General features: G+C 61.7%; 43 protein-coding genes (1 of these 43 running past the window's edge). 29 read left to right on the forward strand and 14 right to left on the reverse strand.

Annotation, left to right across the window (positions count from 1 at the left end; genetic code table 11):
• Window positions 1-102 precede the first annotated feature (102 nt).
• From CNQ84_RS02510 to CNQ84_RS02535, 6 genes are all read left to right on the forward strand, one after another.
• Window positions 103-1005, forward strand: a complete 903-nt coding sequence (locus CNQ84_RS02510) for a uroporphyrinogen-III synthase (protein WP_217350046.1) — start codon at window positions 103-105, stop codon at window positions 1003-1005.
• 134 nt (window positions 1006-1139) lie between these two features.
• Complete coding sequence (locus CNQ84_RS02515) at window positions 1140-3563, forward strand: Lon protease family protein (RefSeq protein WP_096003357.1); 2424 nt, start codon at window positions 1140-1142, stop codon at window positions 3561-3563.
• Between the two features lie 383 nt (window positions 3564-3946).
• On the forward strand, window positions 3947-4447 hold the full coding sequence (locus tag CNQ84_RS02520; RefSeq protein WP_096003358.1) for a TIGR00645 family protein: 501 nt from the start codon (window positions 3947-3949) through the stop codon (window positions 4445-4447).
• Window positions 4448-4518: 71 nt separating this feature from the next.
• Window positions 4519-4833, forward strand: a complete 315-nt coding sequence (locus tag CNQ84_RS02525) for a DUF6482 family protein (RefSeq protein WP_096003359.1) — start codon at window positions 4519-4521, stop codon at window positions 4831-4833.
• Complete coding sequence (locus CNQ84_RS02530) at window positions 4830-6374, forward strand: cryptochrome/photolyase family protein (protein WP_096003360.1); 1545 nt, start codon at window positions 4830-4832, stop codon at window positions 6372-6374. The genes CNQ84_RS02525 and CNQ84_RS02530 overlap by 4 nt, the downstream gene beginning before the upstream one ends.
• Window positions 6371-6508, forward strand: coding sequence for a DUF2256 domain-containing protein (locus CNQ84_RS02535; RefSeq protein ID WP_096003361.1), 138 nt, complete (start codon window positions 6371-6373; stop codon window positions 6506-6508). The genes CNQ84_RS02530 and CNQ84_RS02535 overlap by 4 nt, the downstream gene beginning before the upstream one ends.
• Window positions 6509-6511: 3 nt before the next feature.
• On the opposite strand, the gene CNQ84_RS02540 is transcribed toward CNQ84_RS02535, so the two are convergent.
• The 4 genes from CNQ84_RS02540 to CNQ84_RS02555 form a co-directional block, all read right to left on the reverse strand.
• Window positions 6512-7636: a methyltransferase gene (locus tag CNQ84_RS02540; protein ID WP_096003362.1), complete on the reverse strand. Its 1125-nt coding sequence runs from the start codon at window positions 7634-7636 to the stop codon at window positions 6512-6514.
• 75 nt (window positions 7637-7711) lie between these two features.
• Complete coding sequence (gene mscL, locus CNQ84_RS02545; RefSeq protein WP_096003363.1) at window positions 7712-8122, reverse strand: large-conductance mechanosensitive channel protein MscL; 411 nt, start codon at window positions 8120-8122, stop codon at window positions 7712-7714.
• An 87-nt stretch (window positions 8123-8209) separates the two neighbouring features.
• Window positions 8210-9664 (reverse strand): polyphosphate:AMP phosphotransferase, encoded by a 1455-nt coding sequence (gene pap, locus CNQ84_RS02550; protein WP_096003364.1) that lies wholly within the window; start codon window positions 9662-9664, stop codon window positions 8210-8212.
• Window positions 9661-10428, reverse strand: coding sequence for an EAL domain-containing protein (locus CNQ84_RS02555; protein ID WP_217350047.1), 768 nt, complete (start codon window positions 10426-10428; stop codon window positions 9661-9663). The genes pap and CNQ84_RS02555 overlap by 4 nt, the downstream gene beginning before the upstream one ends.
• A 143-nt stretch (window positions 10429-10571) precedes the next feature.
• Between CNQ84_RS02555 and radA the strand changes: the two genes are divergently transcribed.
• Window positions 10572-11942 carry a DNA repair protein RadA gene (radA, locus tag CNQ84_RS02560; RefSeq protein ID WP_096003366.1) on the forward strand — a complete coding sequence of 457 codons (1371 nt, stop codon included), beginning with the start codon at window positions 10572-10574 and terminating at the stop codon, window positions 11940-11942.
• A gap of 191 nt (window positions 11943-12133) precedes the next feature.
• On the opposite strand, the gene CNQ84_RS02565 is transcribed toward radA, so the two are convergent.
• The 3 genes from CNQ84_RS02565 to ettA all read right to left on the reverse strand — a co-directional run bounded on the left by CNQ84_RS02565 (window position 12134) and on the right by ettA (window position 15853).
• Window positions 12134-12490: a PilZ domain-containing protein gene (locus tag CNQ84_RS02565; RefSeq protein ID WP_096003367.1), complete on the reverse strand. Its 357-nt coding sequence runs from the start codon at window positions 12488-12490 to the stop codon at window positions 12134-12136.
• Window positions 12491-12662: 172 nt separating this feature from the next.
• Window positions 12663-14000, reverse strand: coding sequence for an NADP-specific glutamate dehydrogenase (gdhA, locus tag CNQ84_RS02570; RefSeq protein WP_096003368.1), 1338 nt, complete (start codon window positions 13998-14000; stop codon window positions 12663-12665).
• A 161-nt stretch (window positions 14001-14161) separates the two neighbouring features.
• The gene (ettA, locus tag CNQ84_RS02575; RefSeq protein ID WP_096003369.1) at window positions 14162-15853 is read right to left on the reverse strand and encodes an energy-dependent translational throttle protein EttA; all 1692 of its coding nucleotides are present in this window, start codon (window positions 15851-15853) and stop codon (window positions 14162-14164) included.
• Window positions 15854-16220: 367 nt separating this feature from the next.
• Here ettA and CNQ84_RS02580 point away from each other — a divergent pair, with 367 nt between their 5' ends.
• The 5 genes from CNQ84_RS02580 (at window position 16221) to CNQ84_RS02600 (ending at window position 24720) form a co-directional block, all read left to right on the forward strand.
• Window positions 16221-20024 carry an EAL domain-containing protein gene (locus CNQ84_RS02580; protein WP_096003370.1) on the forward strand — a complete coding sequence of 1268 codons (3804 nt, stop codon included), beginning with the start codon at window positions 16221-16223 and terminating at the stop codon, window positions 20022-20024.
• Between the two features lie 124 nt (window positions 20025-20148).
• Entirely contained in the window at window positions 20149-21402 is a 1254-nt protein-coding gene (gene glyA / locus CNQ84_RS02585) for a serine hydroxymethyltransferase (protein ID WP_083725374.1), read from the forward strand.
• Window positions 21403-21536: 134 nt separating this feature from the next.
• Entirely contained in the window at window positions 21537-22274 is a 738-nt protein-coding gene (locus tag CNQ84_RS02590; protein ID WP_096003371.1) for a substrate-binding periplasmic protein, read from the forward strand.
• A gap of 120 nt (window positions 22275-22394) precedes the next feature.
• Window positions 22395-23684, forward strand: coding sequence for a YjgN family protein (locus CNQ84_RS02595; RefSeq protein ID WP_165771206.1), 1290 nt, complete (start codon window positions 22395-22397; stop codon window positions 23682-23684).
• On the forward strand, window positions 23662-24720 hold the full coding sequence (locus CNQ84_RS02600) for a M48 family metallopeptidase (RefSeq protein ID WP_165771207.1): 1059 nt from the start codon (window positions 23662-23664) through the stop codon (window positions 24718-24720). Before CNQ84_RS02595 ends, CNQ84_RS02600 begins: the two co-directional genes overlap by 23 nt.
• 41 nt (window positions 24721-24761) lie before the next feature.
• Here the strand turns inward: CNQ84_RS02600 and mqo are convergent, their stop codons facing one another.
• Complete coding sequence (mqo, locus tag CNQ84_RS02605) at window positions 24762-26243, reverse strand: malate dehydrogenase (quinone) (RefSeq protein ID WP_096003374.1); 1482 nt, start codon at window positions 26241-26243, stop codon at window positions 24762-24764.
• A 438-nt stretch (window positions 26244-26681) separates the two neighbouring features.
• Here mqo and thiO point away from each other — a divergent pair, with 438 nt between their 5' ends.
• Window positions 26682-27788 carry a glycine oxidase ThiO gene (thiO, locus tag CNQ84_RS02610; protein WP_096003375.1) on the forward strand — a complete coding sequence of 369 codons (1107 nt, stop codon included), beginning with the start codon at window positions 26682-26684 and terminating at the stop codon, window positions 27786-27788.
• A gap of 1 nt (window position 27789) precedes the next feature.
• On the opposite strand, the gene CNQ84_RS02615 is transcribed toward thiO, so the two are convergent.
• The 3 genes from CNQ84_RS02615 to CNQ84_RS02625 are packed head-to-tail and all read right to left on the reverse strand — an operon-like array spanning window position 27790 to window position 30989.
• Window positions 27790-29136, reverse strand: coding sequence for a sigma-54-dependent transcriptional regulator (locus tag CNQ84_RS02615; protein ID WP_096003376.1), 1347 nt, complete (start codon window positions 29134-29136; stop codon window positions 27790-27792).
• 37 nt (window positions 29137-29173) lie between these two features.
• Complete coding sequence (locus tag CNQ84_RS02620) at window positions 29174-30766, reverse strand: two-component system sensor histidine kinase NtrB (protein ID WP_096003377.1); 1593 nt, start codon at window positions 30764-30766, stop codon at window positions 29174-29176.
• Window positions 30747-30989, reverse strand: a complete 243-nt coding sequence (locus tag CNQ84_RS02625) for a PP0621 family protein (protein WP_096003378.1) — start codon at window positions 30987-30989, stop codon at window positions 30747-30749. Before CNQ84_RS02625 ends, CNQ84_RS02620 begins: the two co-directional genes overlap by 20 nt.
• A gap of 178 nt (window positions 30990-31167) precedes the next feature.
• Here CNQ84_RS02625 and CNQ84_RS02630 point away from each other — a divergent pair, with 178 nt between their 5' ends.
• The gene (locus CNQ84_RS02630; protein WP_096003379.1) at window positions 31168-32799 is read left to right on the forward strand and encodes an NAD+ synthase; all 1632 of its coding nucleotides are present in this window, start codon (window positions 31168-31170) and stop codon (window positions 32797-32799) included.
• Between the two features lie 171 nt (window positions 32800-32970).
• Here the strand turns inward: CNQ84_RS02630 and CNQ84_RS02635 are convergent, their stop codons facing one another.
• Entirely contained in the window at window positions 32971-33960 is a 990-nt protein-coding gene (locus CNQ84_RS02635; RefSeq protein WP_096003380.1) for an outer membrane protein assembly factor BamD, read from the reverse strand.
• Window positions 33961-34140: 180 nt separating this feature from the next.
• Here CNQ84_RS02635 and rluD point away from each other — a divergent pair, with 180 nt between their 5' ends.
• The 3 genes from rluD to clpB all read left to right on the forward strand — a co-directional run bounded on the left by rluD (window position 34141) and on the right by clpB (window position 38544).
• Complete coding sequence (gene rluD / locus CNQ84_RS02640) at window positions 34141-35100, forward strand: 23S rRNA pseudouridine(1911/1915/1917) synthase RluD (RefSeq protein WP_096003381.1); 960 nt, start codon at window positions 34141-34143, stop codon at window positions 35098-35100.
• Entirely contained in the window at window positions 35097-35840 is a 744-nt protein-coding gene (gene pgeF / locus CNQ84_RS02645; protein ID WP_096003382.1) for a peptidoglycan editing factor PgeF, read from the forward strand. The genes rluD and pgeF overlap by 4 nt, the downstream gene beginning before the upstream one ends.
• A gap of 136 nt (window positions 35841-35976) precedes the next feature.
• On the forward strand, window positions 35977-38544 hold the full coding sequence (clpB, locus tag CNQ84_RS02650; RefSeq protein ID WP_096003383.1) for an ATP-dependent chaperone ClpB: 2568 nt from the start codon (window positions 35977-35979) through the stop codon (window positions 38542-38544).
• 265 nt (window positions 38545-38809) lie between these two features.
• On the opposite strand, the gene aceF is transcribed toward clpB, so the two are convergent.
• Window positions 38810-40462, reverse strand: a complete 1653-nt coding sequence (gene aceF, locus CNQ84_RS02655; protein ID WP_096003384.1) for a dihydrolipoyllysine-residue acetyltransferase — start codon at window positions 40460-40462, stop codon at window positions 38810-38812.
• A 10-nt stretch (window positions 40463-40472) separates the two neighbouring features.
• A complete protein-coding gene (gene aceE / locus CNQ84_RS02660; RefSeq protein WP_096003385.1) occupies window positions 40473-43130 on the reverse strand; it encodes a pyruvate dehydrogenase (acetyl-transferring), homodimeric type in 2658 nt (885 codons plus the stop codon).
• Window positions 43131-43411: 281 nt separating this feature from the next.
• Between aceE and glnE the strand changes: the two genes are divergently transcribed.
• The 12 genes from glnE to pseB all read left to right on the forward strand — a co-directional run.
• On the forward strand, window positions 43412-46366 hold the full coding sequence (gene glnE, locus CNQ84_RS02665; protein WP_096003386.1) for a bifunctional [glutamate--ammonia ligase]-adenylyl-L-tyrosine phosphorylase/[glutamate--ammonia-ligase] adenylyltransferase: 2955 nt from the start codon (window positions 43412-43414) through the stop codon (window positions 46364-46366).
• 73 nt (window positions 46367-46439) lie between these two features.
• Window positions 46440-47363: a branched-chain amino acid transaminase gene (locus CNQ84_RS02670; RefSeq protein ID WP_096003733.1), complete on the forward strand. Its 924-nt coding sequence runs from the start codon at window positions 46440-46442 to the stop codon at window positions 47361-47363.
• A gap of 82 nt (window positions 47364-47445) precedes the next feature.
• On the forward strand, window positions 47446-48492 hold the full coding sequence (gene waaF / locus CNQ84_RS02675; protein ID WP_096003387.1) for a lipopolysaccharide heptosyltransferase II: 1047 nt from the start codon (window positions 47446-47448) through the stop codon (window positions 48490-48492).
• 5 nt (window positions 48493-48497) lie between these two features.
• Window positions 48498-49559 carry a lipopolysaccharide heptosyltransferase I gene (gene waaC / locus CNQ84_RS02680; RefSeq protein WP_096003388.1) on the forward strand — a complete coding sequence of 354 codons (1062 nt, stop codon included), beginning with the start codon at window positions 48498-48500 and terminating at the stop codon, window positions 49557-49559.
• A complete protein-coding gene (locus CNQ84_RS02685) occupies window positions 49559-50680 on the forward strand; it encodes a glycosyltransferase family 4 protein (protein ID WP_096003389.1) in 1122 nt (373 codons plus the stop codon). Before waaC ends, CNQ84_RS02685 begins: the two co-directional genes overlap by 1 nt.
• Window positions 50677-51498, forward strand: a complete 822-nt coding sequence (gene rfaP, locus CNQ84_RS02690; RefSeq protein WP_096003390.1) for a lipopolysaccharide core heptose(I) kinase RfaP — start codon at window positions 50677-50679, stop codon at window positions 51496-51498. Before CNQ84_RS02685 ends, rfaP begins: the two co-directional genes overlap by 4 nt.
• Entirely contained in the window at window positions 51495-52241 is a 747-nt protein-coding gene (locus CNQ84_RS02695) for a lipopolysaccharide kinase InaA family protein (protein ID WP_096003391.1), read from the forward strand. Before rfaP ends, CNQ84_RS02695 begins: the two co-directional genes overlap by 4 nt.
• A complete protein-coding gene (locus CNQ84_RS02700) occupies window positions 52238-53014 on the forward strand; it encodes a lipopolysaccharide kinase InaA family protein (protein ID WP_096003392.1) in 777 nt (258 codons plus the stop codon). The genes CNQ84_RS02695 and CNQ84_RS02700 overlap by 4 nt, the downstream gene beginning before the upstream one ends.
• Window positions 53011-54432 carry a lipopolysaccharide kinase InaA family protein gene (locus tag CNQ84_RS02705; protein ID WP_096003393.1) on the forward strand — a complete coding sequence of 474 codons (1422 nt, stop codon included), beginning with the start codon at window positions 53011-53013 and terminating at the stop codon, window positions 54430-54432. Before CNQ84_RS02700 ends, CNQ84_RS02705 begins: the two co-directional genes overlap by 4 nt.
• 35 nt (window positions 54433-54467) lie before the next feature.
• A complete protein-coding gene (locus CNQ84_RS02710) occupies window positions 54468-56216 on the forward strand; it encodes a carbamoyltransferase family protein (protein WP_096003394.1) in 1749 nt (582 codons plus the stop codon).
• A gap of 3 nt (window positions 56217-56219) precedes the next feature.
• The gene (locus CNQ84_RS02715) at window positions 56220-57320 is read left to right on the forward strand and encodes a CDP-glycerol glycerophosphotransferase family protein (RefSeq protein ID WP_096003395.1); all 1101 of its coding nucleotides are present in this window, start codon (window positions 56220-56222) and stop codon (window positions 57318-57320) included.
• An 11-nt stretch (window positions 57321-57331) separates the two neighbouring features.
• Window positions 57332-57671, forward strand: the start of a protein-coding gene (gene pseB, locus CNQ84_RS02720) for a UDP-N-acetylglucosamine 4,6-dehydratase (inverting) (RefSeq protein WP_096003396.1). Its footprint extends 659 nt past the window's final position; 340 of the gene's 999 nt are visible here — the first part of the coding sequence; the start codon lies at window positions 57332-57334; its stop codon lies off the right edge, out of view.

Genomic DNA, 57671 nt, shown 5'->3' on the forward strand with positions numbered 1-57671 from the left:
CAGTCAACATACAAGGGCCACAGCATGCTGTGGCCGTCGGGTGCTACGCCGGCGTTCGCGCAGGCATGGCCCATCGCTTGCCGACGATGGTGGATGTACATCATGCTTTTCATTCATCGCGGCCCTGCGCACAATGCCGCGATGAACTCTGACCGTGAAGATGCTGCCATGACCTCTGAAGACCTGCCCCTCTCCGGCCGCCGTATTGCGCTGCCCGAGAGTCGTGAACTCGACCTGTTTGCCGACATGCTGATCAAGCGTGGTGCGGGTGTGCTGCGCTGTCCGCTGGTGGCGATCCATGACGCGCCTGACCCGGCGCCAGTGCTGGCCTGGATGCATACGCTGATCAGCCAACCGTTTGACCGTTTGATTCTGCTGACGGGCGAGGGCTTGCGACGCATGCTGGCGCTGGCCGAGCGTCAGGGTGGCAGCCTGCAGGCAGACTTTATTGCCGCTCTGGAAGGCATTCCCAAGCTGACTCGCGGCCCCAAGCCGGGCGCTGCGCTGCGCAAGGTGGGTCTCAAGGCAGACCAGGTTGCGGTGTCGCCGACCACTGAAGGCGTGATCGAGACCCTCAAGGACGAGAATCTGCGCGGTCAGCGTATCGGCGTGCAACTCTACGGCACTGATCCAAACCGTCGGCTGGTGGAGTTTCTTGTCGGCGCCGGTGCCGAGGTCAGCACCGTAGCACCCTACATTTATGCTGATGATGTGGAGGATGCACAGGTCGACGCGCTGATTGATGCGCTGTTGGCGACCGAGGTAGATGCCATCGCCTTCACCAGCGCCACCCAGGTGCGCCGCCTGCTGCAGATTGCCAAGCGGCGGGAGCAGGGTGAGGCAGCGCTGCTGTCGGCGCTGGGCCGCATCAAGGTGGCTGCCGTTGGGCCGGTGGTGGCCGACGAGCTGACTGCATGTGGCGTGCAGGTAGATTTGATGCCCGAGAGTAGTTTCTTTATGAAGCCACTGGTGCGTGAGCTGGTGAAGGTGCTGGGCACGCGTTGAATCGCCCTGTGCCTCCGGCAAGGCGGGCGGCAAAAAGGGTGCGAATCCAGCGGCAATACGCCCTGGCTCTTGTCACGCGCAGATGCTGGGGCAACAATGCGGTTTTGCTCACGCCATAGCACCAAGGACGCTGGATGACCACCGAACCCGCCGCACTGCGCCTTAACCCCGAACAGCTCACCGCCCCCATCGACCTCGATAATCTTGGCTTTGCCACCACCGACGATCTGGAACCCTTCCGCGGCATTCTTGGCCAAGAGCGGGCCGTTGAGGCGCTGCAGTTTGGCGTCGCAATGAGCCGGCCCGGTTATAACGTCTTTGTTATGGGCGAGCCGGGCACTGGTCGTTTCTCCTACGTCAAACGCTATCTGCAGGCCGAGGCCAAGCGTCAGATCACGCCGCAGGACTGCGTCTACGTCAACAACTTCGACGAGCCGCGCGAGCCTTGGGTGATCAGCTTGACGCCAGGCTCCGCCGGACAGCTGATCGAAACCATCGAAACGCTGATCGACAACCTGCTGGCGACTTTTCCTGCGGCCTTTGAGCACCCGTCCTATCAGCAGAAGAAAAACGCCATCGACCGCGCCTTCAATCAGCGCTACGACCGGGCGTTGGATGCGGTCGAGCGGCTGGCGCTGGAAAAGAGCATCGCGCTCTACCGCGACGCGCAGAACATCGCCTTTACGCCGATGAAAGAAGGTAAGGCGCTGGATGAAGCCGAGTTTGCCCAGTTGCCCGAAGAGGAGCGCGACCGCTTTCATGCAGACATCTCTGCGCTGGAAGAAAACCTCAACGAGGAGCTCTCCAGCCTGCCGCAGTGGAAGCGCGAATCCAGCAACCAGTTGCGTGAGCTGAACGAGGAAACCATCACCGACGCGCTGCAGCCACTGCTGGAGCCGCTGCTGGAAGCCTATAGCGGCAACCAGGCGGTGTGCGACTACCTGCAGGCAATGCGTCAGAACCTGCTCAAGACGGTGATTGATCAGCTGGTTGAGGAGCGCGCGCTGGAGAGCCGGCCGGACGCCTACAAGAAGCAGCTGCTGACCGAGCAGTACTGCCCCAGCCTGATCGTTGGCCATGCGACCAACGGCGGTGCGCCCGTGGTGCACGAGCCGCACCCGTCCTACGACAACCTGTTTGGCCGGATCGAATACTCGCCGGAGCAGGGCGCGTTGGTCACCAGCTATCGCCACATCCGCTCCGGTGCCCTGCATCGGGCCAACGGTGGCTATCTGCTGCTTGAAGCGGAGAAGCTGCTGAGTGAGCCCTTTGTCTGGGATGCGCTCAAGCGTGCGCTGCACTCACGGCAGCTGAAAATGGAGTCCCCCTGGGCGGACATGGGGCGTCTGGCGACGGTCACTCTGACGCCACAGGTGCTGCCGCTGAACCTTAAGGTCGTGATCATCGGCTCACGGCAGGTCTATTACGCCCTGCAGGACCTGGATCCGGATTTTCAGGAGATGTTTCGCGTGCTGGTCGACTTTGACGAGGACCTGCCGCGCACACCCGACAGTGTCGAGGGCATGGCGCAGTTGCTCAAGACGCGTACCTCGGAGGAGGGGCTGGCACCGCTCAGCGCCGCGGCTGTGGCGCGAGTACTGACCTACAGTACCCGGCTGGCCGAGCACCAGGCGCGGCTGTCGGCGCGTATCAGTGACATTTTCCAGCTGGTCGCTGAGGCTGACTTTCTGCGCCAGCTGGCCGGTGACCCTTTGACCGATACCGCGCACATCGAGCGCGCCCTGCGGGCCAAGGAAACGCGTACCGGCCGGGTCAGTGCGCGTATTCGTGAGGACATGGTGTCCGGCGTGATCCTGATCGACACCGACGGTGCAGCCGTTGGCAAATGCAACGGCCTGACGGTACTGGAAGTTGGCGACTCGGTGTTTGGCTTGCCAGCGCGTATCAGCGCCACCGTGTATCCGGGCGGCAGCGGTATTGTGGACATTGAACGCGAGGTCAACCTCGGCCAGCCGATTCACTCCAAGGGGGTGATGATTCTCACCGGTTTTCTGGGTAGCCGCTATGCGCAGAAATACCCGCTGGAGATCTCCGCCAGCATTGCGCTGGAGCAGTCCTACGGCTACGTGGATGGCGACAGCGCCTCGCTGGGTGAAGTCTGCACCCTGATCTCCGCGCTCTCTCGCACGCCACTCAAACAGTGCTTTGCCATTACCGGCTCGATCAATCAGTTCGGCGAGGTGCAGGCGGTGGGAGGCGTTAACGAGAAGATCGAGGGCTTCTTCCGCTTGTGCCAGGCCCGTGGCCTGACCGGGGAGCAAGGGGTTATCATTCCGCGCTCCAACGTGCCTAACCTGATGCTGGATGAAGAGGTATTGCAGGCGGTGCGTGCTGGTGAGTTCGCCGTGTATGCCGTGTCCTGCGTTGATCAGGCGCTGGCATTGCTGGCGGGTGCGCCGGCCGGTGAGTTGAACGCCGAGGGTGACTTTACCGAGGGCAGCATCAACGCCCTGGTGGTCGCGCGGTTGGCCGAAATCGCCGAGCGGGATCGCGAAGAGGATGAAGACGGGGAACAGGCCGACGCTGAGGGTAAGTGACAAAAGGCCACTATGTCTCGCGCCGCACCTGCTCTGGTGCGGTTCACGGGGTTCTGTCTACAGGGTTATCCACAGCTTTGGCTGCGCCGCGCTGCTGCGACGGGGCGTCGCGTGGGCGCATTTGTAGCTTGACGCGGGCTTGTTCATCTGAGTTTTGATTGGCTTGCGGTCAAGCCAGAGGCGGCATATGGGCTGGGCTGCAAGCCTGCGAAGAGTAAAAGGCGCGGCTGCTGTAACCGTTGTGCAAAAAACACACTGTTTGCCGAAGTCGCCGAGTTTATAAGGCACAGGGCGGTTTATCAGACCACTGCACACAGACTTATCCACAGATACTGTGCACAACTGTTCTGACCATGAGTTATCTACACGAGGCACTATTGTTTATGGAACGTTTACTGGAAAACATGATGTATTCGGCGCGCTGGATTCTGGCGCCCATCTACTTTGGCCTGTCATTCGCGTTGCTGGCCCTGGCGGTCAAGTTCTTCCAGGAGCTCATTCATCTGGCGCCGCACCTGCTTGAAACCGCCGAGGCTGACCTGATTCTGGTTGTGCTCTCGCTGGTGGACATGGCATTGGTCGGTGGCTTGCTGGTCATGGTCATGATCTCCGGCTACGAGAACTTTGTGTCCCAGCTAGATATCGACGAAGGTAAGGAGAAACTCAGCTGGCTGGGCAAGATGGACTCCGGTTCGCTGAAAATGAAGGTGGCAGCGTCCATCGTTGCCATCTCTTCGATCCACCTGCTGAAGGTATTCATGAACGCGACCAACATCGATAACGACAAGCTGATGTGGTACGTCGTGATTCACCTGACCTTTGTTGTGTCGGCTTTTGCCATGGGCCTGCTGGACAAGCTAGCCAAAGACAAGAGTTACGACTGATTGTCTGTATAATTTTGTTGCTTTTTTGATCGTGGTGTATAGTCTCTGTATAGGTTTTTGGAGGCATAGCCATGACCCTGGAAGAACTGCATAGCGCCGCGCGTGAGGGCCAGCTGCAGCGTTTATCGCTGCTGTCTCAGGAAGGCAGCCTGTATTTGGTTGAGGCCCGCATCGACGGTCATACCGCGCTGCTGTGCGACGAGGGTGTGGCAAAGCCGCGGCACTTCCGCTCGCTGGTCGATGCGCGACGGGCGCTCAAGGAATTGGCCTGGCCGAGCATTGATCTGGTACACCTGAATGTTGCCGATGAGGCGTGCGCCGGCGATCCCTTGAGCCCGGCGGCAGCTCAGGGGGCGATGCGGCTGCGTTTGCCACTCCGGCCGTGAGTGTGCGCCGCCTGGTGCTGCTGCTGGGTGATCAACTGGACCCGGAGATCAGCAGCCTGCGTGACGCCGATCCGCAGCGCGATTGCATTCTGTTGGTCGAAGCGGCCGAAGAAGGGCGCTACGTCCCCCATCATCCGCAGAAAATCCTGTTTATCCTCTCGGCCATGCGCCACTTCGCCGGGTATCTGCGCGAGCAGGGTTTTACCGTTGATTACATCACCCTGGATGACCCCGCTAACACCGGTAGCCTGCACGGTGAGCTGGCGCGTGCCCGTGAGCGATACAAGCCAGATAGCATCCTGTTGACCGAGCCGGGGGAGTGGCGGTTGCTGGAGCGCTTTTGTCAGCGTCAGTCCGACTGGCCCGAGCTTGAATTGCGTGCTGATACGCGCTTCTTCTGCAGCAAGGAGCGCTTTGCTCGCTGGGCTCATGGGCGCAAGCAACTACGCATGGAGTATTTCTACCGCGAGATGCGCCGAGAAAGCGGCCTGTTGATGACGCCTGATGGCGAGCCGGAGGGTGGTGCCTGGAATTTTGATGCGGATAACCGCAAAGCGCTGCCGCGTGGTACCAGAGCGCCGGCGCAGGCGCATTTTCCAGCAGACCGCATAACCCGTGACGTCGAGGGGCTGGTGCGTAAACACTTTGGCGGCCACTACGGCCGGCTGGACGGTTTCGACTACCCGGTGACGCATGCAGACGCGGATGCCCTGTGGCAGCATTTTCGTCAGCACGCACTGGCCTGCTTCGGTGATTATCAGGACGCCATGGCGACTGATGAGCACTGGTTGTTCCACGCCCGCATTGCCGCGGCCATGAACATTGGGTTGCTGGACCCAAGGCGCGTCTGTCTGGACGTCCAGGCGGATTGGCAGGCCGGGGCCATTCCGTTGAACGCAGCGGAAGGCTTTATTCGCCAGATTCTGGGGTGGCGAGAGTATGTGCGGGGCATCTACTGGCTGATGATGCCGGAGTATGCCGAGCGTAACGCCTTTGGCAACCAGCGCGCCTTGCCCGAGTTCTACTGGACCGGCCAGACCCGCATGCGCTGCATGCAGCAGGCCATCGGTCAGACCCTCGAACATGCCTACGCTCACCATATTCAGCGGCTGATGGTGACGGGCAATTTTGCCCTGCTGGCGGGGGTTGAACCCACGCAGATCTGTGATTGGTATCTGGCGGTTTATATGGACGCCTTTGACTGGGTAGAGCTGCCCAATACGCTGGGCATGGTGATGCACGCTGACGGCGGGTTTCTTGGCTCCAAGCCCTATTGTGCCAGCGGCCAATATATCAAGCGCATGTCCGACTATTGCACGGGCTGTCGCTACAAGGTCAGCGAGCAGACCGGGGCCAAGGCGTGCCCGTTCAATGCGTTGTACTGGCATTTCATCATGCGCCACCGTGAGCAACTGCGCGGTAACCCGCGCATGGGGCTGGTGTACCGCAATCTGCAGCGCATGCCAGAGGCGAAGCAGCAGGCGTTGTGGGACTGGGGTGAGCACCTGCTGGCGCGGCTGGACGCGGGCGAGGCGTTATGAGGCGCAAGGGCGACTTGCCACAGAAGGTCTGCGCGGTCTGTGGCCGCCCCTTCAGCTGGCGGCGCAAGTGGGCTTTGTGCTGGGATGAGGTGCGATACTGCTCGGAACGCTGCCGACGAACGCGCCGCAATTGATGCTCAGCTGGCGGCCAGCACGATGAATTTGGGCGCCGCTGCCACTTGCTCTATGGTGTCAAAGTAGCGCTTGAGCGTCTGGTGATAGCCCAGATGGCGGTTGCCTACCACCAGCAGCCGGCCGCCCGGGGCGAGCGCGTGGTGGCTCTGGCGAAACAGCCGTCGGGCGATTTGGTCGCCGACCACCTGTTGCTGGTGGAAGGGCGGGTTGCAGAGGATCAGGTCTGCGCTGTTCGTTGTGGCCTCGCTCAGGCCATCGCCGACGACAAAGTGAGCGCTGCGTCCGGGAAAGGCCTCGGCAAAGTTGTCGCGCGCCGAGGCCACCGCCGCCCAGGACTCGTCGATAAAGGTGAGTTGTATGTGCGGATTGCGCTGGGCAGCCAGCAAGCCGAGCGCGCCATTGCCGCAACCCAGATCAACCACCCGGGCTTCGCCCAGGTCGGCAGGAATACAGGGCAGCAACACGCGGGTGCCGATATCCAGCTTCTCGCGGGAGAACACGCCGGGGCGGTTGCGCAGCTGCAGGTCTGTGCCCTCCAGCGGGTAATGGCTGGTCAGGTCGCGGATGCCAGGCTGCAGGGATGGGTCGTATTGGCACTGCAACAGGCGAGCCTTTTTCCAGCCGAGCGAAGCCTGGTAGGGGCCGATGTGCGCAGCCAGCAGGTCTCCGGCGCTGGGCGGCAGGTGCTTGATCATGCTGCCTGCCAGCAGCAGCGCCCGGTCAGCCAGCAGCGGACGCAGTCGTTGCAGCTGGTCCTGCAGCAGACTCAGGCTCTTGGGGATACGCAGCAATACCTGCTGATAGCGAGCTGTGGGTGTCTCGGTACTGTTAAAAAAACGCACGGCGTCGCTGCCCAGTCCGTTCGCCGCCAGGTTGCTCTGCAGCGCTCGCCAACTCATCCAGGAGTCACCCCAGCTGTGCACGGTCTTGCCTGCCGCCGCCAACGCGCAGGCCAGTGCGCCAAAGCCGTCGTTGATCACCAGTAGCGGCTGGTCGCTTTCCGGCTCTTGCTGTACCCGTTGCAGCAGATACAGGTCAGCAGTATCGAAGGCTTGAAGCGCGGCATTGCGGGAGGCGGGGTAGCGCTGCAATTGCAGCGTGCCGTAGGGCGTGGTGCAGGAGAGCATGGCGGGCCAGTGCGTTGAACGGGGGCGGCAGTATAGCATCGAGCGGGGGCGGTGCCCCGCTCCGGGTGGCGGCCCTCAGGCTTGTTTCTGGTCTTTCAGCAGGTCGCGAATCTCGCTCAGCAGTACTTCTTCCTTCGACGGCGCTGGCGGGGCGGCGGGCGCTGCCTCTTCCTTTTTCTTCAGGCTGTTCATCACACGTACGGCAACAAAGATGGCGGCAGCGATGATGATGAAGTCCACCACGCTTTGAATGAACAGGCCGTAGCCAATGGCGACTTCAGCGGCTTCTCCTTCGGCTTCCTTGAGCACGATCGACAGCTCGTTGAAGTTGACGCCACCGATCAGCACGCCCAGTGGCGGCATCACGATGTTGTTGACGAAAGAGGAGACGACCTTGCCAAAGGCGGCGCCGATGATGATACCCACGGCCATGTCGACGACATTGCCGCGCATTGCAAAGGTCTTGAATTCGCTCAGCAGCTTCATGCTTGTAGTCCTTGTCTGACGCCCCGTTGGCGTGCCTTGATCATAGCCAGCTGCCGGCGTTCATACCAAGCGTTATATGTCGCGCGCTCAGTGCTCTTTCAGTGCATCAGTCAGGGTCTCGCAGACGATGCGCAGCGCCTGAATGCGCGCGTAGCGTTTGTTCTCTGCTGGAATCAGGTGCCAGGGGGCTTGGCGCGTGGAGCAGTGTTCGACCATGTCGTTCATCGCCTGCGCGTAGTCGGGCCAGCGCTCGCGATTGCGCCAGTCTTCCTCGGTCAACTTGTAGCGCTTGACCGGGGACTCCTCGCGGGCCTTGAAGCGCTTCAGTTGCTCCTCTTCGGTAATCGCCAGCCAGAACTTGATCACCAGGGTGCCGCTATCGCTCAGTTGCTGCTCGAAATCATTGATTTCGCCATAGGCTCGTTGCCAATCGGGGGCTTCGCAGAAGCCTTCGACCCGCTCGACCAGTACCCTGCCGTAGTAGCTGCGGTCGAAGACCACCACGTTGCCCGGTGCCGGAATGCGTCGCCAGAAGCGCCAGAGATAGGGCATGCGGCGTTCTTCGTCGGTAGGTGCGCTGGTGCCGTGCACGCGCAGAATCCGTGGGTCCAGGCACTGCGTGATGCGTCGGATAGTGCCGCCTTTACCGGCCGCGTCGCTGCCTTCAAAGACCAGCAGCAGCGAGCGACGAGCAAAGCGTGGATGCTGGATCAGCTCGCGCAGTCGCGCCTGCCAGGTTTCCAGCTGCGCTTGGTAGTCATCTTTGTCCAGCGCCAGGCTGTAGTCCAGCTGGCCCAGATAGTCGCGCTGGGCTGGCTGCCAGCCATAGACCGGCCGTGGTGCCGGCTCGCAGGCCAGGCGCTGGCGCATGGCCTCGAGCACGATCTGGCCAATGCGCTGGTCGCGTTCGTGTGGGTCTGCTGCGGGCACGCGAATCCAGGGCGCGCCTTGGGTGGAGGTCAGCTCGGTCATCAGCCGGGCACCTTCGCGTACCTTCTCGTAATCGGCCGCGCTGAAATCGCCCCACTCGCGCATGGCGACGGTCTGCTTCAGCAGGGCCGGGTCGATGCGCTGGTGCTTGCCCTGCTGGTCATCGGTCAGGTGCAGCCAGATCTTGACCAGAATGATGCCCTCGTCGTTGAGCAGGCGCTCAAAGCGCAGAACTTGCTGCATCTGGGCGGTAAAGCGAGGAATGCTCATCTGGCCGCGGCTCAGGCGCATCAGTGGCTGGTGGTACCAGGAGCCGAGGTAGAAACCCAGCTCGCCCGTTGGCGGCAGGGTGCGCCAGTAGCGCCAGAGCCTCGGCATGCGGCGCTCCACCCCTTTGGGCAGGGCAAAGGCACGGGTGTTGAGGTAGCGGTTGTCGAGCCATTCGTAAAAGCTGTGAATAATCTCGGCCTTGCCGGCAAAGTCGTTACCGCTGATCAGCAGCAGTACCGAGCCATGCTGCAGGGTGCGCAGCTCGAACTGGGCCTCGAGCAGCTCTTCGCGCAGGGCCTCGCGTTCTGCCTTGCGTTTGCGGTGGTGGTCCTTGTCGCTCATGCGGGCACCTTTGACCAGTCAACCTCAGGGATTTGCTCGTAGGCCGGGCGGGCCAGCAGGTAACCTTGGAAAAGGTAGACGCCTATGTCGCGCAGGAAGGTCAGCTCGGCGACGGTCTCGACGCCCTCGGCAATGACCTCGATACTGAGCGCCTGACAGACGCCGAGAATGCCGCGCACGATGGCCTGACGAACCGGATCGCGGTCAATGTTGCGCAGCAGCGCCATATCCAGCTTGATGATATCGGGCTGAAATTCGGCCAGCAGGTTCAGACCCGAGTACCCAGCGCCAAAGTCGTCGATGGCGGTCTTGAAACCCCGGCGGGTGTATTCGCCGAGAATGCTCTTGAGATGATCGTGATCGGCGACCTGCTCTCCCTCCGTTACCTCGAACAGCAGGCGCTCCGGCGGGAAGTTGTAGCGCTTGGCAGCTTCCAGTGTGGCGCGGATACAGGTCGCCGGCTCGTAGACGGCGTTGGGCAGAAAGTTAATGCTGACGTAGCAGGATAACTGCAGGCGAGCGGCCAGCTCGACGGCCTTAACTCGGCAGGCCTGGTCAAATTGATACCGGTTGTCGTCGGTCACCTGTGCCAGAATGGCGGCGGCGCCGCTGCCGTCGGTGCCGCGCACCAACGCTTCGCAGGCAAACAGGCTGCGGTTGCGCACATCGACAATCGGCTGAAAGGCCATGCTGAATTCAAAGGGCAGAGCGGGGCGCTCTGTGCACGCACGGCAGGGTGGCGGGGATGGGGATTCGCTCGTCATGGTATCGGATCCTTACGACTGACTCGCTGCCTCTTGTCAGTCTTTATGGGCGACAGTGCGCAGTGTTACGTTGCCGCCCGAATTGGCGACAGACCTTAGGTTGCCAGTATGGCACGATGCAAGCAAAGCATGTTGAGACCGATATGGCCAAACAAAAACGCGTATACGGTTGCACCGAGTGCGGTGCGACGTTTTCCAAGTGGGCAGGGCAATGCCCAGAGTGCCAGGCCTGGAACTCGATGGTTGAGACCGTGGTGGACACCACGCCAACGGGCGGTAGTTCGTCACGTTCAAGCAACTGGACCGGCCAGCAGGCGCAGATCAAGACCCTGGCCGAAGTAACCACCGAAGAAACGCCGCGTCAGGCCAGCGGCTCCTCGGAGCTGGACCGGGTGCTGGGCGGTGGTTTGGTAGGCGGTTCTGTGGTGCTGATTGGCGGTGATCCCGGGATCGGCAAGTCCACCATCTTGCTGCAGACCCTGTGCCGTCTGGCCCAGAGCATGCCAGCACTGTATGTCACCGGTGAAGAGTCGCAGCAGCAAGTCGCCATGCGTGCCCGCAGGCTCGGGTTGCCGGAGGACAAGCTGAAGGTGATGACCGAGACCTGCATCGAAAGCATTGTCGCGACTGCGCGGCATGAGCAGCCCAAAGTCATGGTGGTGGACTCGATTCAAACCATTTTTACCGAGCAGCTGCAGTCTGCCCCGGGCGGCGTGGCTCAGGTGCGTGAAAGTGCCGCGCTGTTGGTGCGCTATGCCAAGCAAAGCGGTACGGCGATCTTTCTGGTCGGGCATGTGACCAAGGAGGGTTCGCTGGCGGGTCCGCGGGTACTGGAGCACATGGTCGATACCGTGCTGTATTTCGAAGGCGAGGCTGATGGTCGCTACCGCATGCTGCGCGCCGTGAAGAACCGCTTTGGTGCGGTCAACGAGCTGGGCGTGTTTGCCATGACCGACAAGGGTCTGAAGGAGGTCGCCAACCCCTCGGCGATTTTCCTGTCACGCTATGACGCGCCGATTCCGGGTAGCGTGGTGATGGCCACCTGGGAGGGCTCACGCCCCATGCTGGTGGAAGTGCAGGCGCTGGTCGATACCAGCCATTTGGGCAATCCGCGGCGGGTGACCCTTGGCCTGGATCAGAACCGACTGGCCATGCTGCTGGCGGTGTTGCACCGCCACGGTGGCGTGGCGACCTACGACCAGGATGTGTTCGTCAACGTGGTGGGCGGAGTGAAGGTGCTGGAGACTGCCGTTGACTTGGCGTTGCTGGCGGCGGTGATGTCCAGCCTGCGCAACCGGCCTCTGCCGATGGATTTGATGGTGTTCGGCGAGTTGGGCCTCTCGGGCGAAATTCGCCCGGTACCCAGCGGCCAGGAGCGCCTCAAGGAAGCCGCCAAGCACGGCTTCACCCGCGCCATCGTGCCCAAGGCCAATGCGCCTAAGGAGTCACCCAAGGGGATGCAGGTCATCGCGGTGACCCGATTGGATCAGGCGTTGGCGGCGATATTCGAGTAGCAGCGGCCTAGCCGCTGCTACAGCTGCAAGCTGCAAGCTACAGCTACAAGCTACAAGCTACAAGCTGCAAGCGAAAAGCTGGAGGAAAAGCGCCCGGGGCTAGTCGCTGGGGCAGAGGCTCTCTCAGCTTGTTGAGGCTTGAGGCTTGAGGCTTGAGGCTTGAGGCTTGCAGCTGCGGCGCTCGCCGCCGCCTACAGCAACGCCCCCAACTCACGCTCCAGCAGTGCCTCATCACCCAGGTTGAGGGCGATGAGGCGGCGCAGGTGGCTGATGGAGTCGAGATCGATGTGTTGGCATTCGAACCCCAATAGGCCTTCCTCGGCGTGGGCGAGGGTGACCTCCATGCGAATCTGGTTGGCGCCGGCCAGCTCGATGAGGGCGATGAAGGGGGCGCGAGCGCGCTGCGCATCCCATCCATCGGGTTCCAGCAGCAATAGGCCGCGCAGAGAAACATCCACCAGTTGCACGGTAATGCACCAGTCATCCTGCTGCAGCAAGGTATGCCCGTCGAAGGGGACGCGGCTGAAGCGGCGGCGATCATCGTGCATGGTCGGCTCCTGTCACTGGGACGGCTATTCGAAAGCGCGGATCAAGTCCACATGCGACCTGGCGGCCAGGCAGGCCGCTCAAGCAGGCAGCGGACGTGTTGTGTTGGCCTGCTTGAGCCCGTCCGGAGGGCGTGCGGAATTGGTTTGTGCTTTCCTTACTATAGCTGCTTTTTCAGACCACACCCTGTGCCAGCATGGCGTCGGCCACTTTGACGAAACCGGCAATATTGGCGCCGCGAACGTAGTCGATATGACCGTCCTCGTCCTTGCCGTAGTGCTCGCACGCGGCATGGATCGACTGCATGATGCCATGCAGCTTCTCGTCTACCTCGCCCGCACTCCAATGCAGGCGCATGGCGTTCTGGCTCATCTCCAGGCCGCTGACCGCGACACCGCCCGCATTGGCTGCCTTGCCCGGCGCAAACAGCACGCGGTGTTCCTGCAGCAGGTCAACGGCTTCCAGTGTGCTGGGCATGTTGGCCCCTTCGGCCACGGCAATGCAGCCGTTGTCGATCAAGCTGCGCGCGTCGTCGGCGTCCAGCTCGTTCTGGGTGGCGCAGGGTAGCGCGATGTCGCAGGGCAGATGCCAGGGGCGCTGGCCAGCGATAAACTCGCAGCGGTCACCGTGCAGGGCGTCGAGGCGGCCACGCTGCTCGTTCTTCAGGGTCATCAGCGCATCCCATTGCTCCAGCGTCATGCCGTCCGGGTAGTACAGGGTGCCGCCGGAGTCGGACACGGAGATGACCCTGCCGCCGAGTTCCAGCACTTTCTGCGCTGCGTACTGGGCGACATTGCCCGAGCCGGAAATCGCCACACGCTTGCCTTCTATCTGCTGGTCGCGTTGCTTGAGCATTTGCTCGGCAAAATAGACGCAGCCATAGCCGGTGGCTTCCGGGCGGATCAGGCTGCCGCCGTAGGCAATGCCTTTGCCGGTCAGCACAGAGGTAAATTCGTTGCGCAGGCGCTTGTATTGGCCATACAGGTAGCCAATTTCACGGGCGCCAACACCGATATCGCCGGCGGGGATATCCAGGTCTGCACCAATATGGCGCGACAATTCGGTCATAAAGGCCTGACAAAAACGCATGATCTCGCCGTCGCTTTTGCCCTTGGGGTCAAAGTCCGAGCCGCCCTTGCCACCGCCCAGCGGCAGGCTGGTCAGCGCATTCTTGAATACCTGTTCAAAGGCGAGGAACTTGAGGACCCCGAGGTTGACCGACGGGTGGAAGCGCAGGCCGCCCTTGTACGGGCCGATAGCGCTGTTCATCTGTACGCGATAGCCGCGGTTGACCTGGACCACGCCCTGGTCATCGACCCAGCAGACGCGAAACTGGATCACCCGCTCAGGCTCGATCAGGCGCTCGATGATACCGGCACGCAGGTACTTGGGGTTGGCTTCCAGGAAGGGCCACAGGGTGCTCAGCACCTCTTCGGCCGCTTGATGGAATTCTGGCTGGTAGGGATCGCGGAGCTTCAGTTCGGTCAGGCAGGCAGCCAGGGTCGGAGTCATGTCTGGGGTCACTTTTTTATACGTTCAGGGCGGAAAAGTGTAAACCTACCAGAGCACTGCGCGCACAGGAATGGTGCGCGCGGAAAATTATGTTGTGTAATTGTGTTTGTTTTTGGTGCGCCATGTCGGCGGCTCAGGCGAGCCGCTGACACTCAGCAGTCTCAGGCCAGCTTTTTGTAACGCACGCGGTGCGGCTGCGCGGCTGCATCACCCAGGCGCTTCTTGCGGTCCGCTTCGTACTCGGTGTAGTTGCCTTCGAAGAAGGTTACCTGCGAGTCGTCCTCGTACGCGAGGATGTGGGTGGCGATACGGTCGAGGAACCAGCGATCGTGCGAGATCACGATGGCTGCGCCCGGGAAGTCCAGCAGGGCTTCTTCCAGTGCGCGCAGGGTTTCAACGTCCAAGTCGTTGGACGGTTCGTCGAGCAGCAGTACGTTAGCGCCTTGCTTGAGGGTCAGGGCCAGGTGCAGACGGCCGCGCTCACCACCGGACAGGTCCTTGACGAACTTCTGCTGGTCGGAGCCCTTGAAGTTGAAGCGGCCCACGTAGCCACGTGATGGCATCTCGTAGTTGCCGACCTTGATCTGGTCGAAGCCGTCGGATACCTGCTCCCACACGGTCTTGTTGCCGTCCAGGTTGTCGCGGCTCTGGTCGACGCTGGCGATCTGCACGGTTTCACCAATGTCGATGGTGCCGCTGTCGGGTTGCTCTTTGCCGGTGATCATGCGGAACAGGGTCGATTTACCGGCGCCGTTACCACCGATCACGCCGACAATCGCACCCTTGGGTACGGCGAATGACAGGTTGTCGATCAGTACGCGATCGCCAAAGCCCTTGGTCACGCCATTGAACTCGATGACCTTGTCACCCAGACGCGGGCCGGCGGGAATGTAGATTTCGTTGGTCTCGCTGCGCTTCTGGAATTCCTGCGATTGCAGTTCTTCAAAGCGTTGCAGACGGGCCTTGGACTTGGCCTGACGGCCCTTGGCACCCTGGCGTACCCACTCCAGCTCGGCCTTCATGGCCTTGGCGTGGGAGGCTTCCTGCTTGGCTTCGGAGGCCAGACGAGCGGCCTTGGATTCCAGCCACTGGGAGTAGTTGCCTTCGAACGGGATGCCCTGGCCGCGATCCAGCTCGAGAATCCAGCCGGCGACGTTGTCGAGGAAGTAACGGTCGTGGGTAATGGCCACCACGGTGCCGGGGAAGTCGTGCAGGAACTGCTCCAGCCAGGCGACGGAGTCGGCGTCCAGGTGGTTGGTCGGTTCGTCCAGCAGCAGCATGTCGGGGGCCGACAGCAGCAGGCGGCACAGGGCTACACGGCGCTTTTCACCACCGGACAGATGTTCGATCTTGGCATCCCAGGCCGGCAGGCGCAGGGCGTCGGCGGCCACTTCCAGCTGGCGCTCCAGGTTGTGACCGTCGGCGGCTTGCAAAATGGCTTCCAGCTTGCCCTGCTCGGCGGCCAGTGCATCGAAATCAGCATCGGGCTCGGCATAGGCGGCATAGACTTCGTCCAGGCGGGCCTGGGCGTTCTTGATCTCGCTGACGGCTTCTTCAACAATGTCGCGCACGGTCTTGCTGTCGTCCAGCTGCGGCTCCTGCGGCAGGTAACCGACCTTGATGCCGGGCATGGGGCGAGCTTCGCCCTCGATTTCGGTGTCGACACCGGCCATGATGCGCAGCAGGGTGGATTTACCTGCGCCGTTGAGGCCTAGTACGCCGATCTTGGCGCCCGGGAAGAAGGACAATGAAATGTCCTTGAGAATCTGACGCTTCGGGGGGACGACTTTCCCGACCCGGTGCATGCTATAAACGTAAGAACCTGTTTGTCCGTGTTTGTCACCTTTTGCCATCTTTTGAGATACCTGTAAGTCGGAGAATATAAGGCCTCCAGGCGGTTTTGCGCGCGACAGAGGCGGATCAAGAGAGTAATTATTTCGGTTTGCTGGCTAGTGTGCGTTACTAACCTTTCCAAAAGTTAGCTTTCGGGGAGGGCGAGCAGTGGCTCACCAGATTTTAGAAATAAAGGTAAATGGTGCAAGAAGAAAGGTGCTGGCAAGGCTAGCCCAACTGGCGTTTCAGGGCAAACCCTGAACCCCGCTCAGAGCCTGTCTGCAACGTGCAGCAGGCTGATCGATTGCGACCGGAAAAGTGACTAACTTGGATAACAACAAAAAAAACAGGTTGCCGCCTGCACGGGTAAAGGGCTCTGACGCTGTCATGCCTACCCACCTCGGCGTGGTGATGTTTGCGGTGGCGGCGCTGCTGCTGATGGCGCTGCTGGCCTGGCAGACGCGCACGGACTACCAGGGGCTGCAGCGTCAGCACCAGGTGCTGGTCGAGGAGTCGGTCTGGCTGATTGCCGATCAACTGGCGCTGAACCTGGCGACCAGCTCCAATGCCCTGATCTTTCTCCTTGATGCCCTTGATTCGCGCTCTGCCAATACGCGCCTGCAGGCGGTGCAGCAACTGCTGCCTGGCGTACACGGTGTTCATCTGGTGCATCTGGACCGGCTGCCTCGCGATGTTCGCGAGCCGTGGGTGCAAACCGCCCGCCGCTTGCAGTTGGGTGGCGAGACCTTTGGACTTGACTCCAGCGCCGAGCGTAATCGTCTGTTCTGGACGCTGGCCAGTCAGGAGCCGGGGCGCTTCTGGATCTTGAGCATGGACGAGCGTGTGCTCTCCTCACTGGTGGCCTCGCGTACCGGTCAGGGGTACATCTGGCTGCTCGAAGACACCGGACGAGCCCGGGTGCTGGTGCGCCAGCAACAGGAACGCGCGTCCTATCTGGGTAACACGGCCGTGACCGCTCAGGAGCGCTCGCAGGTGGCCTTCAGCGCGCCGGTCAGCGGCACCTTGTGGCAGGTGCGCGGTCTGGTCGAGCCGGATTATTACGCCCACCTGATGGCGCCCGTGTTGCTGGGCAAGATCGGGCTGCTGTCGATTTGCCTGCTGGTGCTGATGAGTGCCTTGTGGTTGTTGGGGCGGCAGTCGCGTACCACCCGTCAGCTGCAGCAGCGCCAGGATCAATCGCTGCGCAGCATGCTCGATACCGAGCGGCGTTATCAGGATGTCTTTCAGAATGTGGATATGGCCCTGTGCGTGATCGACCTGGTCGCGCTCAAACAGATGCTGCTGCGCGAGGGCATATTCAATGTCGAACAACTGGACGCCTGGTTGGAAGCCAACCCGCAACGCCATGGGCAGCTGTTGGACGAGGTCCGGGTGGTGGAAGCCAACCAGGTCGCTTTGGACCTGCTGCACTTGCCGAGCATTGATGCGTTGCAGACGCTGCTGCGTGGCCAGAGTCGATTGCGGCCCGGTGGAGCGCGCTATCAACTGGTGCTGGCGTTGGTCAACGGCGATGAACGCTTCGACGTGGAAACCCCGTTGCGCGCCCCCGATGGCAGTACTGCCTATGTCTGGATGGTCATGCGGCTGCCAGCTGATGTGGATTGCCTGCACGCCGTTACCCTCAGCATCACCGACCTCAGCCAGCGGCGCTCGGCCGAGCTGGTGCTGCGCCAAAGCCGCGAGTTCTGGGCGGGGGTGGTGCGTGCCTTGCCAGACCTTATCTATATTCGTGACACCAAATGGATGGGCACCGGCGACTTTGTCTTCAGTAACCGTACGCTGGCCAGCATGCTGGGCTACAGCAGCGAAGAAGAAGCAAAAATGGGGGCTGACTACCGCAATCTGCTGCTGCATCCGGATGACCGGGAATACATGGCTTTCAATCGTCGCCTGCAGCAGGTGATGGGTGATGGCCAGATGCTGGAGTGGAAGGTGCGCTGGCGCCACCGGGATCTTGGCTGGCGTTGGTTCAGTATCAGTTCCAAGGTGTTCAAGCGCGCGCCTGACGGCCGCGTGCAGCAGGTCATCGGTTTTGTCCGGGATATTCACCAGCAGACGTTGGCCAGTGAGGTCATTCAGCGCTCCGAAGCCCGTTACCGCCTGCTGACGGAAAATATTGCCGATATCGTCTGGTCCACCGACAGCGACTTCAAACCGGACTACATCAGTCCGTCAGTGAAGCGCCTGCTGGGCTACAGCCCTGCCTTTATGCTCAGTCCGGCGTCCCGCGAGGTGCTGGCCGATGAGCGCTTTGACAACTTCATGGCGTCCATTCGGGCCGAGCTGCGCGAGCAGGTACACGCGCCGGAGCGTATCCAGGTCCTGCGGCGTCAGGGCTATCACCGCCAGATCACCTTTGATTGCATCAAGGCGGACGGCCTGAAGTGCCCGTTGGAGGTGCGTGTGTCGCTGATGTGGAGCGCGCAGGGCCGCTTTTTGGGCTTGCTTGGCCTGGCGCGGGACATCAGTGAGCAGCGGCGTACCGAGAACCGCCTGCGCATGGCGGCAACGGTATTCGAGAACACCACCGGCGCTATCGTTGTGACGGACCCGGCGGGGTACATTGCGCAGGTTAATGAAAACTTTAGCCGAATCACCGGGTACTCGGCGGAACAGGTTATTGATCAGTTGCCTGCGATGCTGGTCGGTCAGCAGCATGAGTCGGCGTTTTACGCCGAGATTCTCCGTACCTTGCACAGCGAGGGTCGCTGGGAAGGGGAGCTCTGGCAGCAACGCAGCAACGGTGAGGGCTTCCCGACCTGGGCGGGTATCTCCGCGGTACATGACAACGACGGTGACCTGGTCAGCTATGTCTGCTTTTTTGTCGACATTAGCGAGCGCAAGGCAACCGAGGCGCGTATTGAAAGCCTGGCTTACTACGACGTGCTGACCGGGCTGGCCAACCGCACCCTGTTTCAGGACCGGCTGCAGGCCGCCTTGCAGCTGGCCGCGCGACGTGACGAGTGGGTGGCAGTGCTGTTTCTGGATCTGGACAGGTTCAAACCGATCAACGACAGTCTCGGCCATGCTGCCGGTGACCAGGTGCTGATCGACGTAGCTCATCGCCTGCGTGGCTGTGTGCGTGAAAGCGATACCGTCGCTCGCATGGGGGGTGATGAATTCACGCTGCTGCTGACCGGTCTGGCGGACCGCGAAGTGGCGCTCTCGGCCGCCATGCATGTGGGCGAAAAGGTCCTGCGAGCATTGGCGCCGGCCTTTGTCCTGCAGGGACGGGACTTCTTTGTCAGTGCCAGTATCGGCATTGCCTTCTATCCGCAAGACGGTGAGCAGAGCAGCATCCTGCTGAAGAATGCAGACACCGCGATGTACCATGCCAAGGCTTCCGGCAAGGACACCTTCCAGTTCTACCAGAGCGACATGAACGCCCGCGCGCTGGAGCGGCTGGCGCTGGAAAACGACCTGCGCCGTGCCGTCCAGGAGCAGGCATTCGAGCTGGCGTATCAACCCCAGTTCAGTTGTGCCGATGGCCGGCTGACCGGCGCCGAGGCGCTGCTGCGCTGGCAGCATCCCCAGCGAGGCCGGGTGTCGCCGGCGGAGTTTGTACCCATCGCTGAGGAACTGGGGCTGATTGGTACGCTGGGCGAGTGGGTGTTGGAGGAAGCGGCCCGGCAGACGGCTGCCTGGCAGGCTGAAGGGCTGCACCTGCCGCGTCTGGCGGTCAACCTGTCGTCGATGCAGTTCGATGATGGTGAGCTGGCCAGTCAGATCGTCACCATTCTCGAGCGTCACGGGCTGGCACCGTCGTTACTGGAACTGGAACTGACCGAAAGTATCCTGCTGCGTAACATCGACGCCACCATGCAGACGCTGGAGGCGCTCAAGCGCAAGGGTATGCACATCGCGATCGACGACTTTGGTACCGGCTACTCGGCGCTCAACTATCTGCGCGACTTCCCGATCGACACCTTGAAGATTGACCGCGGCTTTATCCACAGCATGCATCCGGGCAGCAGGGATGCGCGGCTGGCCGAAGCGATTGTTGCCATGGGCCGCAGCCTGGATTTGCGGGTGTTGGCAGAGGGGGTAGAAACCGCTGAACAATTCGCGTTGATCGGCCAGTTTGGCTGTGATGAGGTACAGGGCTACCATCTGGGGCGGCCGGTAAGCCCAGACGAGTTTCGCCAGCGCTGGTTGCAGCAGGCCCGCTGACTGTCTACGCCGCCGGTTGAGCGTAATTTGTTGGCAGCTGAGCGCTTTTCAAGTGCCAGCAGGCGGGGCTTGCGTTAAAATGCCGCCTCTTTTTCATCCGAACGACCTAGCAGGGGGCCGTTACATGTTTAGCCGTTCCAACGATATTGCCACTTTCGATGCTGATCTCTGGGCTGCCATGGAGCAGGAAGCCGTGCGTCAGGAAGAGCACATTGAACTGATTGCCTCGGAGAACTACACCAGCCCGGCAGTCATGCAGGCTCAGGGCTCGGTACTGACCAACAAGTACGCCGAGGGCTACCCGGGCAAGCGCTACTACGGTGGCTGCGAGCATGTTGATGTTGTGGAACAGCTGGCCATTGACCGTGCCAAGGAGCTGTTCGGCGCCGACTACGCTAACGTGCAGCCGCATGCCGGTTCGCAAGCCAATGCGGCCGTTTACCTGGCGCTGCTGCAGGCGGGTGACACCATTCTGGGCATGAGCCTGGCGCACGGTGGCCACCTGACCCACGGTGCTTCCGTGTCGTCCTCGGGTAAGCTGTATAACGCCGTGCAGTACGGCATCAACGACCAGGGCCTGATCGACTACGACGAAGTCGAGCGTCTGGCGGTCGAACACAAGCCGAAGATGATCGTTGCCGGTTTCAGTGCCTATTCCCAGGTGCTGGATTTTGCCCGTTTCCGCGCCATTGCTGACAAGGTAGGTGCTTACCTGTTCGTTGACATGGCCCACGTTGCTGGTCTGGTTGCCGCCGGTGTCTACCCGAACCCGGTGCCCTTTGCGGACGTCGTCACCACCACCACCCACAAGACCCTGCGTGGCCCGCGTGGTGGCCTGATCCTGGCGCGCGCCAATGAAGAGATCGAAAAGAAACTGAACTCCGCTGTGTTCCCGGGCGCCCAGGGTGGCCCGCTGGAGCACGTGATTGCGGCCAAGGCGATCTGCTTCAAGGAAGCACTGCAGCCCGAGTTCAAGACCTACCAGCAGCAGGTGGTCAAGAACGCACAGACCATGGCCAAGGTATTTGTTGAACGCGGCTTTGACGTGGTGTCCGGCGGCACTCAGAACCACCTGTTCCTGCTGTCGCTGATCAAGCAGGACATCACCGGTAAGGACGCCGACGCTGCTCTGGGTCGCGCCTACATCACCGTCAACAAGAACAGCGTGCCGAATGACCCGCGCTCTCCGTTCGTGACGTCCGGTCTGCGTATCGGCACCCCTGCGGTAACCACGCGCGGCTTTGTTGAGGCCGACTGCGAAGCGCTGGCGGGCTGGATCTGCGATATTCTCGACAACATGGGCGACGAGTCCGTGGTTGATCGCGTACGTGAGCAGGTCAAGGCCATCTGTGCTCGCCTGCCGGTTTACGGCGCCTGAACCTACACAGGCTCTAGTAAAAACCCACGATCTTGATCGTGGGTTTTTTTATGTCTCAAAATGGGGCATTTGGTTATATGCTGGCAAAACCGCCGTGCGCTGATGGATGCCGGTGTAACAACAAGAGACTGGCCATGAAGTGTCTGGCAATGATGTTTTTGCTTGCGCTGTGCTGGCTGCCGTACGCTTGGGCAGAACCGCACGCGCCCCTGCGTGTGGCTATGCTGCCGTACCCCGACTATGCCGAATACGATGCTGACCAGCGTGCCGACGGCCACGCGGTGCGCGTGATTCGGCGTTTGCTGGAGCGTGCCGGCTATGCCAGCGAGATTCGGCTGCTGCCTGTGGCCCGGGTTCGCCTCGGGCTGATGTCCGGCGAGCTGGATCTGTGGCTGGGGCTGAACAACCAGGTGGACCTGGAGGCTTATACGCTGCAGAGTCACTCCAGCTTTGGCGCCTTGCCGATCAATCTTTACTACCGCCCTGATGAGGCGACGCCCAACTGGCCGGAGAGCTTGCGTGGACGCACGCTGATCCTGATCACCAACTACAGCTATAGTCTGCCTGTTTCGCGCACCTTACAGGACCCTCGGCTGGCGCTGCAGACGCGTTCAAGCAGCTCGCATACCGGCGCCATTCGCATGTTGCTGCGTGGGCGCGGAGATTATTTGCTGGATTACCGCGGTCAGGTGGCCGCCGCACTGAACACGCTGGGTATGCAGGCGCTTCCGCATGTCGCGGTTGATCAGCCGGCTATGCGTTTGTTTGTGTCGCGCCAGCGAGCCGATGCCCGGGTGCTGCTGAATCGGCTGGATCAAGCCTTCGACGCGCTGGTCGATGAGGGAGTTGATATGGATGTGACGCGGCAATAGTCGACATATAGGCCTCGGTAAGCTTGCGCCTGATCGCGCGGCTTGGTTGAATGGCCGCCCCGTCCGGCCATCGATTGGTGTTACCCGGACAGGATGATTAACGGCAAGGGACGGTCTGCGATGCAAGACACTTTCAAGGTACGTTGCAAGGGCGAGCGGGACTCCGCTATTGACGAACAGCAGCTGCGCGACAATCTGCTGCGCCTGGGGTTTGGCAGCAAGCAACTCGACCGGCTGCTTAACGGCACGCCAGTCACGATCAAATCCGGCCTGTCGCAGGCCATGGCCGAGCGCTACCAGCAACGCCTGGCAGACGCCGGTCTGATTACCGAAGTGTTGCCTGTCGGTGCTACGTCATCAGCGCCGCCGCTACCACCGGCGCCGCCGACGACGCCAATTCAGCAGCCACAGCCAGCGTCCGGCATGCCGCAGCGGCGTATGGCGCCATTCCAGTTTACCGGCAATGGCAGCGAGTACTTTGGTATCTGGATCGTCAATATCTTGCTGATGGTGGTGACGCTGGGCTTTTACGCCCCCTGGGCCAAGGTGCGTAACCTGCAGTATTTCTATGGCCACACCGTGCTCGAGAAACAGAGCTTTCAGTATCTGGCCGACCCCTGGGTGATCTTTCGCGGGCGGCTGGTGGCGGTGGCAGCCTTTATTGTCTGGTCAATTGCCTCCAACTTCTTTCCGATTGCGGCCATGGCGCTGCTGGTGATCTTTATCCCGCTGGTGCCCTGGATCATTACTCGTTCGCTCAAATTTCATGCGATCAACAGCGCCTACCGCAATATTCGCTTCGATTTTGTCGGCACCTACTGGCAGGCGGTCAAGGTGGTTTATCTGTGGCCGCTGGCGGGTCTCCTTACGCTGGGCCTGCTATTGCCGCTGGCCGTGCAGCGCTGGCACCAGTTTCTTACCGAGGGTGCGCGATACGGTCGTAGCGCCTTTGCGTTGAACCTGAGTGTCGGGCAGGTGTATGTGTTCTTTCTCAAGATGCTGGGCGTGTTTGTCGGGCTGCTCCTTGTCGGTGGTGTGCTGTCGCTGGTGTATCAGCCGATCATGGCCGTTTTTGTCATGGCGGCTTACCTGGCCCTGTTTGGTTACTTCATGGCAGGGCTGACCAACCTGGTGATCGACAGCATCAAGCTGGAGGACCACGGCTTTGCCTCCAGTCTGGGCAAGCGTCGGATAGTCTGGATTTTCTTCACCAACTCCCTGCTGATTCTGCTGACCATGGGCTTCTTCACTCCCTGGGCGAAGGTGCGCATGGCGCGTTATCGCGCGTCCTGTTCCGAGATGGAAGTGGCTGGCGATCTGGATGGCTTTATCGCCGGTGAGGCGCAGCACGCCGGTGCCGTCGGCATGGAGCTGGGGGACGCCTTTGATGTCGGCTTCGGCTTTGGCTGATGGGCCTGTGACTGGCCGCTACTTCGACGGCCAGTCCAGTCAGGCGCGTGCTGCCGAGGCCCGTGTCGATGCGGGTCAGCTGGAATTGCGTCTGGAAAGCGGCGAGCGTCTGCAGTTTGCAGCTGATCAGGTGCGTCTTGGTATGCAGGTTGGCAGCGCTGGTTGCTATCTGCATCTGGCTGATGGCGCTGTGCTGGAGTCGACCGATGTGGCGGGCGTGCAGGCACTGGTCCGGGCGCTGCGCTCTTCAACCTCTGGTACGCTGTGGTTGCATCGGCTGGAGATCAGCCCTCGGCTGATTGTGCTGTCCTTGCTGGTGACGGTGGCGTTGATGGTGGGCGGTGTGGTCTGGGGTGTGCCTTGGGCATCGGATCGAATCGCCCACATGCTGCCTGAGTCGCTGGAGGAGCTGGCCGGCAGTGAAGCGCTGGATGCCATTGACCGTACCTGGGCTGATCCAAGCGAGCTGACCGAGGCTAGGCAGCAGGCGCTGCTAGCCCATATGCAACCGAGCCTGCAATGGCTTACCGAGCAGTATCCTGAGCGTACCCTGAAGGTGCATTTTCGTTCGGCGCCGGCGTTGGGCGCCAATGCCTTTGCCTTGCCGGGCGGTCATCTGGTCTTCACCGACGAGATGGTAGAGCTGGCGCAGCACGATGATGAGCTGGTAGCAGTGCTGGCGCACGAAGCGGGCCACGCGGTCCACCGCCATGGCATGCGCAATCTGGTGCAGGGCTCATTGCTGGTGTTTGTCATGGCCTCGATGACCGGTGATATCTCGGCTGCTTCTGATCTGGTGGCGGGTGTGCCGGCCTTGATGGCAACCCTGGCCTATCGGCGCGGTATGGAAGAGGAAGCAGACGACTTTGCGCTGGATATGTTGCGTGCCCGGCAGATTCCGCCGACGCGCTTTGTCGATATCATGCAGCGGCTGGATCCGCCGGGCGAGGGCGATGACGAGGATTCAGTGGCTCGCTTCCTGTCGACCCACCCGCCGACGCCTGAGCGGATTGAGCGCTTTCAGGCGGCCCAGTAGGGTCTGCTGACGTTGTATCGGCAGACCCTGCACGGCGCGCCTCAGCGCAGTTTGAGGGTGCTTAGCGTGCGCTCACGTACCTGCTTCAGCAGCGCGCCATCGTTGACCAGCGACTGGCCGTAGGAGGGCACCAGCTCGCGCATGCGCGCTTGCCACTCGGGGCTGGCAATACGATCCTTGAAGCAACGTTCGAGCACATCGATCATGGCCTGCACTGCAGTGGAGGCGCCAGGGGAGGCGCCCAGCAGCGCAGCCAGGGTGCCGTCTTTGGCGGCGACAATCTCGGTACCAAATTCCAGTTTGCCGTGGCCCTTGGCGTCCTTCTTGATGATCTGTACGCGCATGCCGGCGTTCTGCAGCTTCCAGTTCTTCTCCTGAGCATCCGGGAAGAAGTTGCGCAGCGAGGCAACGCGATCCTTGTGCGACTGGAACGACTCGGCAATCAGGTACTTGGTCAGATCCATGTTGTCACGGCCGACCGCCATCATTGGTGCCACGTTGTAGGGCTTGACCGAGGAAAACAGGTCAAACACCGACCCTTTCTTCAGGAACTTGGTGGTGAAGCCGGCAAATGGCCCGAACAGCAGTGCCGGTTTGCCATTGATGATGCGCGTATCCAGGTGTGGAACCGACATCGGCGGAGCGCCGACCGGCGCCTTGCCGTAAACCTTGGAGCTGTGGCGTTTGACCACGTCCTGGTCCTGGCAGACCAGCCATTGGCCGCTGACCGGAAAGCCGCCGTAGCCCTGGCTTTCGTCGATGTTGGATTTTTGCAGCAGCGGCAGGGAGCCGCCGCCGGCGCCGAGGAAGACGAACTTGGCGTTGATCTCCAGATCCTTGCCGGTTTTCTCGTCCTCGACCACCACGCGCCAATGGCCGCGCTTGCTTTTGCGTAGTGACTTGACCGAGTGACTGAGGCGCAGGTCGAAGCCGTCCTGCTGCTCCAGGTGGGCGATCATGCGGCGGGTGAGTGAACCAAAGTCGACGTCGGAGCCATGTTCGACGCGGGTGGCGGCGAAGGGCACATTGGTGTCGCGACTGGACATGATCAGCGGCATCCACTCGCGCAGCTGCTCGGGGGACTGGCTGAACTTCATTTCGGCAAACAGGTGGTGATTGCTCAGTAGTTCGTGACGCTTGCGCAGGAAGGCAACGTCCTTTTCACCCCAGACAAAGCTCTGGTGCGCGGTGGCATTGATGAAGTCCGAGGGGGTCTGGATGATGCCCTGTTCTACCAGGTAGCTCCAGAACTGCAGGGTTACTTCAAAGGACGCGTTGATTGCCAGCGCGCGCTCAATGGTGACATTGCCATTCTGGTCTTCGGGAGTGTAGTTCAGCTCGCAGTAGCCGGCGTGCCCGGTGCCTGCGTTGTTCCAGCCGTCGGTGCTTTCATGGGCCACGTGATCCAGACGTTCGACCAGGGTAATGGTCATGGCGGGATCCAGCTGTTTGAGCAACATTCCCAGGGTGGCGCTCATGACACCACCACCGACCAGCAATACATCCACGTTCGTTGCCGTCATTTACCTGTCGCCTCTTTGCTAAAAATCAAGGAGCCTGAGCTCTCCAGTGATCATACTGGCCAATGTCGGGGCGGCTAGCAAACGGGCTTGTCCTCGGCTGACGCTTTTGGCTGCGCCGAGAGCACGTCAAGCAATGTGTGCTGTCAGCTCCGAACGCCCGGGCATGTGTTATCAGTGTTGGCTGATGATGTTGCGGTTGGCATTTCGTGTGGAATTGCCGGCCAGGGCTCAATGGACGGACGGTGATCTGCCATTGGAGTAGTTCAGAGAAGGCGTATCATACCGGTTTCTCTGTTCGGGTGACAGGCGCTGCAGCCCTGCATTGGGCCAAAGCGGCAGGCGCAATGACCGACTTTGGTCGCAAATGCCGGTAACAGGACAGACTTTGTGTTTTTTTGCGCGCTGCAATTGGCGCCAGTTTTACCTTGAAAAAAGGGGATGTGGATGCGAGATGTGGTGATCGTTGGTGGTGGTGTGATGGGCTGTCTGACGGCGCTGGAGTTGCTGCAGGCGGGGTGTCGCGTAACCCTGCTGGAGCGCGGCGAGCTGGGACGTGAGGCGTCCTGGGCCGGCGGCGGTATCGTGTCGCCGCTCTACCCCTGGCGCTACAGCTCACCCATCAGTGCACTGGCGCGCTGGTCGCAGGACTATTACGGCGCCCTGGCGCGGCACCTGCTGGTGGACACCGGCATTGATCCTGAGGTGCAGCCCTGCGGGTTGCTGTGGCTGGACCTGGATGAACAGGATCAGGCCATGCAGTGGGCGGCGCAGCAGGACCGGCCGTTGCAGCATGTCGATGAGCAGTTCATCTATCGCCAGGTGCCGCCGCTGGCGAAGGGGTTTGCCGGTGCGCTATGGCAGGCTGATCTGGCGAACGTGCGTAACCCTCGGCTGATGAAAGCCCTGCGCGCGCGGCTGCTGCAGTTTGACGGTTTTGTGCTGCGTGAGCACTGCGCCGCACTGGGGCTGCAGCGTGAGGCCGGGCGGATTACCGGTGTGCAGATCGCCGGCGGGGTGGTGAGCGGCGATGCCGTGGTGCTCTGTGCTGGCGCCTGGGGCGGGGACTGGCTGGCCGCTGAGGGGCTGACGCTGCCGGTTGAGCCGGTGAAGGGGCAGATGCTGCTGTACCGCATGGAGCCCGGCTGGTTGCCGTCGATGGTGATGGCCGAGGGGCGCTACGCCATTCCCCGGCGTGATGGACACATTCTGATCGGCAGTACGCTGGAGCATGCGGGCTACGATAAAACCACCACCGAACAGGCGCTGACCTCCCTGCGCCTGAGCGCCGAAGCGCTGTTGCCTGCGTTGGCGCAGCAAACGCCTGTCGCCCAGTGGGCGGGCCTGCGACCGGGCTCGCCCGACGGCGTACCCTATATCGGGCCGCTCTCTGCGCGGCCGGGGCTATGGCTGAACCTGGGACACTATCGTAATGGTCTGGTGCTGGCGCCGGCGTCGTGCCGCCTGCTGGCTGATCTGCTGCTGGAGCGTGCGCCGGCCATCGATCCGGCGCCTTATCTGCCGGATGCACGGCTTTGCCACGGTTGATTCAGTCGTCGAGCCCGAGCTTTTTCAGGCGATAACGCAGCGAGCGGAAGGTCAGGCCCAACCGCTTCGCTGCGGCGGTCTTGTTCCAGCGGGTTTCTTCCAGTGCCTGGGTGATCGCCTGGCGTTCGATGTTATCCAGATAGTCTTCCAGGTGATCAATCTGGCTGAGGTCCGGGCTATCGTCGCCCTGGCTCGCAGTGCAGGGGCTAAGGTAAAGATCACCGGCATCAATCTGCTGCTCGTCGCACAGGGTAAAGGCACGTTCCAGCGCGTTCTCCAGTTCGCGCACGTTACCCGGGAAGCGATAGCTCTGCAGGCGCTCCATGGCGCTGTCGGTCAGGCGTGGTGCGGGCGTACCGTTGCGCTGGGCAAGACGCGCAAGAATATGCCGGATCAGCAGTGGCAGGTCTTCGCGCCGCTCGCGTAGCGGTGGCACCTGCAGCTCGATCACGTTGATACGATAAAACAGATCCTGGCGAAAATGCCCCTGCGCCACTTCGGCGGCCAGATCCTTGTGCGTGGCGCACAGCAGGCGGACATCGATCGGTTCCTCGCGTTGGCTGCCCAGTGGCCGCACCGCTTTTTCCTGGATGGCGCGCAGCAGCTTGACCTGCATGGCCATGGGCAGGTCCGCCACCTCATCCAGAAACAGGGTGCCGTGATTGGCGGCCTGAAACAGGCCGGGCTTGTCGGCGACCGCGCCGGTGAAGCTGCCCTTGCGGTGGCCGAAAAACTCGCTTTCCATCAGCTCGGATGGGATGGCACCGCAGTTGACCGGCACAAAGGGCTGGTCTGCGCGCGGACTCAGTGCATGGATGCGCCGCGCGACCAGTTCCTTGCCGCTCCCTGACTCACCGCTGATATACAGCGGCGCCTGGCTGCGCGCCAGCTTGCCGATCTGCCTGCGCAGGCGCTCGATAGGCGGGGAGATACCCAGCAGCGGGTCGTCATCGCTGGCGGGGCCGTTGTCCGGCTTTGGCTGGTTGAGCCTGAGCGCAGTGGCGACCAGCTCGCGCAGTCTGGTCAGGTCGACCGGCTTGGTCAGAAAATCGAAGGCGCCGGCCTTGAGGGCATTGATGGCGGTGTCCAGGCTGCCGAAGGCGGTGATCATGGCCACGGGGGTGGCTGGGCAGTGCTGCTGAATATGCCGCACGATGGCCATGCCGTCGCCGTCAGGCAGACGCATGTCGGTCAGGCACAGGGCAAACGTCTCGCCCTCGAGCAATGCGAGCGCCTGCTCCAGCGTGCTGGCGCGGCGGGTCAACAGGTCCATGCGCCCCAGCGTCATCTCCAGCAGTTCGAGGATGTCCGGTTCATCGTCAATGATCAGCACCGTGGGTCGAGTCATGGGCTGCGCCTGTCTCCTGTCTGTCCGTGGACGCCCATCATACCAGTCGTTTGGGGTGCGCGAAGGTGATGCGCATGCAGCAGCCATGTGGTTCCACACTGTCGCACTCCAGGCGAGCCTGGTTGCTTTCGCACAGCTCTCGGGAGATATACAGACCAAGGCCGGTCCCGCTGTTCTCGGTCGTGTAGAAGGGCTCGAAGATGTGTCCGACATGCTCACTGGCAACGCCGGGGCCGTGATCGATGACCTCCAGTGTGGGCAGCTGCGTGTCAGGGTGCAGGTAAAGGCGCAGGTAAATGGTCCGGGGCGTGCCGGGTTCGCCGCTGTAGCGCAGGGCGTTATGGCACAGGTTGTTGACCACTTGGGTCAGCTGATTGGGGTCGATACGGGTCAGAATGCCTTCTTTTTCGATCTCGCAATCGATGCTGTCCGTGGCCGGGTGTGCGGCGCGAAAGTCCTGCAGAAAGGCGGAGGTCCAGAGCGCCAGGTCCAGCAGTTGCGGCTCGCTGGGGCGGCGTCGGGACAGCTCTAGCACGGTCTCGATGACCCGGTTCATGCGCTGAGAGTGCTGCTGGATGATCTCGGTCAGACGCAGGTCCTGACGCGACAACAGGTCGGACTCGTTGAGCAACTGGGCTGCGTGGCTGATGGCACCCAGCGGATTGCGGATTTCATGGGCGATGCTGGCGGTGAGGCGGCCAAGGGACGCCAGTTTCAGCTGCTGAGCTTGTTGCGCCACCTGGGTGTTGTCGTCCAGAAAGACCAGAATACTGCCCTTGCTGCTGTCGCCGAGCGGCTTGAAGTTGGCCATCAGCTCGGCGCCGCCACTGTGGCTGTGGAAGGAGGTGCCGCGCACCGAGGGGTTGCGCTGCCATTGACGCAGCCGCTGCTCCAGCTCTGGTGCAATGCGTTCGAGTTTGGCGCCGGTGGGCAACTCGCGACCGAGCATCTGGGCACAGGCCTCGTTGCTGGTAACCACGCGCTGATCGTCCGAGACCACCAGAATGCCCGTGCGCATGCGCTGGATGATCAGTTGGTTGAGCTGCTCCATGCTGGCCAGGCTGGCGGCCTGTTCGCGCGCGAGTATCTCGGACAGGTGCAGGCGGCGGCTGACTCGCTGTACAAACATGGCAACGGCGAAGTAGATGGCGCCGAGCACGCCGGCCTGCAGGTAGCTTTGGCCGATATACGGATGGGTCAGGCTGAGGAAGAAGGTCAGGTAGATCAGCACCAGGCTGGCCAGAGCCGGCAGCAACAGGCCAATTCGCCCGTGCAGCAGGACGTTGCCGATGGCGACCGGAATGATCAGCAGGTTGCCGAAGCCGCTGCCGATACCGCCGGCCGCGTAAAAGATCACGCCCAGCAGGCCGATATCCAGCACCGCCAGGATGAACAGGTGCAGATCGCGTCGACCGCGATGCAGCGACAGTGCGATCAGTACGTTGATAAACAGATAGATCCAGCTGGCCTTGGCGTAGACGTCGGCGTCGCTCACCGACAGTACCCCTTCGCGCAGCGCCGAGCTGGTCAGCAAGGTCAGGCCGAAGCCCAGAATGACCCGGTAAAGGTTGTACAGACGCAGAATGCGCGGGCGTTGCGAGTCGATCCGCTCAGCGTTGCTGGTGCTCATCCCGGTGCTCCGCGCAGCAGTACCAGTTATCGTTGGCGCGCAGCGCGCTGCTCTGGGGCAGATGCACCTGGCACTGCGCACAGCGCACCATCAGCGGCGGCTCCTGCTGCGCTCGCGCGCTCTGTTGCTGGCGTTGAGTTGCCTGCTGTCGCTGCAGGCCGCGCCAAAGGCGCAGGGCGAACCACACCAGCAGGGCAAGAAAGATGAGTTTGATCAGTCCCATGAAACAGGCTTGTGTCGAGAGTGGAGTCGGGCGTTGCCTTTGCATGCGGCAACGCGTGTCTAGTTGGGCTGCGGGCCCCAGTGTATCCCATGGCCCGCCCACGCCAAAGCCATCTTGCGATTGCGGGTGCGCAGCGCTTGCCGGACAATAGGCCGCATCTTGAGTCAGGAGAAGCAACATGACGGCGACATTGCGCATCGTGATGGCCCAGCTGAACATGCGGGTGGGTGATATTCCGGGAAATCTCGCGCGCATCATCGAGGCAGCCCGGCACGCCCGCGACGAGCTGGGCGCCCGGGTAATCGTGTTCCCCGAGCTGTCGCTGTGTGGCTACCCACCGGAAGACCTGCTGCTGCGCTCCAGCATGCAGGCACGCATCAGCCGGGCGCTGGATAGCCTGTGCAAAGAGGTATCGGGCATCTACATGGTGGTCGGCTACCCCTGGCAGGAAGGCGATGCCTGCTACAACAAGGCCGCCGTGATTGCCGATGGCCGCCTGCTGGCGTCCTACGCCAAGCAGCAGTTGCCCAACTACCGCGTATTCGATGAAAAGCGTTACTTCAGCGAGGGTAACGAATGCTGCTTGCTGGAGATTGATGGTCTGCCAGTGGCTGTCACGGTCTGCGAGGACATCTGGCATCCGCAGCCGATGGCGCAGGCGCGGGACGCTGGTGCCCGGCTGATGCTCAACCTCAATGCCTCGCCCTTCCACATGGATAAACAGCGCGAGCGCGAGGCCATGCTGGCCGGTCGCGCCGCTGAGGGTGGCATGCCCATTGTCTATGTGAATCAGGTCGGTGCCCAGGACGAGCTGGTGTTTGACGGTGGCTCGGTAGCGGTTACTGCCGACGGTCAGATCGCCTGTCGGGTCGAGGCCTTTACCGAAGGGCTGTATCCGGTGGATGTGCACTTTGACCAGAGCCAGGTGATCCTGCGCCAGGGCGCCGTGGCGGCCATGCCGGAGCTAGAGGCCAGCGTGTACCAGGCGCTGGTGACCGGCGTGCGCGACTACGTCAACAAGAACGGTTTCAAGGGCGTGGTGCTGGGGCTCTCTGGCGGTATCGACTCGGCCCTTACGCTGGCGGTTGCAGTCGATGCGCTCGGTGCAGAGCGCGTTGAAGCGGTGATGATGCCGTATCACTACACCTCGAGCATGAGCCTGGAAGACGCCGAAGCCCAGGCGCGCACCATGCACGTACACTATCGCGTGTTGCCCATTGCGCCGATGGTCGAGGCGTTCATGCAGACGCTGGAGCCGGTGTTTGAGGGCTTGCCGCGCGATACCACTGAAGAAAACCTGCAGGCGCGCTGTCGCGGCACGCTGCTGATGGCGCTCTCCAACAAGACCGGCTCGCTGGTGCTGACCACCGGTAACAAGAGTGAGATGGCCGTGGGTTACGCCACGCTCTACGGCGACATGGCCGGCGGCTTTGACGTGCTCAAGGATGTGCCCAAGACGCTGGTCTTCCGGCTGGCGGAGTACCGCAACACCCTTGGTCCGGCGATTCCGCAGCGCGTGATTGATCGCCCGCCATCCGCCGAGCTGGCGCCCGACCAGAAAGACGAAGACTCGCTGCCGCCATACCCGGTGCTGGACGAGATTCTGCGCTTGTACATCGAGCACGACCTGTCTGCCAGTGCCATTGTTGCTGCCGGTTTTGAAGAAGATGTGGTCAAGCGCGTTGTTCGGCTGGTCGACCTGAACGAATACAAACGCCGTCAGGCGGCTGTGGGGGCGCGTATTACCCAGCGTGGTTTCGGTCGTGACCGTCGTTATCCGATCACTTCAGGGTGGGGGATGGAGGACTAGCCAGCCGGCCTTTGGCCGGCAGCTTCAAGCCGCAAGCTTTAAGCTACAAGCCATAAACTAAACACTAAACCGCGCTGCTTTTACTTGCAGCTTGAGGCTTGTAGCTTGCCGCTGCCCCACAAAAAAGCCCGCCAAGGCATTCGCCGTGGCGGGCTTTTTTGTGGGGCGTCCCTAGTCGATCAGACCAAAGGTGATCTTGTTCCAGAAGGTACGACCGGCTTCCTGGCCACCGACGCGGATTTCGCGGGGCAGGGCGTCTACGGCGTCCTGGTACTGACGTTCCATCTCGCGTTCCATCTGGGTTTTGGCCATGCGTGGCGGCGGGGCAGTTACAGCGTCGATCACCCCAACCGAGGTCGCCTCCAGCCAGTCCAGATCGGCTTCGGCCGGCTCAACGTGGTGCTTGAACTTGCCGTCGACCAGTGCCGGGTGCTCTGGGTAGTTGAGCTGCAGGGTCTCCAGTGCGCTGTCGGCCAGGTCATACATGGCCAGGCGGTTGTAGCCTGCGACCATCAGGGCGAGGCCGTCGCCTACGGCCGGCGTCTGCTGGAAGTTCTCGACTATGTAGCGGCCACGGTTGGCGGCGGCCAGGTAGGCGCCGCGCTTGAGGTAGTAGTGGCCCACGTTGACGTCATAGGCCGCCAGCAGATTGCGCAGGTAGACCATGCGCGCACGGGCGTCGGGGGCGTATTGGCTGTTCGGGTAGCGGTTGATCAGCTGGGCAAAGTCGTTGAACGAGTCACGGGCGGCGCCCGGGTCGCGACGGGTCATGTCCAGCGGCAGAAAGCGCTCGATGATGCCGCGATCGCGGTTGAATGACGCCAGGCCACGAATGTAGTAGGCGTAGTCAACGTTCGGATGGGTCGGATGCAGACGGATGAAGCGGTCAGCTGAAGCGGTGGCTGCTTCAGCCTCAACGTTCTGATAGTAGGCGTAGATCAGTTCGAGCTGAGCCTGGTCCGCGTAGCGGCCAAACGGATAGCGGGCTTCCAGTGCGCGCAGGGTTTCAACGGCGGCGCCGTAGTTCTTGGCGTCCAGGTCTACCTGTGCCTTGCGGTACAGCTCAGACTCGCTGAGCGACTCGTCAATGACCGGTGCGTTAGAGGAGCACGCGGCCAGCAGTGCCAGTGCGCCGACCAGCAGCAGATGTTTCAGCGACATATCATGACATCCGAATGGGCGGGTCGCGCTGTTTCCAGTGCGGCCGTCCTGTTATAGTTTGGGGCCTCTACAGCCTTGTCCGGACTCCCCGGACTGGCCGTATTTAACCACAGCGCCCGGTTGAATCCAAAAAGCGATTGCGGCCATTGCCAGCGCCTTCTGTCCCCAGCGAGTTCCCCCATGTCAGATCGTATTCGTTTGTCCGCACAGGTCAGCCCGGAGTCGGGTGGTCAACGCCTTGACCAGGTCGCCGCCCAATTGTTCCCGGACTTCTCACGCTCGCGGCTGCAGGGCTGGATCAAGGACGGCAGCCTGCTGGTTGATGGCGAGCGCAAGCGCACGCGCGACAGCGTGTACGGTGGCGAAGAGCTGACGCTGGATGCCGAGCGGGAGGTGCAGGGCGAGTGGCAGCCCGAGGCGATCGAGCTGGACATTTTGTATGAAGACAGCGCCCTGCTGGTGATCAACAAGCCGGCTGGCTTGGTGGTGCACCCGGCGGCAGGACACCAGGACGGCACGCTGCTGAACGCGCTGCTGCACCATTGCCCGGAGCTGGCCAAGGTCCCGCGTGCAGGTATCGTTCATCGTCTGGATAAAGACACCACCGGCCTGATGGTGGTCGCCAAAACCATCGAGTCGCAGACCGATCTGGTAGCCCAACTGCAGGCGCGCACGGTCAGTCGCGAGTATGAGTGCGTGGTGACCGGTGTGATGACGGCTGGGGGCAAGGTGGATCAGCCGATTGCTCGGCACGGCACCCAGCGCCAGAAGATGGCGGTGGTCGCCGGCGGCAAGCAGGCGATCAGTCACTACCGCGTGATCAACCGCTTCCGCGCCCATACCCACGTCAAGGTCAAGCTGGAAACCGGGCGCACGCACCAGATTCGCGTGCATATGAGCTATATCCACTTTCCGCTGGTCGGCGATCCGGTGTACGGCGGGCGTCTGCGCATCCCGCCGGGTGCCAGCCCTGAACTGATCAAGGAGCTGCGCGAGTTTCCGCGTCAGGCGCTGCACGCTCGCCGTCTTGAGCTGGAGCATCCCGACGATGGCCGTCACATGAGCTGGCAGGTGCCGTTGCCAGGCGACATGCAGCACCTGCTGGCGTTGCTGCGCGAGGACGGTGAGATCGGCGAATGAGCATGCTGTGGATGAGCGCCGAGTGGCCTGCGCCAGCGCACGTACGCACCTGCATCACCACGCGCCGGGGCGGCTGCAGTCAGGGCGTGTGGAAAGGATTCAACCTGGGTGACCATGTGGGCGATGACCCCGCCCATGTTGCTGCCAACCGCGCCGAGCTGGAACGGGTGCTGGGGTGTCAGCCGGCTTGGCTGACCCAGGTGCATGGCACCGAGGTATGCAAGGCCGACCCGACGCAGGTGCTTGAGGCGGACGCCAGTTGGACCGACCAGCCGGGTATCGCTTGCACCATCATGACCGCCGATTGTTTGCCGGTGCTGTTCAGTGATCGCGAGGGCAGTCGCGTCGCGGCTGCTCATGCGGGCTGGCGCGGACTGCTCGACGGTGTGCTGGAGCAAACCGTGCGCCGGCTCGGTGGCTCGGCCAGTGAGCTGCTGGTATGGCTTGGGCCCGCCATCGGTCCTGCTGCCTTTGAGGTAGGGCCAGAGGTGCGTGACGCCTTCATCAAGGCCGATGCCCGGGCCGCGAGCGCCTTTGCTCCGGCCGAGCGCGAAGGGCACTGGTTTGCCGATCTGTATCAACTTGCCCGTCAGCGCCTGGCTGATGTCGGTGTCCGCCAGGTATATGGCGGTGAAGAGTGCACCTGGTCCGATGCGGCGCGCTTCTTTTCCTACCGCCGCGATGGCCAGACCGGACGCTTCGGCTCCCTTATCTGGCTGGAGTCGCCAGTCGCCGGCTAAAAGGCGACAAAAAATTGACCACATTTATTTTGTGGTCACTTGAAAGCGCGATAATCGTCCCTATTACTCTGTCATCACAGATGAATTTGCCTGCCGCCGAGTGTGTGGTCGGGCACAGATTAGAGGACCGTTACTCATGCGCATTGACCGTATGACCAGCAAGCTCCAGGTCGCCCTGTCCGACGCCCAGTCCATGGCGGTCGGCCGCGACCACGCCCAGATTGATCCGCTGCACCTGTTGCTAGCGCTGATCGAGCAGCAGCACGGCTCGGTCAAGCCGTTGCTGATGCAGGTCGGCTTTGATATTGCCGCCTTGCGCGCCGCCTTGGGTGAGGCGCTGGAGCGTTTGCCCACTGTCAGCAACCCGACCGGCGACGTTAGCCTGTCGCAGGAGCTGGCGCGCCTGCTGAATCAGGCCGATCGCCTGGCGCAGAAGCAGGGCGATCAATTCATTTCCAGCGAGCTGGTGCTGTTGGCCGCGATGGATGAGAACACCAGTGCCGGCAAGTTGCTGCTGAGCCAGGGCGTATCCAAGAAGGCGCTGGAAAATGCCATCAACAACCTGCGTGGCGGTGAGTCCGTCAACGACCCGAACGCCGAGGAATCCCGTCAGGCGCTGGACAAATACACCGTTGATCTGACCAAGCGCGCCGAAGAGGGCAAGCTGGACCCGGTGATTGGCCGTGATGACGAAATCCGCCGTACCGTGCAGGTGCTGCAACGCCGTACCAAGAACAACCCGGTACTGATCGGCGAGCCCGGTGTGGGCAAGACCGCCATCGTCGAGGGGTTGGCCCAGCGTATCGTTAACGGCGAAGTGCCCGACGGCCTGAAGGACAAGCGTCTGCTGTCACTGGATATGGGGTCGCTGATCGCCGGTGCCAAATTCCGCGGTGAGTTTGAAGAGCGGCTGAAGGCCGTGCTCAACGAGCTGTCCAAGCAGGAAGGCCGGGTTATTCTGTTTATCGACGAGCTGCATACCATGGTCGGCGCCGGCAAGGCAGAAGGTGCCATGGATGCGGGCAATATGCTCAAGCCTGCGCTGGCGCGCGGTGAGCTGCATTGCGTTGGTGCCACCACGCTGGATGAATACCGGCAATACATCGAGAAGGATGCGGCGCTGGAGCGGCGCTTCCAGAAGGTGCTGGTCGATGAGCCGTCTGAAGAAGACACCATCGCCATTCTGCGTGGCCTGAAAGAGCGCTACGAAGTGCACCACAAGATCACTATCACCGATGGCGCGATCATCGCTGCGGCCAAGCTGTCGCACCGTTACATCACTGATCGTCAATTGCCGGACAAGGCCATCGACCTGATCGACGAGGCGGCCAGTCGTATCCGCATGGAGATCGACTCCAAGCCCGAAGCGCTGGACCGTCTGGAGCGCCGCCTGATTCAGCTCAAGGTAGAGCGCGAGGCGCTGAAGAAGGAAGACGACGATGCCGCGCTGAAGCGGCTGGAGAAGCTCAAGGAAGAAATTGCCCGGGTAGAGCGTGAGTACGCCGATCTGGAAGAGATCTGGAAGGCTGAGAAGGCCGACGTGCAGGGCTCTGCGCAAATCCAGGAGAAAATCGAGCAGGCCAAGGCCGAGCTGGAACAGGCGCGGCGCAAGGGTGACCTGAACCGCATGGCCGAGCTGCAGTACGGCGTGATCCCTGATCTGGAACGCAGCCAGCAGATGGCTGAGCAGCACACCAAGCCGGAGAACCAGTTGCTGCGCAACAAGGTGACCGACGAGGAAATCGCCGAGGTCGTCTCCAAGTGGACCGGTATTCCTGTGTCCAAAATGCTGGAGGGTGAGCGCGACAAGCTGCTGCGTATGGAAGACGCGCTGCACAAGCGCGTGATCGGTCAGCATGAAGCGGTGGTCGCGGTGTCCAACGCCGTACGTCGCTCCCGTGCAGGGCTCGCAGACCCGAACCGCCCGAGTGGCTCGTTCATGTTCCTTGGCCCGACCGGTGTGGGTAAAACCGAGCTGTGCAAGGCGCTGGCCGAGTTCCTGTTCGACACCGAGGACGCCATGGTGCGGATCGATATGTCCGAGTTCATGGAGAAGCATTCGGTTGCTCGCCTGATCGGTGCGCCCCCGGGCTACGTCGGTTACGAAGAAGGCGGTTACCTGACCGAAGCGGTGCGTCGTAAGCCGTACTCGGTGATCCTGATGGATGAGGTCGAGAAGGCGCATCCGGATGTGTTCAACGTGCTGCTGCAGGTGCTGGAAGACGGTCGTCTGACCGACAGCCAGGGCCGTACGGTCGACTTCCGCAACACCGTGGTGGTGATGACCTCCAACCTGGGCTCGGCGCAGATTCAGGAGCTGGTCGGTGATCGGGAGGCGCAGCACGCGGCGGTGATGGACGCGCTGACCCAGCACTTCCGTCCCGAGTTTATCAACCGGGTCGACGAAGTGGTGGTGTTCGAGCCGCTTGGCAAGGACCAGATCGCCGGCATCGCCGAGATCCAGCTCAGCCGCCTGCGTCAGCGTTTGGCCGAGCGCGAACTGGATCTGCAGCTCAGCGACGAGGCGCTGGAGAAGCTGGTTTCGGTGGGGTACGACCCGGTCTACGGCGCGCGGCCGCTCAAGCGGGCGCTGCAGCGCTGGATCGAAAACCCGCTGGCCCAGCGCATTCTGGCCGGCGACTTCGCTCCGGGCGCGACCATCGAGGCCAAGGTCGAGAACGACGAGTTTGTGTTTGTCGGCTAATTGACGCTGGAGTGATAAGAAACCCCGCACGGGAAACCGTGCGGGGTTTTTTGTTGGTTTTCGGGTGTCGGTAGGTTGGGGTGGAGGACGGGAGGGTTATCCCTCGCCGTAGGGCCACGACATGTCGTGGCCGGAACACATGTCCCACGCCCGGCCACAGTTCGCTTCCCCGCGGACAAGCCTAAGGCATTCTCCGCCCTACGGTGTGCCGCTGATGTTGAGGTGATGTAGGGCGGAGAAGCGCGCAGCGTTCTCCGCCGGGGTGTTACAGCAACATCGTCCGAATATCCCCCAGCAACTCACCCAGGCGCTTGGTGAACTGCGCGGCCGCTGCGCCGTTGATGGCGCGGTGGTCGTAGGAGAGGGACAACGGCAGCATCAGCTGTGGCTGGAAGCTGGCGCCATCCCAGACCGGCTGCATGGTGGCCTTGGAGACCCCAAGAATTGCCACTTCCGGGCTGTTGACGATCGGCGTGAAGTAAGTACCGCCGATGTGGCCCAGGCTGGAGATGGTGAAGCAGGCGCCTTGCATGGCGTCGGCTCCGAGCTTCTTGTTGCGCGCCTTGTCGGCCAGTTCGGCCGCTTCGGCTGCCAGCTGCAGCAGGCTCTTCTTGTCGACATCACGGATAACCGGTACCAGCAGGCCGTCCGGGGTGTCTACGGCAAAGCCGATGTGCACGTACTTCTTCTGAATCAGCTGCTTGCCATTGGCTGCCAGCGATACATTGAAGTTCGGCTGCTCACGCAGCAGATGCGCGCAGGCCTTGAGCAGGAAGGGCAGCACGGTCAGCTTGACGCCGGCTTTCTCGGCAGCCGCTTTCTGCTCCTTGCGGAAGGCTTCCAGCGCGCTGATATCGGCCAGGTCGAACTGGGTGACGTGCGGCACATTGAGCCAGCTGCGGTGCAGGTTGCTGGCGCCGACCTGCTGCAGGCGGGTCATGTCCACGGTCTCAATCTCGCCAAAGCGCGAGAAGTCGACCTCCGGCACCGGCGGGATACCGCTGCCACCAGTTGCGCCGGCAGGGGCTGACTTGCGTTGCTGCATAACGGCCTGCACGTGCTTCTGTACATCCTCCTTGAGGATGCGGTCACGCGGGCCGGTGGGCTTGACGTCGGTCAGGTCGATGCCGAATTCGCGTGCCAGCATGCGTACCGCCGGGCCGGCGTGGACCTTGGCGCCTTCGCGGCTCGGGCCACCAACCGGCGGCGGGCTGGCGGGCTCTTCGCTGGCCGCGCTGCTGGCAGCAGCCGGCGCCTGCTTGGCGTCGCTCTGCTTGCCTTGCTGCTCAGCGGGCTGCGACTCTGCCTTGGCCTCGCTGTCGCCGCCACTGACTTGCATCTGCATGATCACATCGCCGGTCTTGACGTCCTGCTCCAGCTTGATGTCGATTGACTCGATGACGCCAGAGAAGGGCGCGGGCAGCTCCATGCTGGCCTTGTCAGACTCGAGCACCAGCAGCGACTGATCGGCCTCGACCTGATCACCCTTGCTGACCAGGATCTCGATCACGCGGGCGCTGTCGGTGCCCAGATCGGGCACCTTGACGGCTTCGCTGCGGCTGCCCCCGCCAGCGGCCGGCTTTTGCTGCTCGGCGCTGGTGTCGGGCTTGGGCTCAGCGGGCTGTTCTGCCTTGCTCTCGGCTTTGGCTGGTTGCTCGCTGCTGTCGTCTTGCTTGGTTTGCTCGCCGCCTTCAACGTCCAGCTCGATCAGTGGGTCGCCTTCTTTCAGGGTGTCGCCCAGCTTGAACTTGATGGCTTTTACTGTGCCGGCCTTGGGCGAGGGAATTTCCATGCTCGCCTTGTCCGACTCGAGTACCGCCAGTGATTGTTCGGCTTCTACCTGATCGCCTTCTTTGACCAGAATTTCAATGACCTCGCCTTCACCGCCGAGGTCGGGCACCTTGATGAGTTCACTCATGGGGTTCTCCTCAGCAGTCCAGCGGGTTGGTCTTGGCAGGGTCGATACCGAATGCCTTGAGGGCGTCGGTCAGCACCTTGGGCTTGAGCTTGCCTTGCTCCACCAGCGCGCTTAGCGCGGTGTAGGCCACCCAGTGACGGTCCACTTCGAAGAACTGACGCAGCTTGCGACGGCTGTCGCTGCGGCCGAAGCCATCGGTGCCCAGCACCTTGTACGGGGCCGGGACCCACTGGCGAATCTGGTCGGCATATAGCTTCATGTAGTCGGTGGCGGCGATAACCGGGCCCTGACGCTTGTCCAGGCACTGCTCGACAAAGCTGGCCTTGGCCTTGCGGCTCGGGTGCAAACGGTTATCGCGCTCGACTGCCAGGCCATCGCGGCGCAGCTCGTTGAAGCTGGTGACGCTCCAGATGTCGGCGGTAACGCCAAAGTCGTCTTTCAAAATGGCGGCGGCTTCACGCACTTCACGCAGGATGGTGCCGGAGCCCATCAGTTGTACGTGCAGATCGCCCGGCTTGCCGGTGGAGTCGAGCAGGTACATGCCGCGCATGATGCCATCTTCCACGTCCTTGCCTTTGGGCATGGCCGGTTGGGCGTAGGCTTCGTTCATGACGGTCAGGTAGTAGTAGACGTTCTCCTGCTCCTCCATCATGCGGCGCGCGCCTTCGCGGATGATCACCGCCAGCTCGTAGCCGTAGGTCGGGTCGTAGCTGCGACAGTTTGGGATCGTTGAGGCCAGCAGGTGGCTGTGACCGTCTTCGTGTTGGAGGCCTTCGCCGTTCAGCGTGGTCCGGCCAGCGGTGCCGCCGATCAAAAAGCCCTTGGCGCGGCTGTCGCCGGCGGCCCAGGCCAGGTCACCAATGCGCTGGAAGCCGAACATCGAATAGAAGATGTAGAACGGCAACATCGGCTGGTTGTGGGTGCTGTAGGCGGTGGCGGCGGCAATCCAGCTGGACATGGCGCCGGCCTCGTTGATGCCTTCTTCGAGGATCTGGCCCTTCTTGTCCTCGCGGTAGAACATCACCTGATCCTTGTCGACCGGCTCGTACAGCTGACCGACCGAGGAGTAGATACCGAGCTGACGGAACATGCCTTCCATACCAAAGGTACGGGCCTCGTCCGGGACAATCGGCACAATGCGCGAACCCAGCTCCTTGTCCTTGACTAGCTGCGACAGGATGCGCACAAAGGCCATGGTGGTGGAGATTTCGCGGTCGCCGGTGCCGTCCAGGATCGCCTTCAGGGTGTCCAGCGGCGGAACCGGTACGCGCTGGCTTTCGACGCGGCGCTGGGGCATGTAGCCACCCAGTGCTTCGCGGCGGGCGTGCAGATACTTGTATTCGGCGCTGCCTTCTTCCGGTTTGTAGAAGGGCAGTTTCTCCAGTTCATCATCGTTGACCGGGATGTCGAAGCGGTCGCGGAATTTCTTCAGGCTGTCGATATCGACTTTCTTGGTGTTGTGCGCGGTGTTCTGACCCTGGCCAGCGCCAGTGCCGTAGCCCTTGATGGTCTTGGCCAGAATGACTGACGGCTGACCCTCGTGGTTGACCGCGTCGTGGTAGGCCGCGTAGACCTTGTACGGGTCATGGCCGCCACGGTTGAGCTTCCAGATTTCTTCGTCGGAGAGGTCCTTGACCATCTCCTGCAGCTCGGGGCGGGTGCCGAAGAAGTGCTCGCGCACAAAGGCACCGTCTTTGGCCTTGTAGTTCTGGTAGTCGCCGTCGACGGCTTCTTCCATACGTTGTTGCAGCAGGCCGTTGTCGTCTTTGGCAAACAGCGGGTCCCACATGCGGCCCCAGATCACCTTGATAACGTTCCAGTCGGCGCCACGGAAGCTGCCTTCCAGCTCCTGAATGATCTTGCCGTTACCGCGTACCGGGCCGTCCAGGCGCTGCAGGTTGCAGTTGATGACGAAGATCAGGTTGTCCAGTTTTTCACGACCGGCCAGCGAGATGGCGCCCAGGGTTTCCGGCTCGTCGGTTTCACCGTCGCCGACAAAGCACCATACCTTCTGCTTGCCCGGCTCGATAAAGCCGCGGTGCTCCAGGTATTTCATGAAGCGTGCCTGGTAGATCGCCTGAATCGGGCCCAGGCCCATGGAGACGGTCGGGAACTGCCAGAAGTCGGGCATCAGCCAGGGGTGCGGGTAGGACGACAGGCCCTTACCGTCGACCTCCTGGCGGAAGTTTTCCATCTGCTCTTCGCTGATGCGACCTTCGAGGAAGGCGCGGGCGTAGATGCCGGGCGAAGCGTGCCCCTGGAAGAACACCAGGTCACCGCCGTGCTCGTCGGTTGGTGCCTTGAAGAAGTAGTTGAAGCCGATGTCGTACAGGGTGGCGCTGGAAGCAAAAGTCGAAATGTGGCCACCCAGGTCCGGGTCCTGCTGGTTGGTACGCATGACCATGGCCAGCGCATTCCAGCGCACCATCGAGCGGATGCGGCGTTCCATGAACAGGTCGCCGGGCATGCGTGCTTCGTGGGTGACGGGGATGGTATTGCGATACGGCGTGGTGATGGCGTAGGGCAGCGGGGTGCCGGTGCGGCTGGCCAGTTCACTCAGGCGGGTCATCAGGTAATGCGCGCGGTCTTCGCCTTCGTTGTCGAGTACGGACTCCAGCGCGTCGAGCCATTCCTGCGTTTCAAGCGGATCAATATCGTCTTGCTTCATTATGGTCTCCAGACCTTGTGGGCCTTGCAGATGCTGGAAGCTGCCATGTGCGTGCGGTCTGCAACGCGCCACAGCCTGCGCTTGCCAAACACCTGTGGGTGTTGTGACACATCGGGGTAAGATTGGTTCTGTAGTTTTACTACATAAAGGCGTCTTAATCTAGTCCGCCCAAGGTCTAATATGTAGCAACACTACATTTAGACCGATCAGTCAGGGTTCTTGCTTTTCCCTTTCCGGTCAGCATGGCAAGCTGCGGTTTCGGTTCATGAACAGGATAGACCATGCCCTCCACACTGCCTCCGTTGCCCGCATTACTCGAAACGCTCCGTGATCACCATCTTGAGCAGTGGACTGCGGCGCTGGAGCAGGCCGCCTTGTCCATGCGGCGCGCCGAATTGGGCGAGCGTTTCGAGCAGGAGCTGGCGCTGGTGCTGGCTGCCAGCGACTACGTTGCCGAGCAGTTGCGCCGTGACCCGGAGCTGGCTTGGCGGCTGCTCGCCGATGAGCGGCTTTGGCGTCCGCTGGCTGAAGGCGAGTTGCGCAGTCTGCTGCAGCAGGCATTGGGTGACGTGGCCACTGAGGAGCAGTTGGCGCAGGTGCTGCGTCGGTTCCGCCAATGGCAGCAGGTGCGGATCATTTGGCGCGACGTACTCAAGCTGGCGCCGTTGCAGGAAACCACCCGTGACCTGTCGGATATGGCAGACGCCTGCATCGATGAAGCCTATCAGTGGTTGTATGGCCAGTGCTGCAGCAGTCTCGGCGAGCCGCGCAGTCGGGACGGCGTGCCGCAGCATATGGTGGTGCTGGGTATGGGCAAGCTGGGTGCGGTGGAGTTGAATCTGTCCTCGGACATCGACCTGATCTTCGCCTATCCAGAGGCCGGTGAGACCGGGGGCGGGCGCCGCAGCCTGTCGAATCAGGAATTTTTCATTCGCCTCGGGCAAAAGCTGATCAAGGCGCTGGATGCGCCGACGGTCGATGGCTTTGTGTTTCGCGTCGACATGCGCCTGCGCCCTTACGGTGACAGCGGTGCACTGGTGTTCAGCTTTGATGCGCTGGAGCAGTACTACCAGAGCCAGGGGCGCGACTGGGAACGCTACGCCATGATCAAGGCGCGCGTGGTGGCCGGCGATCAGCAGGCGGGGGCCGAGCTGCTGGCGATGCTGCGGCCCTTCGTTTATCGCCGTTACCTGGATTTTGCTGCCATTGATGCGTTGCGCAATCTCAAGCAGATGATTCAGCGTGAGGTGCAGCGCAAGGGCCTGCAGGACAACGTTAAGCTGGGCTCAGGCGGGATTCGCGAGGTTGAGTTTATCGGCCAGGCCTTCCAGCTGATTCACGGCGGGCGTGACCGTAGCTTGCAGCAGCGCCCCATCCTGGGGGTGCTGCACACCTTGGGTGCGAACGGGTACTTGCCGGAGGCGGCGGTACAGGAGTTGGCACAGGCCTATTGCTTCTTGCGCGATACCGAACACGCGCTGCAGGCAGTGGATGACCGGCAAACGCAAATGCTGCCGATTGATGCCCAAGGGCAGGCGCGTATTGCCTGGATGCTTGGGTTTGCCGACTGGGATGCGTTCCGTGCTCGCCTGGATGCCGAACGTACCTGTGTAGCTGGCCACTTTGCCGGCGTGATCGCCGACCCGGATGAAGATGAGGCGGACCTGCAGTCGCCCCAGGCGGACTGGGTTCCGCTGTGGGATGGCACGCTGGAGGCCGCGCAGGCGCTTGAACAACTGGTTGCCGGCGGTTTTGCCGATCCGACGTCGGCCTGGCAGCGGCTGCAGGGGCTGCACGGTTCGCCGCGCCTGAAGGCCATGCAGCGGGCTGGTCGCGAACGACTGGATATCTTCATGCCGCGCCTGCTGGCGATGGCGGCGGAGCAGGACAATCCTGACCTGGCGCTGGAGCGCGTGCTGCCTCTGGTCGAGGCGGTAGCGCGGCGCTCGGCCTATCTGGTGCTGCTGACGGAAAATCCGGGTGCTTTGCGCGAGCTGCTGGTGCTCTGCGCCGCGAGCCCCTGGATTGCCGAACAGATCGCTCGCTACCCGGTGGTGCTGGATGAGCTGCTCAATGCCGGGCGTCTGTACCGCCCGCCGGAGGCCAATGAGCTGGCTGATGAGCTACGTCAGCATCTGCTGCGCATTCCGGAGGATGATCTTGAGCAGCAAATGGAAACGCTGCGTTACTTCAAACGTGCCCATGTGCTGCGTATCGCCGCCTCCGAGATTGCGGGTACGCTACCATTGATGAAGGTGAGTGATTATCTGACCTGGGTCGCTGAAGCGATTCTGCAGCAAGTGTTGCTGTTGGCCTGGCGTGAAATGGTCGCCCGCCACGGTCGACCGGCCCGGGCTGACGGCTCGCGCTGCGAGCTGGATTTCATTGTGGTGGGCTACGGCAAAGTGGGCGGCATCGAGCTGGGCCACGGTTCGGATCTGGATCTGGTGTTCATTCACGACGGTGATCCGCAGCGTGATACCGACGGCGACAAGCCGATCGAGGGCAGCAAGTTCTTCACGCGTCTGGGGCAGCGCATCATTCACATGCTTAACACGCAGACCGTTTCGGGCGCGCTGTACGAGGTTGATATGCGGCTGCGTCCCTCGGGCGACTCGGGCTTGCTGGTCAGTTCACTGGCGTCCTTCTCGCGCTATCAACGTGAAGAGGCCTGGACCTGGGAGCATCAGGCACTGGTGCGCGCCCGGGCGCTGGTGGGCTGCGAGCAGCTGGCGGCGCGTTTTGATGCGTTGCGCGCCCAGGTACTGGGGCGGGAGCGCGATGAACAGGCGCTGGCCCGTGAGGTGTGTGATATGCGCCAGAAGATGCGCGACAACCTGGGCACGGCGGCGACGCGCGCCGGCAGCACCGAGCAGGCTTATACTGCTGCTCAGCTGTTTGATCTCAAGCAGGACCTAGGTGGTATCGTCGACATCGAATTTATGGTGCAATATGCGGTTCTGGCCTGGTCGTGCCGGTACCCCGAATTACTGCGCTTTACCGATAACATCAGGATTCTTGATGAGCTGCAAAACGCCGGTTTGATCGCCGGTGAGGATGTCATCAGCCTGCAGGAGGCTTACAAGGCCTACCGGGCTGCAGCTCATCGCCTGGCTCTACAGAATCAGCCGGGCAAAGTAAGCGGCGACCAGTTTCATGACTTCCGGCACGGGGTCATCAAGCTCTGGCAGCAAGTGTTGCCTCCCCAGCAGTCAACCACCGGATCTCAGGTGTAGTTGGCGCGGGCGCGCTCAGGCAGAAACCAAGAACGCAAGACTGATTGAATAGATACGTATGGAGCTGGCTGCTATGTCGATGGCCGATCGTGATGGTCTAATCTGGTTTGATGGTGAAATGATTCCCTGGCGTGAAGCCAATGTTCATGTGCTCACGCACTCCCTGCACTACGGTATGGGCGTATTCGAAGGCGTGCGCGCCTACAAGACGCCGGATGGAACAGCCATCTTCCGTCTGGATGCGCACACCGACCGCCTGTTCGACTCTGCCCATATCATGGGGATGAAGATTCCCTTTACCAAAGAGCAGCTGAACGAAGCGCAGCGCGCCGTGGTCCGCGAAAACAAGCTGGAAACCGCCTACATCCGCCCGCTGGTGTTCTACGGATCCGAGGGCATGGGTATCCGCGCCGACAATCTGAAAGTGCACGTGGTCATCGCGGCCTGGCATTGGGGCGCCTACATGGGTGAAGAAGCGCTGGAGCGCGGCATCAAGATCCGCACCAGCTCCTTCACCCGTCACCACGTCAACATCACCATGACCCGCGCCAAGGCCAGCGGTGCCTACATGAACTCCATGCTGGCGCTGCAGGAAGCGGTCTCCGCCGGTGCTGATGAAGCGCTGTTGCTGGACCCGGAGGGCTACGTTGCCGAGGGTTCTGGCGAGAACGTCTTTATCGTCAAAAATGGCACCATCTATACCCCGGAAGTGACTGCCTGCCTGAACGGTATCACCCGCGCGACCGTGCTGGCGCTGGCGTCCCAGTTCAATATCCCGGTGGTCGAGAAGCGCATCACCCGTGATGAAGTCTACATCGCCGACGAGGCCTTCTTCACTGGCACTGCCGCCGAAGTCACGCCGATTCGCGAACTGGATAGCCGCCAGATCGGTGCCGGCCGTCGCGGTCCGATCACTGAAAAACTGCAGAAGGCGTACTTCGATCTGGTCACCGGCCAGACCGCAGAGCACGCCGAATGGCGGACGCTGGTGGGTTGATAGCCGCAAGCGGCAAGCCTCACGCGGCAAGCAGTTGTGCGCCGTTCGGGGTTTGTCGCTTGAAGCTTGAAGCTTGAAGCTTATGAATATCCTGATTATCGGTCCCAGCTGGGTCGGCGACATGGTGATGGCGCAGACGCTGTTCATCTGCCTGAAGCAGCGACACGGTGCTGACTGCATGATCGATGTGCTGGCGCCCGACTGGAGCCGGCCAATTCTGGAACGCATGCCTGAGGTACGTCAGGCGCTTAGCTTCCCCCTGGGACATGGCGCGCTTGAGCTGCGTACCCGGCGCAGTATCGGTCAGGGCCTGCGTGGTCAGTATGACCAGGCGATTCTGCTGCCCAATTCCTTGAAGTCTGCACTGGTTCCCTTTTTTGCTGATATTCCGCTGCGCACCGGTTGGCGTGGCGAAATGCGCTACGGCTTGCTGAACGACGTGCGCAAGCTGGACAAGGACGCCTACCCGCTGATGATCGAGCGCTTTATGGCGCTCGCCTATGAGCCGAATACCGAGTTGCCCAAACCCTATCCGCGCCCCGCGCTGCAGATTGATCCCGCGTCGCGTGAGCAGGCCTTGCAGCATTTTGGTCTGGAACGGGATCGTCCGGTGCTGGCGCTGTGTCCCGGCGCCGAGTTTGGCGAGGCCAAGCGCTGGCCGTCCGAGCATTACGCTGCGGTGGCCGATGCGCATATCCGCCAGGGCTGGCAGGTCTGGCTATTTGGCTCGAAGAAGGATCACGCGGTGGCCGAGCAGATTCGCGGTCGTTTGATTCCGGGCTTGCGCGAGGAGGCGACCAACCTGTGCGGGGACACCAGCCTGGCCCAGGCCATTGATCTGCTGTCCTGCGCCGATGCGGTGGTCAGCAATGATTCCGGGTTGATGCATGTGGCCTCTGCGCTCAATCGTCCGCTGGTCGCCGTATATGGTTCGACCTCGCCCGGTTTTACCCCGCCGCTGGCTGATCGGGTAGAGACCCTGCAGCTGGGACTCGACTGCAGTCCCTGTTTCGATCGGACCTGCCGCTTTGGCCACTACAACTGCCTGCGTGATCTGATGCCTGCGCAGGTCAACGCGGCGCTGGAACGCCTGGTCGGCAACCCGTTGTCTGATCCTCAGGACGGCTGAAGCGCATGCGCGTTCTGTTGATCAAGACGTCCTCGCTGGGAGACGTCATTCATACTCTTCCGGCCCTGACCGATGCGGCACGTGCCATCCCCGGTATCCGTTTTGACTGGGTGGTGGAGGAGGGCTTTGCCGAGATCCCGGCCTGGCACCCTGCGGTGGATGCCGTTATTCCTGTTGCTATCCGGCGCTGGCGCAAGAAGCCGCTGCAGGCGGTGCGCAGCGGTGAGTGGAGCAACTTCAAGCGCCGCCTGCGCGAGACCCAATACGATCTGGTGATTGATGCCCAGGGGCTGCTCAAGAGTGCCTGGCTGACGCGGTACGCGCGCGCGGAGGTGGTCGGACTGGACAAAAGCTCGGCGCGTGAACCCCTGGCCGCGCGCTTTTATCAGCGCCGCCTCGCGGTTGCCTGGGGCCAGCATGCGGTGGAGCGCACGCGTCAGCTGTTCGGCCAGGCACTGGGTTATACGCCGGCCGAGGGATTGGGCGATTACGGGTTGGATCGCGGTGCGCTGGGCGCTGAGGTCGCAACCACACCCTATGTGGTGCTGCTGCACGGCACCACCTGGGTCACCAAACACTGGCCGGAGCTGTACTGGCGTCAGTTGGCTGAGCAGCTGGTTGCTGCGGGTGTCGAGGTGCGATTGCCCTGGGGCAGTCTGGATGAGCAAGCCCGCGCCTTGCGCATCGCTGAAGGTCTGCAGGGCGCTGTGGTGTTGCCGCGCCTGCCTTTGCGTGACGTCGCCCGGCAACTGGCTGGTGCCAGTGCCTGCGTGGCGGTAGACACGGGGCTCGGGCATCTGGCTGCGGCGCTCGACGTGCCCACCTTGTCGTTGTTCGGTCCGACCAATCCTGGCTTTACCGGTGCCTACGGCGCGGTGCAGCAGCATCTGGCCAGTGACTTTGCTTGTGCACCCTGTTTGCGCAAGCAGTGCAGCTACCAGCCCACACCCGAGGATGCGCGTCGGTTCGACCTGACGCGCGAGCAGCCGCTATGCTTTACCCGTCTGAACCCGGATCGGGTCATGCAGCAATTGCAGCCGTTGCTGCCCAACAAGAGAGTCCTCTGATGCAGCTGGCTTTTGTGCTTTACAAGTATTTTCCCTTTGGCGGGTTGCAGCGTGACTTCATGCGCATCGCCAAGGTCTGCCAAGCGCGCGGCCACGCGATTCGGGTCTACACGCTGATCTGGGAAGGCGATATTCCCGAGGGGTTTGAGGTGCTGGTAGCGCCGGTCAAGGCGCTCAGCAATCACCGCCGTAATGAAAAGTTTACCGCCTGGGTCAAGGCGGATCTGGCCAAGCGCCCGGTTGATCGGCTGGTTGGCTTCAACAAGATGCCGGGGCTGGACGTCTACTACGCCGCCGACCCCTGTTTTGAAGACAAGGCGCAGACTCTGCGCAATCCGCTGTACCGCTTTTCCAGCCGTTATCGTCATTTTGCTGCGTATGAGAAGGCAGTGTTCTCGCCGGCGGTGAATACCCAGATTCTGATGATCTCCGAGGTGCAGCAACCGCTGTTCACCAAACATTACAAAACCCCGCTGGACCGCTTTCATCTGCTGCCGCCGGGCATTGCACCGGATCGCCGGGCACCTGTTAACGCGGCCGAGATTCGCGCCGAGTTTCGTGCCGAGTTCGGGCTGGCGGACGATGAGTTGCTGCTGGTGCAGATCGGCTCGGGCTTTATCACCAAGGGGGTTGATCGCTCGATTCGTGCGGTAGCGGGCTTGCCGGCCGAGCTGCGCCAGCGCACCAAGCTGATGGTGATTGGCCAGGACGATCCGGGCAGTTTTCAACGGATTGCCCGCTCGCTGGCAGTGGATGATCGCGTGATCTTTATGAAGGGGCGCAGCGACGTGCCCCGGTTTCTGCTTGGCGCTGACCTGCTGATTCACCCCGCTTATAACGAAAATACCGGCACAGTGCTGCTCGAAGCGCTGGTGGCCGGACTACCGGTATTGGTGACGGATGTGTGTGGTTACGCCCACTACATCAGCGAGACGGACTGCGGTCTGGTGGTTCCCACGCCGTTCAAGCAGAGCCAGCTTGATCAGATGCTGGCGGATATGCTGAACGACAGTGCGCTGCGCAAGGAGTGGCACCTCAATGCCCTGCGCTTTGCTGATCAGGCCGATCTTTACAGCCTGCCGGAGCGCGCTGCTGATGTGATTCTGGGGGAGAGTGCGTGAGTGACACCCTGATTTTGCGTGAACCTTTCCGTAGCCTGTGGGCTGATCGTGATGCATTTGCTGCGGTGGAAGCGCTGCAAGGTGAGGTGTTTCGCGAGCTGGAAGCGCGTCGCACACTGCGCACGGAAGTGTCAGGCAACGGCTATTTCGTCAAGATTCACCGGGGCGTCGGCTGGGGCGAGATTTTCAAGAACTGGTCCACGCTCAAACGCCCGGTGCTGGGCGCAGGCCAGGAGTGGCAAGCCATTCAGGCGCTGACCGCTGCCGGCATCAATACCATGACTGCGGTCGCCTTTGGTGAGCGCGGCAGCAACCCGGCAGCGCAGCACTCGTTCATCATCACCGAAGAATTGGCGCCGACCATCAGCCTGGAGGATTACAGCCGTGACTGGCTGGATAAACCGCCGGCGCCGACCAGCAAATGGGCGCTGATTCGCCGGGTCGCCGAGATGACGGCTGCTATGCACCGGGCGGGGGTCAATCACCGCGACTGCTATATCTGCCACTTTCTGCTGCACACCGACAAGCCGATGAGCACGCACGACTTCAAGCTGTCGATCATTGATCTGCACCGGGCGCAAGTGCGTGCTCAGGTGCCACGCCGCTGGCGCGACAAGGACCTTGCCGGTCTGTACTTTTCTGCGCTTGAAATTGGCCTGACCCGGCGCGACAAGCTGCGCTTTTTGAAAGCCTATTTTGCCTCCCCGCTGCGCGACACCTTGCGCCTGGAAGCGCCACTGCTGGCGTTGCTGGAGCGCAAGGCGCAGAAACTGCAGGCGCGTTTCGAGCGTAAGTACGCACCGGGGGCCGGTGAATGAAGCGTTGGACCCTGAACCCCGAGTATGCCACCGGGGAGAGCGGTCGGCTGTTTGCCGATCTGGACACGGTGTTTGGGCTGGAGGGCGAGCTGATCACCTATAGCCCAATCAGCAGTGTGCATAAGGTGTGGGCGGGTGATCGTCATTACTACGTCAAGCGCTACACCGGGAACGGCAAGGGGCTCAAGCAGTATCTGGGCCGTTGGCGAGTGCAGGCCGAGTGGGAGAACCTGTTGCGCTTCCACGCCTGGGGCATACCTTCAGTCCAGGTGGTCGCCTTCGGTCTGGAGCGTCGGTCAGGGCGCTTCGTTCGTGGCGCTCTGGTTACCGAGGACCTGCCTGCTACGCGAGACCTTGCAGACCTTGCCGCGCACGCGGATCTGCGTTTGCGTAAGCTTGACTGGGTAAGGCACGTTTCGCTTCAGGTCGCACGAGCGACGCGCATGATGCACGATCAGGGCTTCACTCATAACGACCTCAAATGGCGTAACCTGCTGGTGGATGACCAGGCGCTGGCTAATGTCTACCTGATCGACTGCCCCGCTGGCAGTTTCTGGTGGGGCCCCATGTTGCGTTATCGCATCATCAAGGACCTGGCCTGCCTGGACAAGCTGGCCAAGCATCACCTCAGTCGTGCTCGACGGCTGGCTTTCTACAAGATGTATCTGGGCAAAGCTCGCCTGGACAGCGAGGACCGCAAGCAACTGCGTGCGATTCTCGCGTTTTTCGAGGGACGAGAATGACCCGCAAGCCCTTTATTGCTGTCAATGCTCACGAAGTACTGCAGCGCCATGGACTCGACTCAATGGACGCATTGTGGGCGCTGCAGCTCGAGGCTGTCGATGCGCCGAACACTGGCAGGGGAGGCTGGAGCAGCGTGCACCGGCTGGAGCTTGAAGACGCCAATGGCACGTTGCAGCCTTTCTACCTGAAACGTCAGGACAACCACTGTACTCGCACGCTGCACAAGCCGTTTGGAGAGCCGACCTTTGCGCGTGAGTTTCGTGCCATTCAGCAATATGCCCGAGAGGGTATACCGGCGCTGGAAGCCGCGTTTTTCGCCGAGCGGCGCGTTGAGGGGCGTGCGCAGGCGGTGCTGCTGACGCGTGCGCTGGACGACTATGCACCGCTGGATGAGTGGTTTGAACGCTGGTGGCAGTTGGCTGCGGCGGACATTCGTATGCTGATCCTGTCAGCCGCCGCGCTGGTGCGTGCGCTGCACAACGCTGATCGCATTCACAACTGCCTGTATCCCAAGCATGTGTTTTTGAAGTTGCACACCGACGGTGCCGGTGCGCGCTTCATTGATCTGGAGAAAACCCGCCGCGCGCTTTTTGGTGAGCGTGACCGGGTTCGCGACCTGGAAACGCTGCACCGTCGCAGCGAAGTGCCTAGCCGCACCCAGCGATTGCGTTTTGTGTTGGCTTACCTGGGCAGAACGCGAGTGGACGCACAGGCCCGTGACCTGATTGCCCGCGTACTGCAGCGCAGTGCCGGCAAAGGGCCTCGCCCATGACGCTGTTGGCCGAGCTGCAGAACGCCGGCCGGGAGCCGCCGCTGCCCTGTCAGGTCGAGCTGCCGCAAGGATCTGCACAGGTACTGCGCTGGCTGCGCGTGCTACCTGGCAAACGGTTGGTGGCCGAGGTCGAGTGCGGCGGACAGCGTCGCCTGCTGAAGTTGTACATCGCCTCGGGCGCTGAACGGCATTGCCAGCGCGAGGTGGACGGCTTGCAGGCACTGCAGGCGCAGAGCGTGGCCACGCCGACGCTGCTGGGGCACGGTCAGTTGGGTGGCGGAGGCTGCTACGTCCTGCTCGACTTTCTGGTCGAGGCGCAGAGTCTGCAGCAACGATGGGACGCCCTCGACAGTCGCGCCCCCGGTGATGCCGTCGCCATGGGCTTGCTTGCTCAGGCGCTGGCGCTGGTCGCGTCCATGCATCGGGCAGGTCTGGTTCAGACGGATCTTCATCTGGGTAACTTTTTGCTGCATGAGCAGCAGCTTTACGTGATCGATGGTGATGCCGTAGAGGCGTTGTCGCCGGGCCAGCCGCTGAGTGATGTGCAGGTCGAAGATAACCTGGCGATCCTGCTGGCGCAGCTGGACCCCGAGTGGGACGCGTTGGCCGAGCTGCTACTGGTGGAGTATCTGCAGCACAACCCGGTGGCGCTGAACCCTGATCGCCTTGCGCGTCAGGTGCGAAAGGTCCGTGAGCGCCGGCTTCAGGCCTATCTCGGCAAGACGATTAGAGACTGTACCGCCTTTGCCGTGCGGCGCAGCTGGCGTCGTTTCTGCGCCGTGGTGCGCGCGGAGCTGGAGAGTATCGGCGCGCTGCTGGCTAACCCTGACGCGGCGTTGGCGGCGCAGCCTTTGCTCAAGGATGGCGGCAGCAGTACGGTTGGACGTACGGCCGTTCAGGGGCGCGAGCTGGTTATCAAGCGCTACAATATCAAAGGCATTGGCCATTGGCTGAAGCGCTTCTGGCGCCCCTCCCGTGCCTGGCATTCCTGGTTGGCGGCGCATCGCCTGCAGTTTCTGGGTATTGCTACTCCAGCGCCGTTGGCCATGATCGAGCAGCGGTTTGGTCCTTTGCGGCACCGGGCCTGGTTGATTACTGAGTATTGCGCCGGGGTCGACCTGCTGCAGCAACTGGGTGAGGATGGACAGCAGCTGCCTGAGCCGGAGATAGAAAAGGCCTTGTTGGCGTTGTTTGAGCAACTGGTGCAGGCCCGCATCAGCCACGGCGACTTCAAGGCAACCAACCTGCTGTGGTTTGAGGGGCAGGTTTGGCTGATTGATCTGGACGCCATGCAGGCGCATGGCAATGAGCGCAGCTGGCAGCCGGCCTGGCAGCGTGATCGCCAGCGCTTTATTCGCAACTGGCCAGTGGGCAGCCCCTTGGCCTGCTGGCTGGATGAGCGCCTGCCGCACTGTTGATTTTCATTTTTCGTATTGAATAGAAGAGGACTACCGTGGGACTTACCGTATTGGGCCTTTCTGGCGCCCTGAGTCACGACCCCTCCGCCGCGCTTTATATTGACGGCAAGCTGATTGCGGCCGTTGAGGAAGAGCGTTTTGTACGCGATAAGCACGCCAAGAATCGCATGCCCTACGAGTCGGCCAAGTTTTGCCTGGAGCAGGCCGGTATCCAGCCAGCGGATGTCGACATCGTCTGTATTCCCTTCGCTCCAATCAGCCTGTTTAGCAGCAAGGCCCGCTGGCATTACGCCAAGCGTTACTGGTATGCGCCGGATCGTTCGCTGGACGCGATTCTGACCGGTAATCGTCGCTTCAAGCGCTACCGCAAGAAGATTCTCTGGTGCCTGGAGCAGCTCGGCTTCGACGCCAAGAAGGTCCGCCTGGAGCCGGTTGAGCACCACTTGGCGCACGCTTCGAGCGCCTACCACTGCTCGGGTTTCACCGAGAAGACGGCGATCCTGGGGATCGACGGCAAAGGCGAATACGCCACCACCTTCTTCGGCTGGGGGGAAAACGGCAAGATCCACAAGATCAAGGAATTCTACGATCCGGATTCGCTGGGTGGCCTGTACGGCGCGATCACCGAATACCTCGGCTTTGAGATGCTCGACGGCGAGTTCAAGGTCATGGGTATGGCACCCTACGGTGACGCCGCCAAGTACGACTTCTCCCGGCTGGCCAAGTTTGAAAATGGTGAGCTGATCATCAACACCGATTACGCCAACGTTATCGGCTTCCGTCGCTACAAGGAGAAGGGCAAGGGTTACTACTTCTCGCCCAAGCTGATCGAATGGCTGGGGCCCAAGCGTGAGGGTGACATCGCCGACGACCCCTATATTCACTACGCAGCAGCGATGCAGTCGCTGTTCGAGAAGCTGGCGCTGGAGATGATCGATTACTATCTCGGCGATATTCTCAAGGAAACCGGGCGCCTGGCCTTTGCCGGTGGCTGTGCGCTGAACGTCAAACTCAACCAGCGCATCATCGCGCGTCCGGACGTGAAGGAGCTGTTTGTTCAACCGGCCTCTGGCGATGCCGGCACGGCGGTAGGTGCGGCATCTTTCGTCTCGGTCAAGAACGGTGTGCCCGTCGAGAAGATGGAGCATGTCTATCTCGGCCCCTCCTACAGCAATGAAGACATCATTGCCGCCTGTGCGCGTCACCCGAACCAGCCGCAGTGGCAGAAGATCGACGACGTGCCCCAGGAAATCGCCAAGGTACTGGTTGAAGGTAACCCGGTTGCCTGGTTCCAGGGCCGCATGGAGTTCGGTCCGCGCGCCCTGGGTGGCCGTTCGATTATCGGCTGCCCGAGCGTTGCCGGCGTAGCCGACCGTATCAACGAGCAGATCAAGTTCCGCGAGCGCTGGCGCCCGTTCTGCCCGTCCATGCTCGATACCGTGGCGCCGCAGATGCTCAGCGTCGACCATCCGTCGCCGTTCATGACCTTTACCTTTGACGTCAAGGAAGGGTGGGCGGAGCGCGTGCCAGAGGTGGTGCACGAAGACGGCACCGCCCGCGCCCAGGTGCTCAAACGCGACTACAACCCGCGCTACTACGACCTGATGAAAGAACTGGAAGCCATGACGGGTAATGGTGTTGTGCTGAACACCTCGCTCAACCGTCGTGGCGAGCCGATGGTCTGTTCGCCCACCGACGCGCTGAACATGTTTTATGGCTCTGATCTGCAGTTCTTGATCATGGAAGATATTTTGGTGATGAAGGCTAAGGGCGGCGGGCACTGATCAATGGCAGCCGACGGCGTTGTCTACTTTTCCAAAATGTTCCAAGCGGTGCCGCATCTGGCTCAGGTAGCGCGTGCACTGCCCGGCACCTTTGTTTCCAGTCGTACCTCTACGCTGCGTGCTTTCCAGCGCCTGTATCCGGAATTGGAGGTAGCACGGTACTCCAAGCGATTCGGGTTTCTGGTGCGTGGCAACCGCCTGCTTAAGGACGCTGGAGCGATTGTTACCGGTTCGCCCTATGGCAGCTTCCTGAAGCCTTATGCGGCCAAGAAAGGCACCGTATTCCACGGGACCTACATGATGCTCAGCAAGGAGGCGTTGCTGCGTAACAGCCACTTTGACCTGCTGTGCGTCATTGGCCCGCGGATGAAGGGGATGTTCGAGCGCTTCCCCGAGGCCGATCGGCTGAACATTGTCGACACGGGGTTCCTGCCGTTCTGTGAGTATCCAGAGCGGTCGGCGCAACAGCGTGCTGCAGTATTGCAGCGCCTGGGCCTGGATCCGCAGCGACAGACAGTGCTCTACACGTCCAGTCGGCGAGGTTTCGGTTCCTGGCAGCGCGCAGCGGAGCAATTGGTAAACTCCGCTGCGCCGCATTTCAATTTGATCCTGCGTCCCCATCCGAGCCAGTCGCTGACCTCTCGTCGCGTCGACAGGGACAGCTTCAAACGGGTGCGCGCGCTGATTCAGGCGCGAGGCAATGCCTTTCTGGATTTGAGTGAGTGTGCGCTATCCGAAGTGCTGTCGGTCTCGGATCTGGTGGTCTCGGATGCCAACTCGCCCAGCGAGGAGGCGCTGTTCTATGATATTCCGCAGCTGATGATAGAAACGCCGGAGTGCTCGCGAGACGTCATACGCCAGATTGGCGAGCGTGAAGCCATGCATCCCGACGACCTGTCGCAGTTGCTGACCCTGTATGATTGCGGACCTAGTCTTTATATCGGTGATCAGACACCGGATTTTTCAACTGTACTGGACAGGGCCCTGTCCGATCAGACTGCCTATGCCGCCCAGCGGGAGCGTTATTTCTCCTGGGTGTTTGGCTCTCGTGATCGCATGGCCAACGAGCGGGTCGCTCGTGCCATCCAAACGCATCTGCTCTGAAGGGGATTCCCATGCTGACCAACAAGACCATTCTCATTACCGGCGGCACTGGCTCGTTCGGCAATACCTTTGTCCCCATGACGCTGGAGCGCTTCAACCCGAAGAAGATCATCATTTTCTCCCGTGACGAAATGAAACAGTGGGACATGGCCAAGAAGTACGAAGGCGATCCACGCCTGCGTTTCTTTATCGGCGATGTACGCGACAAGGACCGTCTATATCGCGCACTGGACGGCGTCGATTACGTGGTCCACGCTGCCGCAACCAAGATTGTGCCCACTGCTGAGTACAACCCCTTCGAGTGCGTGAAGACCAACATCAATGGCGCAATGAACCTGATCGACGCCTGTA

The sequence above is a fragment of the Pseudomonas abyssi genome (genome assembly GCF_002307495.1).
GTDB classification, from domain to species: Bacteria; Pseudomonadota; Gammaproteobacteria; order Pseudomonadales; family Pseudomonadaceae; genus Halopseudomonas; species Halopseudomonas abyssi.

Bases quoted from the DNA above. Each gene is read 5' to 3' on its own strand.
- CNQ84_RS02510 (WP_217350046.1), top strand. From the start codon at position 103: ATGCTTTTCATTCATCGCGGCCCTGCGCACAATGCCGCGATGAACTCT.
- CNQ84_RS02515 (WP_096003357.1), top strand. From the start codon at position 1,140: ATGACCACCGAACCCGCCGCACTGCGCCTTAACCCCGAACAGCTCACC.
- CNQ84_RS02520 (WP_096003358.1), top strand. From the start codon at position 3,947: ATGGAACGTTTACTGGAAAACATGATGTATTCGGCGCGCTGGATTCTG.
- CNQ84_RS02525 (WP_096003359.1), top strand. From the start codon at position 4,519: ATGACCCTGGAAGAACTGCATAGCGCCGCGCGTGAGGGCCAGCTGCAG.
- CNQ84_RS02535 (WP_096003361.1), top strand. From the start codon at position 6,371: ATGAGGCGCAAGGGCGACTTGCCACAGAAGGTCTGCGCGGTCTGTGGC.
- CNQ84_RS02540 (WP_096003362.1), bottom strand. From the start codon at position 7,636: ATGCTCTCCTGCACCACGCCCTACGGCACGCTGCAATTGCAGCGCTAC.
- mscL (WP_096003363.1), bottom strand. From the start codon at position 8,122: ATGAAGCTGCTGAGCGAATTCAAGACCTTTGCAATGCGCGGCAATGTC.
- pap (WP_096003364.1), bottom strand. From the start codon at position 9,664: ATGAGCGACAAGGACCACCACCGCAAACGCAAGGCAGAACGCGAGGCC.
- CNQ84_RS02555 (WP_217350047.1), bottom strand. From the start codon at position 10,428: ATGACGAGCGAATCCCCATCCCCGCCACCCTGCCGTGCGTGCACAGAG.
- radA (WP_096003366.1), top strand. From the start codon at position 10,572: ATGGCCAAACAAAAACGCGTATACGGTTGCACCGAGTGCGGTGCGACG.
- CNQ84_RS02565 (WP_096003367.1), bottom strand. From the start codon at position 12,490: ATGCACGATGATCGCCGCCGCTTCAGCCGCGTCCCCTTCGACGGGCAT.
- gdhA (WP_096003368.1), bottom strand. From the start codon at position 14,000: ATGACTCCGACCCTGGCTGCCTGCCTGACCGAACTGAAGCTCCGCGAT.
- ettA (WP_096003369.1), bottom strand. From the start codon at position 15,853: ATGGCAAAAGGTGACAAACACGGACAAACAGGTTCTTACGTTTATAGC.
- CNQ84_RS02580 (WP_096003370.1), top strand. From the start codon at position 16,221: ATGCCTACCCACCTCGGCGTGGTGATGTTTGCGGTGGCGGCGCTGCTG.
- glyA (WP_083725374.1), top strand. From the start codon at position 20,149: ATGTTTAGCCGTTCCAACGATATTGCCACTTTCGATGCTGATCTCTGG.
- CNQ84_RS02590 (WP_096003371.1), top strand. From the start codon at position 21,537: ATGAAGTGTCTGGCAATGATGTTTTTGCTTGCGCTGTGCTGGCTGCCG.
- CNQ84_RS02595 (WP_165771206.1), top strand. From the start codon at position 22,395: ATGCAAGACACTTTCAAGGTACGTTGCAAGGGCGAGCGGGACTCCGCT.
- CNQ84_RS02600 (WP_165771207.1), top strand. From the start codon at position 23,662: ATGTCGGCTTCGGCTTTGGCTGATGGGCCTGTGACTGGCCGCTACTTC.
- mqo (WP_096003374.1), bottom strand. From the start codon at position 26,243: ATGACGGCAACGAACGTGGATGTATTGCTGGTCGGTGGTGGTGTCATG.
- thiO (WP_096003375.1), top strand. From the start codon at position 26,682: ATGTGGATGCGAGATGTGGTGATCGTTGGTGGTGGTGTGATGGGCTGT.
- CNQ84_RS02615 (WP_096003376.1), bottom strand. From the start codon at position 29,136: ATGACTCGACCCACGGTGCTGATCATTGACGATGAACCGGACATCCTC.
- CNQ84_RS02620 (WP_096003377.1), bottom strand. From the start codon at position 30,766: ATGAGCACCAGCAACGCTGAGCGGATCGACTCGCAACGCCCGCGCATT.
- CNQ84_RS02625 (WP_096003378.1), bottom strand. From the start codon at position 30,989: ATGGGACTGATCAAACTCATCTTTCTTGCCCTGCTGGTGTGGTTCGCC.
- CNQ84_RS02630 (WP_096003379.1), top strand. From the start codon at position 31,168: ATGACGGCGACATTGCGCATCGTGATGGCCCAGCTGAACATGCGGGTG.
- CNQ84_RS02635 (WP_096003380.1), bottom strand. From the start codon at position 33,960: ATGTCGCTGAAACATCTGCTGCTGGTCGGCGCACTGGCACTGCTGGCC.
- rluD (WP_096003381.1), top strand. From the start codon at position 34,141: ATGTCAGATCGTATTCGTTTGTCCGCACAGGTCAGCCCGGAGTCGGGT.
- pgeF (WP_096003382.1), top strand. From the start codon at position 35,097: ATGAGCATGCTGTGGATGAGCGCCGAGTGGCCTGCGCCAGCGCACGTA.
- clpB (WP_096003383.1), top strand. From the start codon at position 35,977: ATGCGCATTGACCGTATGACCAGCAAGCTCCAGGTCGCCCTGTCCGAC.
- aceF (WP_096003384.1), bottom strand. From the start codon at position 40,462: ATGAGTGAACTCATCAAGGTGCCCGACCTCGGCGGTGAAGGCGAGGTC.
- aceE (WP_096003385.1), bottom strand. From the start codon at position 43,130: ATGAAGCAAGACGATATTGATCCGCTTGAAACGCAGGAATGGCTCGAC.
- glnE (WP_096003386.1), top strand. From the start codon at position 43,412: ATGCCCTCCACACTGCCTCCGTTGCCCGCATTACTCGAAACGCTCCGT.
- CNQ84_RS02670 (WP_096003733.1), top strand. From the start codon at position 46,440: ATGTCGATGGCCGATCGTGATGGTCTAATCTGGTTTGATGGTGAAATG.
- waaF (WP_096003387.1), top strand. From the start codon at position 47,446: ATGAATATCCTGATTATCGGTCCCAGCTGGGTCGGCGACATGGTGATG.
- waaC (WP_096003388.1), top strand. From the start codon at position 48,498: ATGCGCGTTCTGTTGATCAAGACGTCCTCGCTGGGAGACGTCATTCAT.
- CNQ84_RS02685 (WP_096003389.1), top strand. From the start codon at position 49,559: ATGCAGCTGGCTTTTGTGCTTTACAAGTATTTTCCCTTTGGCGGGTTG.
- CNQ84_RS02695 (WP_096003391.1), top strand. From the start codon at position 51,495: ATGAAGCGTTGGACCCTGAACCCCGAGTATGCCACCGGGGAGAGCGGT.
- CNQ84_RS02700 (WP_096003392.1), top strand. From the start codon at position 52,238: ATGACCCGCAAGCCCTTTATTGCTGTCAATGCTCACGAAGTACTGCAG.
- CNQ84_RS02705 (WP_096003393.1), top strand. From the start codon at position 53,011: ATGACGCTGTTGGCCGAGCTGCAGAACGCCGGCCGGGAGCCGCCGCTG.
- CNQ84_RS02715 (WP_096003395.1), top strand. From the start codon at position 56,220: ATGGCAGCCGACGGCGTTGTCTACTTTTCCAAAATGTTCCAAGCGGTG.